Annotated in this window: 42 protein-coding genes and 1 pseudogene; 20 read left to right on the top strand and 23 right to left on the bottom strand. The window is 68.5% G+C overall.

Going from position 1 to position 41,621, the window contains the following annotated elements; translation table 11 throughout:
- A pseudogene (locus C458_RS14690) lies at nucleotides 1–321 on the top strand (ArsR family transcriptional regulator); the annotation flags it as partial.
- Nucleotides 322–529: 208 nt separating this feature from the next.
- Here C458_RS14690 and C458_RS14685 read toward each other — a convergent pair.
- Nucleotides 530–1,048 carry a metallophosphoesterase gene (locus tag C458_RS14685; protein ID WP_008576876.1) on the bottom strand — a complete coding sequence of 173 codons (519 nt, stop codon included), beginning with the start codon at nucleotides 1,046–1,048 and terminating at the stop codon, nucleotides 530–532.
- 133 nt (nucleotides 1,049–1,181) lie between these two features.
- Between C458_RS14685 and C458_RS14680 the strand changes: the two genes are divergently transcribed.
- The gene (locus C458_RS14680) at nucleotides 1,182–2,126 is read left to right on the top strand and encodes a cation diffusion facilitator family transporter (RefSeq protein WP_008576875.1); all 945 of its coding nucleotides are present in this window, start codon (nucleotides 1,182–1,184) and stop codon (nucleotides 2,124–2,126) included.
- A gap of 60 nt (nucleotides 2,127–2,186) precedes the next feature.
- Here C458_RS14680 and C458_RS14675 read toward each other — a convergent pair whose 3' ends face one another.
- A complete protein-coding gene (locus tag C458_RS14675) occupies nucleotides 2,187–3,212 on the bottom strand; it encodes a low specificity L-threonine aldolase (protein ID WP_008576874.1) in 1,026 nt (341 codons plus the stop codon).
- A 116-nt stretch (nucleotides 3,213–3,328) separates the two neighbouring features.
- Here C458_RS14675 and C458_RS14670 point away from each other — a divergent pair, with 116 nt between their 5' ends.
- Both C458_RS14670 and C458_RS18535 read left to right on the top strand, forming a co-directional pair.
- A complete protein-coding gene (locus C458_RS14670; RefSeq protein WP_008576872.1) occupies nucleotides 3,329–4,411 on the top strand; it encodes an aminopeptidase in 1,083 nt (360 codons plus the stop codon).
- 289 nt (nucleotides 4,412–4,700) lie between these two features.
- Complete coding sequence (locus C458_RS18535) at nucleotides 4,701–4,853, top strand: hypothetical protein (protein WP_008576870.1); 153 nt, start codon at nucleotides 4,701–4,703, stop codon at nucleotides 4,851–4,853.
- Nucleotides 4,854–4,858: 5 nt separating this feature from the next.
- On the opposite strand, the gene lrp is transcribed toward C458_RS18535, so the two are convergent.
- On the bottom strand, nucleotides 4,859–5,317 hold the full coding sequence (gene lrp / locus C458_RS14665; protein WP_004045355.1) for an HTH-type transcriptional regulator Lrp: 459 nt from the start codon (nucleotides 5,315–5,317) through the stop codon (nucleotides 4,859–4,861).
- Between the two features lie 126 nt (nucleotides 5,318–5,443).
- Between lrp and glnA the strand changes: the two genes are divergently transcribed.
- Nucleotides 5,444–6,814 carry a type I glutamate--ammonia ligase gene (gene glnA / locus C458_RS14660; RefSeq protein WP_008576867.1) on the top strand — a complete coding sequence of 457 codons (1,371 nt, stop codon included), beginning with the start codon at nucleotides 5,444–5,446 and terminating at the stop codon, nucleotides 6,812–6,814.
- Nucleotides 6,815–6,951: 137 nt separating this feature from the next.
- Here the strand turns inward: glnA and C458_RS14655 are convergent, their stop codons facing one another.
- From C458_RS14655 to C458_RS14645, 3 genes are all read right to left on the bottom strand, one after another.
- Nucleotides 6,952–7,914 carry a phosphatase PAP2 family protein gene (locus C458_RS14655; protein WP_008576865.1) on the bottom strand — a complete coding sequence of 321 codons (963 nt, stop codon included), beginning with the start codon at nucleotides 7,912–7,914 and terminating at the stop codon, nucleotides 6,952–6,954.
- A gap of 1 nt (nucleotide 7,915) precedes the next feature.
- A complete protein-coding gene (locus C458_RS14650) occupies nucleotides 7,916–9,253 on the bottom strand; it encodes a YihY/virulence factor BrkB family protein (protein WP_008576863.1) in 1,338 nt (445 codons plus the stop codon).
- A gap of 88 nt (nucleotides 9,254–9,341) precedes the next feature.
- Complete coding sequence (locus C458_RS14645) at nucleotides 9,342–10,472, bottom strand: tRNA (guanine(26)-N(2))-dimethyltransferase (protein WP_008576862.1); 1,131 nt, start codon at nucleotides 10,470–10,472, stop codon at nucleotides 9,342–9,344.
- Nucleotides 10,473–10,592: 120 nt separating this feature from the next.
- Here C458_RS14645 and C458_RS14640 point away from each other — a divergent pair, with 120 nt between their 5' ends.
- From C458_RS14640 to C458_RS14605, 8 genes are all read left to right on the top strand, one after another.
- Entirely contained in the window at nucleotides 10,593–10,937 is a 345-nt protein-coding gene (locus tag C458_RS14640) for an SWIM zinc finger family protein (protein WP_049897082.1), read from the top strand.
- A 94-nt stretch (nucleotides 10,938–11,031) separates the two neighbouring features.
- Nucleotides 11,032–11,859: a hypothetical protein gene (locus C458_RS14635; RefSeq protein ID WP_008576858.1), complete on the top strand. Its 828-nt coding sequence runs from the start codon at nucleotides 11,032–11,034 to the stop codon at nucleotides 11,857–11,859.
- A 60-nt stretch (nucleotides 11,860–11,919) separates the two neighbouring features.
- Complete coding sequence (prs, locus tag C458_RS14630; RefSeq protein WP_008576856.1) at nucleotides 11,920–12,771, top strand: ribose-phosphate diphosphokinase; 852 nt, start codon at nucleotides 11,920–11,922, stop codon at nucleotides 12,769–12,771.
- 54 nt (nucleotides 12,772–12,825) lie between these two features.
- The gene (locus C458_RS14625) at nucleotides 12,826–13,056 is read left to right on the top strand and encodes a hypothetical protein (protein ID WP_049897083.1); all 231 of its coding nucleotides are present in this window, start codon (nucleotides 12,826–12,828) and stop codon (nucleotides 13,054–13,056) included.
- Nucleotides 13,057–13,686, top strand: a complete 630-nt coding sequence (locus tag C458_RS14620) for a uracil-DNA glycosylase family protein (RefSeq protein WP_008576853.1) — start codon at nucleotides 13,057–13,059, stop codon at nucleotides 13,684–13,686.
- A gap of 81 nt (nucleotides 13,687–13,767) precedes the next feature.
- Nucleotides 13,768–14,184 (top strand): HIT family protein, encoded by a 417-nt coding sequence (locus tag C458_RS14615; RefSeq protein WP_008576852.1) that lies wholly within the window; start codon nucleotides 13,768–13,770, stop codon nucleotides 14,182–14,184.
- 88 nt (nucleotides 14,185–14,272) lie between these two features.
- The gene (locus tag C458_RS14610; protein ID WP_008576851.1) at nucleotides 14,273–15,088 is read left to right on the top strand and encodes a hypothetical protein; all 816 of its coding nucleotides are present in this window, start codon (nucleotides 14,273–14,275) and stop codon (nucleotides 15,086–15,088) included.
- Between the two features lie 68 nt (nucleotides 15,089–15,156).
- The gene (locus C458_RS14605; protein ID WP_008576850.1) at nucleotides 15,157–15,900 is read left to right on the top strand and encodes a cell division inhibitor; all 744 of its coding nucleotides are present in this window, start codon (nucleotides 15,157–15,159) and stop codon (nucleotides 15,898–15,900) included.
- A 114-nt stretch (nucleotides 15,901–16,014) separates the two neighbouring features.
- Here C458_RS14605 and C458_RS14600 read toward each other — a convergent pair whose 3' ends face one another.
- Entirely contained in the window at nucleotides 16,015–16,536 is a 522-nt protein-coding gene (locus tag C458_RS14600) for a hypothetical protein (protein WP_004045341.1), read from the bottom strand.
- A 162-nt stretch (nucleotides 16,537–16,698) separates the two neighbouring features.
- Between C458_RS14600 and C458_RS14595 the strand changes: the two genes are divergently transcribed.
- On the top strand, nucleotides 16,699–17,565 hold the full coding sequence (locus C458_RS14595; protein ID WP_008576848.1) for a transcription initiation factor IIB family protein: 867 nt from the start codon (nucleotides 16,699–16,701) through the stop codon (nucleotides 17,563–17,565).
- A gap of 100 nt (nucleotides 17,566–17,665) precedes the next feature.
- On the opposite strand, the gene C458_RS14590 is transcribed toward C458_RS14595, so the two are convergent.
- The 7 genes from C458_RS14590 to C458_RS14560 all read right to left on the bottom strand — a co-directional run bounded on the left by C458_RS14590 (nucleotide 17,666) and on the right by C458_RS14560 (nucleotide 25,197).
- Nucleotides 17,666–18,328, bottom strand: a complete 663-nt coding sequence (locus C458_RS14590; RefSeq protein WP_008576846.1) for a P-loop NTPase — start codon at nucleotides 18,326–18,328, stop codon at nucleotides 17,666–17,668.
- Complete coding sequence (locus C458_RS14585) at nucleotides 18,325–19,131, bottom strand: hypothetical protein (protein WP_008576843.1); 807 nt, start codon at nucleotides 19,129–19,131, stop codon at nucleotides 18,325–18,327. Before C458_RS14585 ends, C458_RS14590 begins: the two co-directional genes overlap by 4 nt.
- A 52-nt stretch (nucleotides 19,132–19,183) precedes the next feature.
- Nucleotides 19,184–20,122 carry a hypothetical protein gene (locus C458_RS14580; RefSeq protein ID WP_049897084.1) on the bottom strand — a complete coding sequence of 313 codons (939 nt, stop codon included), beginning with the start codon at nucleotides 20,120–20,122 and terminating at the stop codon, nucleotides 19,184–19,186.
- Entirely contained in the window at nucleotides 20,119–20,457 is a 339-nt protein-coding gene (locus C458_RS14575) for a hypothetical protein (protein ID WP_004065514.1), read from the bottom strand. Before C458_RS14575 ends, C458_RS14580 begins: the two co-directional genes overlap by 4 nt.
- 150 nt (nucleotides 20,458–20,607) lie before the next feature.
- The gene (locus C458_RS14570) at nucleotides 20,608–20,910 is read right to left on the bottom strand and encodes a hypothetical protein (RefSeq protein ID WP_008576836.1); all 303 of its coding nucleotides are present in this window, start codon (nucleotides 20,908–20,910) and stop codon (nucleotides 20,608–20,610) included.
- Between the two features lie 100 nt (nucleotides 20,911–21,010).
- Nucleotides 21,011–24,526: an LAGLIDADG family homing endonuclease gene (locus C458_RS14565; RefSeq protein WP_008576834.1), complete on the bottom strand. Its 3,516-nt coding sequence runs from the start codon at nucleotides 24,524–24,526 to the stop codon at nucleotides 21,011–21,013.
- Nucleotides 24,527–24,579: 53 nt separating this feature from the next.
- Nucleotides 24,580–25,197: a hypothetical protein gene (locus C458_RS14560; RefSeq protein ID WP_008576833.1), complete on the bottom strand. Its 618-nt coding sequence runs from the start codon at nucleotides 25,195–25,197 to the stop codon at nucleotides 24,580–24,582.
- Between the two features lie 168 nt (nucleotides 25,198–25,365).
- Here C458_RS14560 and C458_RS14555 point away from each other — a divergent pair, with 168 nt between their 5' ends.
- From C458_RS14555 to C458_RS14540, 4 genes are all read left to right on the top strand, one after another.
- Nucleotides 25,366–25,944 (top strand): biotin transporter BioY, encoded by a 579-nt coding sequence (locus C458_RS14555; RefSeq protein WP_008576831.1) that lies wholly within the window; start codon nucleotides 25,366–25,368, stop codon nucleotides 25,942–25,944.
- Nucleotides 25,945–26,646 carry an energy-coupling factor ABC transporter ATP-binding protein gene (locus C458_RS14550; RefSeq protein ID WP_008576829.1) on the top strand — a complete coding sequence of 234 codons (702 nt, stop codon included), beginning with the start codon at nucleotides 25,945–25,947 and terminating at the stop codon, nucleotides 26,644–26,646. It abuts the gene before it with no gap.
- On the top strand, nucleotides 26,640–27,344 hold the full coding sequence (locus tag C458_RS14545; RefSeq protein ID WP_008576813.1) for an energy-coupling factor transporter transmembrane protein EcfT: 705 nt from the start codon (nucleotides 26,640–26,642) through the stop codon (nucleotides 27,342–27,344). The genes C458_RS14550 and C458_RS14545 overlap by 7 nt, the downstream gene beginning before the upstream one ends.
- 81 nt (nucleotides 27,345–27,425) lie before the next feature.
- Nucleotides 27,426–29,543: a (Fe-S)-binding protein gene (locus tag C458_RS14540; protein WP_008576812.1), complete on the top strand. Its 2,118-nt coding sequence runs from the start codon at nucleotides 27,426–27,428 to the stop codon at nucleotides 29,541–29,543.
- Between the two features lie 33 nt (nucleotides 29,544–29,576).
- Here C458_RS14540 and C458_RS14535 read toward each other — a convergent pair whose 3' ends face one another.
- The 9 genes from C458_RS14535 to alaS form a co-directional block, all read right to left on the bottom strand.
- A complete protein-coding gene (locus C458_RS14535; RefSeq protein ID WP_008576811.1) occupies nucleotides 29,577–30,539 on the bottom strand; it encodes an L-lactate dehydrogenase in 963 nt (320 codons plus the stop codon).
- 185 nt (nucleotides 30,540–30,724) lie between these two features.
- Nucleotides 30,725–31,177 carry a ferritin-like domain-containing protein gene (locus C458_RS14530; protein WP_008576810.1) on the bottom strand — a complete coding sequence of 151 codons (453 nt, stop codon included), beginning with the start codon at nucleotides 31,175–31,177 and terminating at the stop codon, nucleotides 30,725–30,727.
- 117 nt (nucleotides 31,178–31,294) lie between these two features.
- Nucleotides 31,295–31,669 carry a VOC family protein gene (locus C458_RS14525; RefSeq protein ID WP_008576808.1) on the bottom strand — a complete coding sequence of 125 codons (375 nt, stop codon included), beginning with the start codon at nucleotides 31,667–31,669 and terminating at the stop codon, nucleotides 31,295–31,297.
- Nucleotides 31,670–31,713: 44 nt separating this feature from the next.
- Nucleotides 31,714–32,037, bottom strand: coding sequence for a ferredoxin family protein (locus C458_RS14520; RefSeq protein WP_008576806.1), 324 nt, complete (start codon nucleotides 32,035–32,037; stop codon nucleotides 31,714–31,716).
- A gap of 202 nt (nucleotides 32,038–32,239) precedes the next feature.
- The gene (locus C458_RS14515; protein ID WP_004065541.1) at nucleotides 32,240–32,530 is read right to left on the bottom strand and encodes a hypothetical protein; all 291 of its coding nucleotides are present in this window, start codon (nucleotides 32,528–32,530) and stop codon (nucleotides 32,240–32,242) included.
- Nucleotides 32,531–32,638: 108 nt separating this feature from the next.
- Entirely contained in the window at nucleotides 32,639–33,802 is a 1,164-nt protein-coding gene (locus C458_RS14510) for an acyl-CoA dehydrogenase family protein (RefSeq protein WP_008576803.1), read from the bottom strand.
- Between the two features lie 172 nt (nucleotides 33,803–33,974).
- Nucleotides 33,975–34,688, bottom strand: coding sequence for a type 1 glutamine amidotransferase (locus tag C458_RS14505; protein ID WP_008576801.1), 714 nt, complete (start codon nucleotides 34,686–34,688; stop codon nucleotides 33,975–33,977).
- Nucleotides 34,689–34,802: 114 nt separating this feature from the next.
- Nucleotides 34,803–35,579 carry an alpha/beta fold hydrolase gene (locus C458_RS14500; protein WP_008576799.1) on the bottom strand — a complete coding sequence of 259 codons (777 nt, stop codon included), beginning with the start codon at nucleotides 35,577–35,579 and terminating at the stop codon, nucleotides 34,803–34,805.
- A 137-nt stretch (nucleotides 35,580–35,716) separates the two neighbouring features.
- Nucleotides 35,717–38,485 (bottom strand): alanine--tRNA ligase, encoded by a 2,769-nt coding sequence (gene alaS, locus C458_RS14495; protein ID WP_008576797.1) that lies wholly within the window; start codon nucleotides 38,483–38,485, stop codon nucleotides 35,717–35,719.
- 122 nt (nucleotides 38,486–38,607) lie between these two features.
- On the opposite strand from alaS, the gene C458_RS14490 reads away from it, so the two are divergent.
- Nucleotides 38,608–39,093 (top strand): TspO/MBR family protein, encoded by a 486-nt coding sequence (locus C458_RS14490; RefSeq protein ID WP_006600778.1) that lies wholly within the window; start codon nucleotides 38,608–38,610, stop codon nucleotides 39,091–39,093.
- 147 nt (nucleotides 39,094–39,240) lie between these two features.
- Nucleotides 39,241–41,556, top strand: a complete 2,316-nt coding sequence (locus tag C458_RS14485; RefSeq protein ID WP_008576796.1) for a GAF domain-containing sensor histidine kinase — start codon at nucleotides 39,241–39,243, stop codon at nucleotides 41,554–41,556.
- The last annotated feature ends 65 nt before the right edge of the window (nucleotides 41,557–41,621 follow it).

Here is a 41,621-nt window from a genome sequence, read left to right as displayed (position 1 = left end):
GGGTTCAGCATCGCCGAGGCGACCACGACCGCGGATTCGACGACGCAGACCGCGGAAGCGACCCGAACCGCGGTCGAGTCGACGCCGACCGTGACGGAAGCCGCGCAGACCGCGACGGAGACCGTGACCGCGACGCCGACGCAGACGCCGGTTCCGGACACGACGGCCGCGCAGACGGCCACGGAGACCGCGGCGCGGGTCACGTCCGGGTCGGGCGGACTCGCGGAGACCATCGGGACGCTCTCGCCGGGGACGCTGTTCTTCCTCGGCGGGCTGACCGTGCTTCTCGCGTGGGTCGCGGTGGGCGTGCTGCGTGACTAAAACGGCTGTTTGAGCTTACGGTGCGTATTTGATACCGTCACCCGTAGGAGTGAGTGCGAGGTCGCGCGTGGCCCCCAACGACGACGGGGCTGCCATCCGTGCCCCCTGCCCCTCTCCCCGTCGTCTCGCGCGGCCTCGGACTGCCCCCCCAACAGACCCGCTCCGGTCTGTTCCCGCTGCTTCTTCCGGCCCTCCACCGGACCTCCTCCTATTCCCCGGGGACGATACGGAACGTCTCGAACGTCTCGCCGTCGACCGTGACGAGTCGCCCGCGGAGGCCGCCGTCCGGCAGTTCCTCCAGTTCCGCGTGCGCCTTGCGGTTGCCCCGCGGTTGGGCGTGGCTCCCCGGGTTGAGGAGCGGAATCGGCCCGGTGCCGTGGAAGCCCGGCCGGTGGCTGTGGCCGAAGATGACCGCGTCGGCCCCGCGCTCGCGGCCGAACATCGACAGCGCGGTGTTCCCGCCGCGGCGGGTGTGGGTCACCGCGAACTCGACGCCGCCGTAGGTGACGTTCCGCGCCGCGGGAATCCGGTCGCGAATCTCGGAGCCGTCGTTGTTGCCGTACACCGCGAGGAGCGTGTCGGCCTCGTCGACGAACGCGTCGAGGGCGGACTCGCGCATGAAGTCGCCCGCGTGGACGACGAGGTCGGCCTCGCGGACCGCGTCGAGGGTTCTGTCGGTCAGGCGATGACCGTCCGTGCTGTGGGTGTCGGAGACGACGACGAGCATGCGCGGGGCTAGGGCCCGGAGGGATTGAAACCTACCGACTGCGGCGTCGGTCCGCCCGGCGGCCCGTCGAGGATGGTCCGTCTCTCGATTCGCCGTCGGTAGCTCTATCCGGGCGGGGGGAGTGGCCCACGACATGGCAGGCAGTACGTCCGTCGTCGTCGCCGCGCTCTTCGCGAACGGGGCGATTGCGATTCTCAAGTTCCTCGGCTTCCTCGCGACCGGGAGTCCCTCCATGCTCTCCGAAACGTATCACTCCATCTCCGACACCGGCAACCAGGTGTTTCTCCTCATCGGCATCCGCGACAGCAAGCGCGGCGAGACGCAGTCGCACCCCTTCGGCCACGGGAAGTCGCAGTTTTTCTACTCCTTTCTCGTCTCCGTGATGTTGTTCGGTATCGCCGGCTGGGAGTCGGCCAAACACGGCTACGACGCCCTGATGCATCCCGGCCACGGCGGGGGCGGCGAGGCGCTCGTCCTGCTCGGCTTCGAAATCGAGCCCGTGTTGGTCAACGTCGCCATCCTCCTCGGGGCGATTGCCTTCGAGAGCTACGCCTTCCTGAAGGCGAACGCCGAACTCCGCCGGCAGATAGAAGAATACGAGTGGAGCGGCCTCGTCGAGGCCTTCCGGGAGACGAGCGACGTGACGACGCTCACGGCGTTCACCGAGGACACCGTCGCGCTCACCGGCGCGGTGCTCGCGCTCGTCGGCATCGGCCTCACCGAGCTCACGGGCAACGAGCTGTTCGACGCCGGCGCGGCGCTCCTCATCGGGATACTGCTCATGGGCTTCGCCATCGCGCTCGCGTGGGAGAACAAACGCCTGCTCATCGGTGAGAGCGTCCCCGTGGACGAAGAACAGGCGCTCCGCGACATCGTCAAAAACGACCCGCGGGTCGTCCACGTCGACCACTTCCGCGCGTCCTACGTCGGCCCCGAGAAACTGCTCGTCGCCCTCGACGTGAGCTTCGACCCCGAACTCGACACCGAGGAACTGGACGACCACATCACCGAAATCGAGGACGAACTCAAGGCGGCCGACGACCGGGTGCACTTCGTCTACATCGAACCCGAGTTGTAACCCGAACGAACCGAGTGGGCCGCCACCGGCCGACCGCGACTCACGGCGGCTTCCCCCGACCTACCGCGATTCGACCGCGTCGGCGACGAGGTCGACCGCGCGCTCCACGTCCGCGCGCGACACGTTCAGATTCGTCGTAAATCGGGTGTGGTACTGGCCGAAGGTTCCGCCGAGGACGCCCGCGTCGTCGCACAGACTCACAAACTCCTCGGCCGTCAGTCCGGCGCCCTCGGAGTCGACGACGACGATGTTCGTGTCGGGCGTCGGCACCGACAGACCGGAAACGGCGTCGAGACCCTCGGCGAGGACCGTCGCGTTTTCGTGGTCGTCGGCGAGGCGGTCGACGTTGTCGAGCGCGACGAGTCCCGGCGCGGCGATGACACCGGCCTGTCGCATGCCGCCGCCGAACTGCTTTCTGACGCGGACGGCCTCCTCGATGAACGACTCGGGGCCGGCGAGCATCGAGCCGACGGGCGCGCCGAGGCCCTTCGAGAGACAGCACATCACCGTGTCGACGCGCTCGACCATCGCCGTCGGGTCCTCGTCGAGGGCGACGCAGGCGTTGAACAGGCGCGCGCCGTCGAGGTGAACCGGGATTCCGAGGTCGCGGGCGGCGTCGGCCGCGGCGTCGATATCGGCTTTCGGGACCGCGACGCCGCCGCGGGCGTTGTGGGTGTTTTCGAGACACAGCACGCCCGTGCCGGCGACGTGAAGCGACTCCTCGCGGGCGTGGTCGCGGACCTGTGCGGGCGTCGGCGCGGCGCGCTCGCCGGCGTCGTAGGCGCGGACCTGCAAGCCCGACAGTTGGGCGAAGCCGCCGACCTCCCACTTGTAGACGTGCGCCTTCTCGTCCACGAGCGCCTCTTGCCCGGGGTCGGCGTGGACGCGGGCGGCGATTTGGTTGCCCATCGTCCCCGACGGCACGAACAGCGCGGCCTCCTTGCCGACGAGTTCGGCGGCGCGCGCTTCGAGTTCGTTCACGGTCGGGTCGTCGCCGTACACGTCGTCACCGACGGCGGCGTCGCGAGCGGCCTCGCGCATCTCGTCTGACGGGAGCGTGACGGTGTCGCTTCGGAGGTCAATCATGCGCGGAGAGACCGCGCCGACGGAGAAATAATCGGTGGTCCGCGGGGCGTTCTCGGCCGGGGGCGCAATATTTGCGCTTCGAAAGGTGTTTGCCCCGGGGACACACACGACGCGGTATGGACCCGCGCATCCGCGAGCACGCACAAACCATCGTCGACCACTCCACGAGCGTCGAGGCCGGCGACAACGTCGTCGTCTCCGCGCCCTCGGTGGCCGAGGACCTCGTGACGGCCATCCACGAACTGCTCGGCGACCGCGGCGCGAACGTCGTCGCGATGGACGCGAACCCGCGATTCACCCGCGCGTTCCTCCGCGCCGGCGACGACGACTACGAGACGCCCGAACACATGCTGGCGCTTTACGAGGAGACCGACGTCATCATCCGCGTCCGCGGCGAGACGAACGCCACCGAACAGAGCGACGTGCCGCCGGAGACGAACGCAGCGTACAAGCGCGCCTACAAGCCCGTACAGGGCGAGATGCTCACGAAGCGCTGGTGTCTCACCCAGTACCCCGCGAAGGGGAGCGCCCAGCTCGCGGGCATGAGCACCGAGGCCTACGAGAACTTCGTCTACGACGCCGTCACCCTCGACTGGGAGGCGCAGGGCGAACTCCAACAGCAGTTAGTCGACATCCTCAACGACGGCGACGAAGTGCGCATCAAGTCGGGCGACGAGACCGACGTGACGATGCGCATCGCCGGCAACACCGCCATCAACGACACGGCCGAACACAACCTCCCCGGCGGCGAGGTGTTCACCGCGCCCGTAAAGGACTCCGTGAACGGCGAGGTCCACTTCGACCTGCCGCTGTACCGGCAGGGCCGCGAGGTCTCCGGCGTCCGCGTCCGCTTCGAGGACGGTGAAGTGGTCAACTACTCCGCCGAGAGCAACGAGGAGGTCTTAGACGGCGTGTTCGACACCGACGAGGGCGCGCGCTACCTGGGCGAACTCGGCATCGGTATGAACCGCAGCATCGACCAGTTCACCTACAACATGCTGTTCGACGAGAAGATGGGTGACACCGTCCACATGGCCGTCGGCTCGGCGTACCCCGAGACGGTCGGCGCGGACAACGAACTCAACGAGAGCGCCGAGCACGTCGACATGATCGTCGATATGTCCGAGGACTCGGTCATCGAGGTCGACGGCGAGGTCGTCCAGCGAGACGGCACGTTCGTCTTCGAAGACGGGTTCTGACCGGACCGCCGGCTCCGCCGGGCAGCGAAAACTCGCAACGTTTCAGCTCCAGTTTATCGCCCGGTGAATCGGCTCTCGTCGTCCGGTTTCCAGTCGAAACGAGAGCCTTCGAGCGGTCGTCGGAAACGGCGCGGAGCAGCGGGCGAAACTCGGGCGGAACGCCGGTCGCATCGAGCGACCCTCGCGGGTTCTCCAGTCGAAGCGGTTCCCGTCCGGATACAGACAGTTTGATGACAACTACACACACACGCCAGTAGATTTATTCCGCCCAGTCGACGAACACGAACCGATGCCAGCGGTTCAGTGCCGGGAGTGTGGACGCGACGTGGCGGTCCACGAGATAGAGACGACGACGAAGACGACGCCCGACGGCTTCGACACGCGATATCGGTGTCCCTACTGCAAGGCGGAGATGCGCGACGTAAAAACGCGAATCGTCTGACGGCGCTACTCTTCGAGGTCGAGGTCGAACTGCTCGTTTTCGGTGACGGCGTTGAGCACGACCGAGGTGTTGGACTCGCGGATGTCCGCGTCGGTGAGCAGTTTCTTGATCTGCGTGTTCATGCCGTCGGTGTCGCGGAACTTGCCGATGGCGATGATGTCGTAGTCCCCGGTGACCTCGTACACCGAAATCATCTGCTTTTCGGCGCGGAGGCGCTCTGTAATCTCGGGGAGCGCGGAGCCCTCGACTTTGAGTTGGATGACCGCGGTCACGTCGTAGCCGAGCGCGTCGTAGTTGACGCGGGGGGTGTAGCCCTCGATGACGCCTTCGTCTTCGAGGTCTCGCAGGTGGTTCGAGACGGTCGTCACCGACACGTCGAGCTCTTCAGCGAGGCTTCGCAGACTCGCTCGACCGTCGCCGAGGAGCGCATTGATGAGCTTCGCGTCGAGGTTTTCGTACGTCATTACATCCAAAGACCGTCCGGGGGCATTAGAATTTTACGAATATCCAATTCTGTGGCGAGGTGCGGGGAATTGCATTAAGCGGAAATGTCTTTATAGTGCGGGTGTTCGAATCGCGTGTTCAGGAAAATGACGGAAGACAACGCACTCACCGACGGCGGCCTGAGCGACGAGGCACAGGCAGTCATCGACGAAATCGAAGAGAAGAACGTCGACTTCCTCCGACTCCAGTTCACCGACATTCTCGGAACGGTGAAGAACGTCTCCATCCCGGCCTCGCAGGCCGAGAAGGCGTTCACCGAGGGTATCTACTTCGACGGTTCCTCCATCGACGGCTTCGTGCGCATCCAGGAGTCCGACATGCGCCTCGAACCCGACCCGTCGACGTTCGCCGTCCTCCCGTGGCGGAAGAAGGAAAACAGCGCCGCCGGTCGTCTCATCTGTGACGTGTTCAACACGTCCACCGGCGAGCCCTTCAGCGGCGACCCGCGCGGCGTCCTCAAGCGCGCTATCGAGCGCGCCGAGGAACTCGGCTATGACGTGAACGTCGCTCCCGAACCGGAGTTCTTCCTGTTCGAAGAAGACGAAGACGGCCGCGCGACGACCGTCACGAACGACGCCGGCGGCTACTTCGACCTCGCCCCGAAGGACCTCGCGTCCGACGTGCGCCGCGACATCATCTACGGCCTCGAGAGCATGGGCTTCGACATCGAAGCCTCGCACCACGAGGTCGCCGAGGGTCAACACGAGATTAACTTCACGTACGACGACGCCCTCTCGACGGCCGACAACGTCGCGACCTTCCGGTCCGTCGTCCGCGCCATCGCGGCCGAACACGACCTCCACGCGACGTTCATGCCCAAGCCAATCCCGCGCATCAACGGCTCCGGCATGCACACGCACATCTCGCTGTTCAAGGACGGCGAGAACGCGTTCCACGACGGCGACGACGAGTTCGACCTGAGCGATACGGCCAAGAGCTTCGTCGCGGGCATCCTCGACCACGCGCCCGCCATCACGGCGGTCGCTGACCCGACGGTCAACTCCTACAAGCGCCTCGTCCCCGGCTACGAAGCGCCGGTCTACATCGCGTGGTCCGACCGCAACCGCTCGGCGCTCATCCGCAAGCCGGCCGCCCGCACGCCGGCCGCCTCGCGCATCGAGGCCCGCTTCCCCGACCCGTCCTGTAACCCATACCTCGCGTTCGCCGCGCTCATCCACGCCGGTCTCGACGGCGTCGAGAAGGGCCTCGACTGCCCCGACCCGGTCCGCGAGAACATCTACGAGTTCGACGAGGAGAAGCGCGAAGAGTACGGCATCGAGACGCTCCCGAAGGACCTCGGCGGCGCCGTCGACGCCCTCGAAGAAGACGAAGTCATCCAGGAGGCCCTGGGCGACCACGTCTTCGAGAAGTTCGTCGAAGCCAAGCGCTCCGAGTTCAAGGACTACCTCGTCGACGTCTCCCAGTGGGAACTCGACCGGTACCTCGAGACGTTCTAACCGTCGCGCACTAACACCGATTTTTCTTTCGCGCCCGCTCGCCGGAGAGCCGAAGCGCTCGGGTCGCGGTCGGCGGGACACGTAGAATCAGAATCAGAACGTCGCGTCACCGCGGAGCCGCGGCCGAAAGCGCGCCATCAGTCGGCGCGCCGGGTCGCTTCGCTGCCGAGCCCGAGTCGGCCCTGTATCCGCGGCGCGACGAGGATGAACGCGACGGCAGTTCCGGTCGCGAGAATCGCGATTGGAACAGCCTGAAGCGCGTCGGCAGCGACCCAGAGCGCGCCCGCAACGAGGAGCGACACGAGTGCAGCCGGAAGCGACAGTGTCGGCAGCGACTCGTGGTCAGCAAGCCGGGACCAGCCGACGAGGCCGCCGAGCGACCCACCGAGGGCAGCAGACGCGTTTGCCGTGTGGTGCGACGCCCCGCTCGCGACGACCACTGCGAGGGCCACGGCACTGAGCCCGACTGCGAGTGCGAACAGTCGCGTCGGATCGAGGTGGCCGGGGGCGTCGGCGTCGTCCGCGGCAGCGACGGTGAAGACGGCTTTCAACACGACGAGCCCGAGGAGCACGCCGACGACGACATCGACGCCGTAGTGAACCCCGATGACGACGCGGGAGAGTGCGACTGTTGCGACGAGAGCCGCGGCGGCGAGGACGCGTCGCCGTCGGTCCCACACGTCGAGCAGCAGCGCGGCGGCCCCGTAGACGACGGTGGTCCCGAGTGCGTGCCCGCTTGGGAATCCGAACCCGTCGTCCGTCGTGAACGAGACGAACAGGTCCGCGAGCGGGGCAGGCCAGTTCGGTGCCGAAGCGATGTCGGCCGTCGGCGGGCGGGGGAGCGCGAAGCCGACTTTGAGCGCCGTCACCAGCGACAGGGAGATAAACGCGAGGCCGACGAAGGAGGCCGCGGTCCGCCGCGGGCGCGCCGTGATTCGGGGCCGACAGAGCCAGTACAGCGAGGTGAACGCGACGAAGAAGAACCACTGGTCTCCGAGTTGGGTGACGAGACCGAACAGGAAGACGAGCGCGTCCGGGGCGTCCGCGAGCACCAACTCCCCGAAGCCGCGGCTCTGAAGCGAAAGCGCGGACCGGAACATCTCAGCCGCGGCGTTTGCGGACCGCGTCGATGGCGCGCCCGGGGACGCCGAGGGCGCTCAGGCCGATGCCGAAGATGACGAACAGGACGTAGAGTCCGAGCGTCGACAGGAAGATGATGAGCATGGCGACGACCGCGATGAGGTCCGACTGGAGGTAGTGAAACGCGCCGAGCGTGAGGACGACGCCGTAGCCGAGCACGAGGTAGGGACCCCACCCGCGGGCCTTGCCGCGGCGCATCCGGCGGCGGACGTAGCGCTTCAGCTCGGCTTCGAGCTTGGGCTTTTCGACCGTCCGGTCGGTCACGTCGTCCTCGAACGCGTCGAGGTCGGCCCGAAGTTCCTCGACCTGCGATTCCAGCTCCTCGATGTCGGGAGCGCCGCGCGGGGAGACGGACGCGCCGGTCTCCGGGTCGTCGGCGTCCTCCGTCCGCGGCCCATCGGTGTCACCTCGGTCGTCGCTCATATCCGTACGAGCGTCATGTCGGCCTCCCGTATGTTGTACCTGCCGGTCCACTCCGGGCGGTCCCCCCGGCGGGTCACGCGGTTCTGCGGGCGACGCGTCGCCCCCGACCCCCGCGAGGACCGCGTTGACGACCGCGCCGGAAAGCAGGATGAGCCCCGAGAAGTAGAACCACGTCACGAGCAACAGGAGCGTCCCGAGCGCGCCCGCGACCGACGCGCCGGCCACCGACGCGTAGATGCCGAAGCCGACCCCGAGGAGGGTCCAGCCGACGGCCGCGAAGACGGTCCCCGGCACGACCTGTCGCGGCGAGAGGTCGGCGTCGGGAAAGACGTAGTACAGCGGGAAGAACGCCGCACAGAGCGTGAACAACAACAGGAGCGGCGAGAGCAGTTGGAGAAACGGCACGTCGAGGAGACCGAGGAGCGCGGTCAGCACCGCGACGCCGATGGTGCCGACACCGATGCTGGCGAGGGCGGTTGCGCCGTCGCGGAGCTGGTCGAGGAGGCCGCCCGCCTCCGAGCCGTAGATGCGCGAGAAGGCGATGTCGAGGCCGCGAAAGAGCTTCAGCGCGCCCCACACCGTCAGCCCGAGGCTCACCGCGCCGACGCTTCCCTGCCCGGTTCGGTCGGAAAGCGCCTCCTCGACGAGGCCCTGACCCGTCGGGACGAGATACTGCTCGACGAGCGTCTGGAGTTGTGCCTGCAACGCCGCGCCGCCGACGGCGGTGGCGACGACGACGCCGAGGACGAGAAGCGGAATCAGCGAGACGAGCGCGTAGTACGAGATGCTGGCCGCGAGAAACGAGATTTCCTTCTCCCGAATCGTGTCGACGACCGCCCGCACGACGGGGACGGCGGTTCGGATGTTGGCGCTCACGTATCACCGAAACGACACGGGAGGCAAAGAAGCTACCCGCCGAAGCGGCGGCGTGTGCCGGTTACGACGCGGTTCGCCGTCGCCCTCGTCAGGCCTCGGGGTCGAGCGCGGCGGTCGCCTCGCGTATCTCAGCGACCGTCGCGTCGGTCTTGAACGCGGTGCCGTGGTAGTGCGCGGGGGTGGCCTCGTAGCCGGCCTCGCGGAGCGTGTCGAGGAACGTCTCCATCTTCGAGGCCGAGCGACCCCAGAGCTTACAGAGGCGGTGCTGGTCGAAGTGGGTCGGCGTGTCGAGTTCGACCGCGAGCGTGTCGAGGAGTTTGCGGGCGCGTTTCGCGGTGCCGAAGTCCTCGGTCACCTCGTCGCGGACGGCCCCGGCGAACGCCGGTTCGGAGACGGGACCGAGCCAGATGGGGCCCGCTTCGAGAATCCGGGTCGAGTCGCAGTTCGCGCACGCCTCGGGCGGGTGCGCGACCAGCGAGTGCTCGGCCTCGCGGTGGAGGCAGTCCTCGCAGTGGTAGACGAAGCCGGTCGATTCGAGGAGTTCGTCGGCCTTCGTCGCCCGCTCGTCGAGTTCGAGGTACGCCCGCGCGTAGTGACGCGTCGCGTGCGAGAGAATCGGGACGGCCGCCTTGTCGTAGCGGGCGGCGGTGCGGACCATCGCGCCGAGGAGGGTCCGAAGCCCCATCTCGGGATGGTAGTCGGTGTTCTGCGGGAGACAGCCGTACTTCCGGATGCCGCTTTTCTGGTGTGCGCCGCACAGCGGGGCGGTGTCGGTGGCGGTGACGCAGACGAGGTCGCGGGTGTTGGCGAAGGCGGGGTCCGCGAAGGGCATCGGCGTGCCGAAGGGGTCGAGGTCGACCACGTCGAAGACCGAGTCGTACATGAGGGCGTTGGCGTTGCGGTGGACCGCCTCGCCGCCGTTGCCGGCGCGGTCGAGGTTCGACTGGGCGAGTTCGACGGCGTCGGCGTCGAGGTCGGCGCAGGTCACGTCGTAGCCCTCGGCGGCGGCGCGGACGCCCCGGATTCCCGAGGCGGCCATCGCGTCGAGGTAGCTCTCGGCGCGGGGTTCGCGCTCGCGGAAGGCGCGGAGGACGGCCGCGGTGATGTCCCGGTTCAACTCCTGTGTGGGGTTGTAGAAGACATCGTCGCCGGTCCCCGCTGACGCCCCGTCGCGGGCGTCGGGAACCTCGATTTCGACGCCTCCCTCGCTCACGTGCATACCCGCAGTCGCCCGCGCGGGCGGAAACCGGTTGCGATGCGATTGTGCGACGCGATTGCGGCGGTCGGTCCACCCCGCGGCATCGAATGCGTTTTCACCGCCACCGACGAACTCGGGAGCGTGGATTCGGCCGACGACTGGCGAGCGGCCCTCGAAGCGGCCGGGCGGCTCTCGCCGCAAATCGTGCAGGCCATCGTCGACGCCCACGGCGACCGGGGCGTCACGGCCATCGAGGCCGTCTCCGAGCGGCGGGTGAAGCGCTACCGCGACTTCGACGTGGTCGTCGGCTACGACGACGAGTACGTGGTCGAAGACCGCGGCTGTACCTGCAAGGACTCCCAGTACAACCTCGACCCCGACGAGGGCGAGCGCTGTTGGCACGTCCTCGCGGTCGACGTGGCCGAGGCCCTCGACGAACTCGACCACCACGACATGTGGTACTCCGACGTGCGGGAGTTCCTGTAAGCACACGGCTCACTCGCGCCCGTTCGGCCCGTCGCCGCGCCGCGGGAACGACCACAATCCTTTCCGAACCCCGCCGCGAACCTCGGGCCAACGGATGGCTGATTTCGACCTCTCTATCGACGAAAAGCGGGTGTACGCGGACAAGTCCGGCAAGCAGACGGCGTACGTCGCCGCCGGCGTCGGGGTCGTGACCGTCGACGTGTCCGACGACCTCGTCGGGGGCTTCCGCGTCGACCGCCGGTGTACCGCGCTGGACGCCGCCGGGTCGCCCGGAGAAGTCGCCGTCGCCACCGACGAGGACGTGCTGCTCGTGCAGGGCGACGACTACCACGAACTCGACTTCGGCCCCGCGGCGGCCGTCGGCTTCCACCGGAATCGCGTCGTCGCCGCCGACGAATCGGGTCGCGTCGCCCGCTTCGACGAATCCGGGTGGACCGACCTCGGCGCGGTCGGGGCGGTCCGCGCCCTCGACGGGAGCCTCGTCGCGGCCGACGACGGCGTCTACCGAATCGGTGACGACGGTCTCTCGCACGTCGGCCTCGACGACGTGAACGACGTGTCCGACCCCGCGGGGCGCCTCGGCGGCGGCTCGGGAACCCCGCTCGCCGCGACCGACTCGGGGCTGTACGCGCTCGGCAACGGCTGGATGGACGCGCTCGACGGGGCGGTTTCGGCGGTCGCGTCGATGCCGGACGGCCGCGCCCACGCGGTCGGCCCGGACGGCGTCGTCGCGCGCGACGAGGAGTCGGGCGCGTGGGAGGCCGCGCCGATTCCGCTGGACGAGTCGGTCGTCGCGCTCGCCCACGACGCCCGCGCCGCCTACGCCGTCACCGACGCGGGGAGTTTCTGCGTTCGGCTGACCGGGGGCGACTGGCGGACGCAGGTGCTCGGATTAGAGACGGTCGGCGTCGCGGTTCGCTGACACGCGACGCGGCTGAACGTAACGAAAAGCGGTTTTACCCCCCACGAGAGACGAACGGGTATGCTCGTACCCGGCGCATCCTCCCAGGCACTCGCGGCCGCGCTCGCCGACGAACTCGGCGAGTCGCTCGCGGCCGTCGAGTACGACCGCTTCCCCGACGGCGAGACGCTGGCCGCGGTCCCCGGTTTCGACGCCGACGCCGCCACCATCGTCGCCAGCACCGCCAGCAACGACGCCTACGTCGAACTGCTCCAACTGCAAGACGCCGTCCGCGAGGCCGGCGCATCGGCGGTCACGACGGTCATCCCGTACATGGGCTACGCCCGACAGGACAAGGCGTTCGAGGCCGGCCACCCGGTTTCGGCCCGCGCGGTCGCCCGCGCCGTCAGCACGACGACCGACCGCGTCGTGCTCGTCAACCCCCACGAGGACGCCGTCTCGGAGTTCTTCGACGCGCCCGTCGACATCGTCGACGCCGCGGGGCGACTCGCGGAACCGCTCCCCGAACTCGACGCCCCGCTGTTCCTGTCGCCCGACTCGGGAGCCATCGACATCGCCGAAACCGTCCGCGACGCCTACGGCGAGGGCGAGACCGACTACTTCGAGAAGGTGCGCCACTCCGGGACCGACGTGGACATCACGCCGAGCGACGCCGACTTCGCGGGCCGCGACGTGGTCATCACCGACGACATCATCGCCACCGGGTCGACCATGAGCGAGGCGGTCGGCGTCCTCACCGACGGCGGCGCGAAGCGCGTCTTCTGTGCGACCGTCCACCCGCTTCTCGCCCGCAACGCCCGCACGAAACTCGCCCGCGCCGGCATCGAGCGCGTCGTCGGTACCGACACCATCGAACGCGACGTGAGCGAGGTGTCCGTCGCGCCCGCCCTCGCGACCGAACTCGAGCGGTAACGTACCACACACTCTCTCGAAACGGTTTTCCCGGTTCCCGCATCTCGGGGTAGTATGGGACGTTACGGAGACATCGACTACCCGCGGATGACCAAGACCGGCCTCGGACTGGGGCTCGCGCTGTTCCTGTTCGGCGCTCTCGGCGCGAAAGTCGCCCTCGCCGTGAGCGGCGGTGCCATCCCCGGCTGGGAGCGAACGCTGTTTTTCGACGCCGAGTGGCTCGGCATCGCGCTGGTCCTGTTCTCGCCGATTATCTTCGGCATCGTGCTCCCGCTGACGGAGTAGATGGCCGACGCCGACCCCCGGTTCCCCGACGACGGCGAGACGCTCGTCCTCGAACCCGACTGCGCGCGCTGTCCGGCGCTCGTCGAGTGTCGCAACCGCATCTCGTGGGGCGTCGGCCCCGACGACGCGACCGTGATGGTCGTCGGGGAAGCGCCCGGCGCGGGTAACCCCGACGCCGACCGCTGGCGGGGCGGTAACTGGACCGGGATGTCCTACACGGCCCGGCACTCCGGCCGCCGCATCCGCGAGACGATGGCCGCCGTCGGCTACGAATCGGGCGTCTTCTACACGAACGCGGTCAAGTGCTTCCCCTCGGACGGCGAGGGGTCGAACCGCGCGCCCACGGCCGCCGAGAAGGCGAACTGCCGCGACCACCTCGTTTCCGAACTCGAAGCCGTCGACCCCGACGTGGTGGTCCCGACCGGCCGCCACGCGACCGAAAGCGTCCTCGCGCTCGACGACGCCTCGCTGGACGGCTTCCTCGATACCGTCCTCGACCCCGTCGAGAGCGAGCGGTTCGGCTACACCGTGATTCCGCTTTTGCACCCCTCCTACCGAGACGTGTGGCTCTCCCGCCTCGGCTACGAGTTAGAGGAGTATCTGGCCGACTTGGAGTCGAGTCTCCCCTGAGCCCGCCGCGTCGGACGGGGCCACGCCCCTGACTCCGAACCGGTCCGAACTTTCTTTTTCCCGCCAATCGACGTGCCACGTATGTCCGACTGCATCTTCTGCGCCATCGTCGACGGCGACATCCCCGGCCGAATCGTCCACGAGACCGAGCACACGCTTGCGTTCCTCGACGCCAACCCGCTCGCGCCCGGCCACACGCTCGTCGTGCCGAAGGAACACCACGCCCGCCTCGACGAGGTGCCGGGCGGCGCGGCCGCCGACCTCTTCGCCGCCGTGAACGACCTCGTCCCGCGCGTCGAGGCGGCGGTCGACGCCGACGCGACGAACGTCGGCATCAACGACGGCCCCGCCGCCGGGCAGGAGGTCGGCCACGTCCACGTCCACATCGTCCCGCGGTTCGAGGGCGACGGCGGCAGTCCCATCCACGCCGTCGCGGGCGAGCGACCCGACCTCTCCGACGAGGAACTGGCCGACATCGAGGCGGCCATCTCGGGCTGAAGCGACCGTTCTCGTTCCCGTCAACCCCGCCTTTTCACCGCAAGTGTCGATATGAACACATATATGGCCGCCGCAAGTACCGCCAGTCGTGACAGTCCTCCAATCGTTTCGAACGACCCTCCAAGTCGTCACCGAGACGCCCGTGCTCGTCGCGTTCGCCCTCGCGTTCGGGGCCATGGGCGCGTTGAACAACGCCTCCGGCCTCGTCAGTGTGGTCGGGACGCTTCTGCTCCTGTTCGGCTCACCGGCGCTCATCGGCGCGTTCTACACCGTCATCGATGACGCGCGACCCGGTTCCGACACCGACCTGCGCGCGTCCACCGCGGCACAGCGCTACTACGTGAGCCTGCTCGGTGCGAGCGTCCTTTCCGGCCTCGTCATCATGATCGTCGCGATGGTCGTCGGCGGCGGCGTCGTCGGCTACATCGGCTTCGACCGGCTCAACGCGGTCCTGAACGGCTCCGCGACCCTCACGCTCGTCGAACTCGCCGCCGCCGGGGCGGCCTTCGTGGTCCTCGCGGCGGTCATCTACGTCTTCACGTTCTTCGACACCGCCGTCGTCTTCGACGGGAAGACCGCGGGCGGGTCGCTCAGCCGAAGCGTGAACTTCGTCTTCGGGAACCTCCGGCAGGTCGTCGGCTACGCGGTCGTGGCGACCGTCGCGACCTCGGTCGTCGATCTGCCGGTGCTCTGGTTCGTCACCCTCGACGGGGCGACCACCGTCGCCGGCGCGGTGACGGCGTTCCAGGCGCCGATGTCGGCGGGCGACATCGCCGTCGTGGCCGTCGCCTCGACGGTCACCACGCTCGTCGGACGGACCTACAAGGTCTGTTTCTACCGGGCCTGCGCGGACGCCGCGCCGGGAGCGGACCCGGAATCGGGTGACGGCGAGTGGACGGCGTAGTCGCGCGTCCGGCGACGCCGGCAGCGGGCGACCGAAGCTATTAATCTGAGCACCCGACCACTCGCGGTATGTCCATTCCCACCACCACCGCGCTCGTCGGGGCCACCGGCGGCGCGGGCACGACCCGACTGTCGCTCGAACTCGCCGCAGCGCTCGCGACCGACGGCCGCGACGTGGCCGTCCTCGACGCGGCGTTCGCCACGCAGGGGCTCTCAGACTACGTTTCGGGGACGCTCGACCCCGACGCGACGGCGCTCGTCACCGACGCCGCCGACGTGCCGCTGGAGTCGGGGCTGGTCGATTTCGAGGCCGACGCCGAGGGACGCGTCGCCGTCTGCCCGGCCGCGGCCCCCTTCGAGCGGCTCGCGCGGGCGATGACGCCCGACGCCGCGCGGGCATTCGAAGGTCGTATCGCCGAGGCCGCAGACGGCTTCGACCACGTCCTCGTCGACGCGCCGCTCCTCGCGTCGAACCAGACGGTCGCCGCCGCCGCGGCCTGCGACCGGGTCGCGCTCGTCGCGCCCGCCACGGACCGCGGTGCCGACGCCGTCGGTCGGCTCAGCGCGCGGGCCGCCGACATCGACACCGATATCGACGCCGTCGTCTCCACGTTCGGGGCGCTCGACGACGCGGACGTGGTCGTGCCCGAGACCGAGGCGACTGCCCTCGCCGACGCGCCGGCGTGCCGCGAAGACGCCGAGCTCGCGGCGGGCGTCGCCGCGGTCGCGGAGGTGCTTCTCGACGTCGAAATCGACGCCGTGGCTGCCACCGACGGCGTCCTCGGCTCGGTCAGCGAGTACGTCCGTCGCTGAGGCGCACGGGACACCAGCCGCGTTTCGGACGGAGCGATAGCTGACCGACGAGCGCCGCCGCTCGCGAGCGGGGAATCCGAGCCGAAAACGGGAGGTTGGGAGGCGTTTCCCGCGTCAGAACTGCATATCGGTGACCGAGCTCATGGTCTCGGCCAGCGAGTCGCGCTTGGCGACGGCCGCGTCGGTGCGGTCGGCCAGCGCGCCCTCGACGGCTTCGACGAGGGGGTCGATGGGGTCGTGTGTCTCGACGTACGTTGCGAGGGCGAACTCCGACGGCTCCGCGCCGGTGAGCGCGAGCGCGTCGGCGCGCGAGATGCGCCCGTCGATCCAATCGCGGACGATGCGTCGCGCCTCGGGTGCGAGGGGGGTCACGCCCGCTTCGCCGCAACGGTGCAAGAGCTTCGCCGCCGTGACGGGAGCGACGCCTGCGTCGCGCGCGCTGGCTCCGACCGACGTGCCAGACCCGTGTGCTTCGACAACCCGTTCCGCTGCCGCAGGCGCACAGGGGAGCGCGTCTGCGTGCGCCTCGAAGCGCTCGCGGAGGGAAACATCGGTGTCATCGACGGTCGGGACACAGCGCGAACGCTGTTCAGTCGTCGTCGTCTCTAACGCGGCGGCGATTTCTGACAACCCCATCGCTCGGTGCTCCGCGCCTATCGGGTAAAAGTGTTCTTAGATAATATCAGTGCTGATAGCCAAGCGTAACGGTAACCGGTAGGCTCTACCGCGCCGAATCGGGTGTTCGACCCCGTTTCAACCCGTGTTTAAATACCCATTCGGGACCGATTTTCAATTGTGATGAGTGAAGCACGCTCCCCCCAGGGTTGCCCCGAATGCGATGGACACCTCGGTTTCGAAGCCGGCGAGACGGTCTGTACCGACTGCGGCCTCGTCGTCTCGGAGTACCGCATCGACCACGGCCCCGAGTGGCGCTCGTTCGCCGACGACGACCGCAACCCCGCTCGGACCGGCGCGCCGCTCACCCGGTCGCGGCACGACCGCGGCCTGTCGACCGAAATCGGCCGCTCGACGCGTATCAAGGGTCGCAAGCGCCGGCAGTTCGCCCGCATGCGCCGCCAGCACAACCGCGCCCGCATCTCGACCAAGCGCGAGCGCAATCAGGTGTACGCCTTCACCGAGATTCGCCGCGTGACGAGCGCGCTGTCGCTGCCGAACCACATCCGCGACCAGGCGTGTTCGCTGTTCGAGTCCGCCCAGAACGAAGACCTCCTGCGCGGCCGCTCGCTCGAAGGGTTCGCCGCGGCCTGCGTCTACGCCGCCTGCCGCGTCGCCGGCGTCTCCCGGAGCGTCGAGGAGGTCTGCGACGTGTCGAAGGCCACCGAGGCGGAGCACCAAGCGGCCTACGGCGCGCTCAACCGCGACCTCGGCCTCCCCGTCGCGCCCGCCGACCCGACCGAGTACCTGCCGCGCTTTGCGACCAAGCTCGACCTCGACAGCGACACCGAACGCCGGGCGCGCGAGTACGTCGCCGAGGCCCGCGACGAGGGGGTCGTGGGCGGCAAGAACCCCTGCGGCGTCGCCGCGGCGTGTCTCTACACCGCCGCGTCCGACCGCGGCGAGGACTGCACGCAGGCCGAGGCCGCCGACGTGGCCGACGTGACGCCCGTGACGCTCCGCAAGACGTACGTGGCGCTCCGCGAGTGAGCCGCGAGGCTGCGACCGTGAGGATTCACTGACCGACGGCGACGGCGACGCGAGAACTGAACCGCTGTTTCGCGAACGAACCGAAGACGAGACGACGCTTCTACCGACCGCTTACCCGGACCGCGTCCGCGAGTTCCCGAATCCGAGCACTGGGAAGGCTCTCCGGCGACGACGCGACGACCGGCTCGAACCGCTCGACCGCCTCGGCCAGCCGCGAGTCCGCGGGAATCCCCGTCGCCGGCGCGCCGAGCACGTCGGCGAAGGCGTCCAGCGGCACCGCGTCGACGACGCGGTTGACCGCGACGGCGGCGAGCCCGCAGCCGAGTTCGCGCGCCAGCTCGCGGGTGCGAACCGCGTCGGCCAGCGCGTAGCCCTTCGGTGACGCGACCACGACGCAGGCGTCGGCGACGGCGAGCGGGACGCCGGCGTCGGCGCGCATCCCGGCGGGGCAGTCCACGACCACGTCGCCGTAGGCCGCTTCGACCGCGTGAAGTGCGTCGGCGAGGAGGCGCGTGTCGGCCGCCCGCGCGCCGGCGAGCGTCCGCCCGCACGGGAGTATCGAGACCGGCCCGCCCGAGCGGACGGCTTCGAGCGGGTCGGCCCGACCCGCGAGCACGTCGTGGAGGTCGGGACCGGGCGCGTACGGAAGGTTCGCCATTCCGAGGTCCGCGTCCACGACGACCGCCCCCAGTTCCGCCGCGAGTTCGAACGACAGCGTCGACTTCCCGACGCCGCCCTTCCCGGAGACGACCGCGAGAATCACGCGAGCCTCCGGAGCGCGTCCACGTCGGGGTCGGCGTCGGCCGCGCGGTCCGCGAGCGCCGTCGCGCGCGCCGCCAATCGACGAAGGCGTTCGCGGTCCGCGTCGAGCGATTCGAGCGCGTCGACGCCGCGTTCGGTCTCCGAGAGCGCCGCCGCGGCGTCCGCGACCGACGCGCCGTCCAGCCGCTCAGCGAGGTCGATACGACGCTCGACGGCCGCGAGAGACGCCGGCTCCGACGGCCGCTGAGTCTCGTGGTCGCGCGGCTCGCGCGGCTCGACCGCCGCCGACACGTCGGCGTCCGTCGGCTGCTCGGACGGAGTGGAACGTTCGTCGCCGGCGGTGTCGGGAGCTGACTCGGGCGTCTCCGGCGCGGAGACCGTCGGCGACGGGTCAGCAGAAACGGGAACCGCATCGGCCGGCGGCCGCGCCGAGCCGAGCGACCGAATCGCGCCCTCGGGCGTCGAATCGGCGGCCTCGTCCGACTCGTCGGCGCGGCCGAGTGTCTCGACATCGACCGCGTGCTCCGGGAGGCTGTCGGCATCGACAGCCTCGGCGTCGCGGTCGCCCGGCGGCGATAGGGGAACGGCGTAGCCGAGCGCGACCGTCGAGCCCGCGGGAACGACGCCTTCGAAGCCCTCGTCGTCCCAGCCGGGTTCGGGGACGCCGGCGCGACGCGGCGGAAGCACCGGGCCGTCGAGGCGGTTGCGAAGCCTGACGCGGCGGTCGACCGGCGCGTCGTTGTCGACTCGGACCGAGACGAGGGCGACGCCGTCGTCCGCGCTCACGTCGATATCGGAGTGCATGGCGGGGTTGGCCGCCGCTTCGTATATAAATAAACGCCCGGAGCGACCCCCGTCAATCGGAGGGAGAGCACCGAACGACCGGCGCGCCGAGCCAGTCCGCCGCGGCCTCGGCGTCCGAAAACCGGCCGCACGAGAGGACGACCGGGGCGGACAGGTCGGCGAGGCGAACGGCGGCCAGCGAGCGCGCGACGGGGTCCGATTCGAGGTCGGTCGGCGCGGGCGGTGAACCGACTGCCGCACTCGCTGCCGGGAGCGACGCGAGGTCTCGGAGCGCCGCTTCGAACTCCGTTCCGAGTTCGCCCGCGAAGTACGCCCGCGCGTCTCGGCGGCGGTTCTCGACCGCGTCTTCGAGTTTGAGTCTCGCGTCCCGTCTATCTCGTTCGGCTCGGCTCGCCTGTTCGAGCGCCGACAGCCGCTGTTCGGCCGCGACGCGCTCGGTTTCGACTTCCGAGAGCTCCGTCGCCGTCTCCACGAGGTCCGCTTGCGCCGCCGCGGCCGCCTCCTCGTCGCCGGCGTCGCGGTGGGCGTTCACCCGTCCGCGGAGGGTCGCGACGCGCTCTCTGAGCCGAGACTCGTCTTCTCCGGCGGCGGCGACGCGGTGGCGGGCCTGGCGGAGCGCGGCCGCGGACGTGTCGATGCGCTCGGGGTCGTCCGCATTCGACTCCCCGGCCGTACGGTCGCGGTGCTCCGCGAGTTTCGCTTCGAGTCGGTCGAGGTCGTCGGCGACGGGAGCGCGGCGGCCGCGGGACCGCCCGACTGCCGCGAGGAGCCACCCGCGGGACGGGGCCGGGTCCGAAACGGGAACTCTGCCGAGTCGGTCGTGGCCGGGGCCGGGCGACGAGCAGTCGATGCGGACCGCGCCCGGTGCGTCGGCTCCCCCGTCCGCTCGTATCGCGGCGACGACCTCGTCGGCGTCGACATCGACCGGGTCGCTGGCGAGGTCGATAGCTCGCCCCTCGACGGCGGTTCCGTCGGGCAATCGGAGCCTCATAGCTCGCGGCGCTGCATCTCGGCGGCCGACGGGTGGTCGGTCCCCGAGGCGAACTTGCTGTACGGCGTCGCCGGCGACTCGCGGTCCTCGTAGGCGGCCGCGGCCTCGCGGACCGCATCGGGGACGGCCGCGAACTCGTTGAACGGCTGGGTTTGCTCGATTTGAACGTCTTCGTCGTGTTTCTCCCGAAGCCGAAGCGCGAGGAAGGCGGCCAACTCCGTCTCGTCGAACAGCGCGGCGCGACCCAACCGACGGACCACGACCTCGTCGTGGGTCCGGCAGATGTTCCGAAGCGTCGTCCGCGCCGCCTGCGAATAGGTCACGACCAACAACACGCACGACCGGTCACGGAGTCGAAAGAAAAATCGTTCGACCGCGTCGCCCTCGAGTCATCTAGATGACATCAATGGGTGGTGGTGACGGTGACGGCGACGGCAGAAGCGTGCGGTCGTCGAATCCGATTCCGAATCCCCGCGGCGGTCGTCTCAGACGCGCTCGACCGAGAACGTCACGTCGTCGGCGTCGCCGGTCGCCTCGTCGAGTAAGTCTCTGACCCGCGCCCGCGCGTCGGCGGCGTCGGCGGCGAGGACGACAAGTCCCTCGGCGCGGTCGTCGCCGACGGTCGTCCACGCGTCGAGCGTCCCGTCGCCGGCGCCGTCTTCGAACTCCGTCGCGAACGTCCGGAGCACGGTCACGACGCGCTGCTCGGTGCTGGCGAGGTCCGCGTCCCCCGATTCGAGGTCGCGGATGGCGTCTTCGATGTTACGGATGGCGGAGATTCGGTCCATCGGTCGTCTGTCCCCTCAGCGCACGCTCCACTAAGTTCGTCGGTTCCGCGCGGAATCGAAGCCGAGTCGCTGACGGGCGGGCGCGGCAGTCGAGGACGGCTCAGGTTGCGCGGTACACGTCGCCGCGGGGCTCGTAGATGTCGCCTTTCATCTTCAGCTTGTCAAGCTGGTCGTTGACCGTCTTTTCGTCCATGTTCAGTTCGCTGTTGGCGCGTTCGAGGACCTCCTCGTGGGGGGCGCCCTCCTCGTACTCCTCCTGCATGGTGCGGATGAGTTCGAGCAGGTTCTTGATGCGGTCGCGCTGGGTCTTCGAGCGACCCGTCTCGACGATGTCGGCGTCGAACTCGCCGGTCTCTGGGTCCATGCCGATGTCGCGCAGGCAGGACTCGACGATGCCCGTGACGCGCTCTGCGTCCTCGCGGGTCACCTTGTCCGAGAGGCGGACGCGGGCCGAGGCCTCGCCGAGGCGGACGAGCGCTTCGAGCTTCCGGGCGGTCACGGGAACGGGCGCGTCCTCGTCGGCGCCGCGAGCGCGGAAGTCCACGTAGAAGTCGCGGATGACCTCCTTCGCCTCGTCGGTCATCGTCGGATAGCAGGTGCGCTTCGCGTAGGCGATGTACTTGCGAAGCAGCTCCGCGTCGATGGTGGGCGCGACCTCGTCGGTGACGGCGTCGACCTGCTGTTCCGTGAACTCGGAGTTGGCGACGTTCGTCCGCTGGGTGTTCAGCTCGCCCGCGTAGTTGGTCTTGAGGATGTGGTCCGCGAGCTTGGAGTCCTCGTCGGGGTCGGGGTCGTCCGTGACCGTGAAGATGAGGTCGAACCGCGAGATGAGCGCGGGTTCGAGGTCTATCTGCTCGCCGATCGGCTCGTACTGGTCGAAGCGGCCGTACTTCGGGTTCGCCGCGCCGAGGAGCGAACACCGCGACTTCAGCGTCGCGTTGATGCCGGCCTTGGAGACCGAAATCTGCTGTTGTTCGAGCCCCTCGTGCATGGCGGAGCGGTCCTCGGGTCGCATCTTGTCCAGTTCGTCGACCGCCGCGATACCCTTGTCCGCGAGGACGAGCGCGCCGGCTTCGAGCGTCCACTGCTGGCCGTCGCCGAAGTCGTCGCGGACGGCGGCGGCGGTGAGACCCGCCGAGGAGGAACCCTTCCCGGAGGTGTAGACCGAGCGGGGAGCAATATGTCGGATATATGATAGCATCTGAGAGTTATGCGAGACGAGCCCGTTGGAAACGTAGCTGTGGGTGCCTTCGACTTCGAGGTCGTACACCCACTCTTCGGCGGGTTCGACGCGCTCTATCGACTCGATGCGCTCCCAAGCGACGTTGCCGTCTACGAGCGACCCGAGCTCAGAGACGCGGTCCACGACCGAGCGGCCCCCGTCAGCGACCGCTCGTGCTTCTTCTCGATTCTGTATCGCACCTTCGAACGCCGAGACGACGCGAGCGAGACTGCCACGGCTCGGGTTACGGTCACCTCGTTCGTAGTGCTGATACGTCGACCGCGGAAGGCCACACTCGGCCTGCGTGAGTCCGAGTGCCTCGCGGAGTTCACGAAGCTCTCCACCGGCGGGAATCAAATCGGTGTTCGTGTTCCCGTTCGTTCCTCCGAACTCGGCGGTCGCGAGCGATTTCCGTTCGGTCACAAACCCGATTTCGTCGACGTACGTCTCGAAGTCGTCGCCACTGATTCGGAGCCGGTAGCTCCCGTTGTGTCGCGGACGCAGTTGTGACCGGATGCCGGCGGTGAGTAGGAGTGTCCGAGCGTCTTCGAGGAGTTCACGACTCATCGAGGCGACCGTTATCTCTCGTTGACTCGCCGAGACGTGGCCTTCGCCTTCGATGAGCGCACGGAGGAACTCCCGTCCGGTGTTTACGCTCGCCGACATGAGCTGTTCCGGAATTCGCTGCTCGGCCGAGCCCGCTAGGAGCGTCGGGGAGAGATTTTCGAGGAAGCTAACGAGCTCCCCGGAACCACAGATGACCTCACGCGCGCTCTTTCCTTCGTGTGGGGTCCGCTCGAAATAGTTGACACCGAGACGGTCGAACGCGTCCGCCACGTCGTCGATCACTTCGCGGTCGTTGTTCGTGACGGAGACGAAACCGGTTGCATCGTCACGCTGTTCGACGTATCCCTCAGCGACGATGTAGCCGATGAGCCGAGCGAGCCAAGGCTGCCACTCGTCCGGGAGTTCGAGTCGAATCGCGTTGTGCGACTTCGACCGCCGGAAGTCAACATGGAGTGCGTCCCGACCCGTAACTGGAAGCGACCGCGGTGCCGCGAGGAACTCTCCTTCGGTTAGGTCGTCTGCTCTGACCGCCGTGGTCATCCCGTCGGTTCGGGTGAATAACGGATGAGAGGGAGTGACCTCGATCTCGCGGCCGGTGTTCGTCTGGATACGGAGCATTCGGTCCGGGGCCTCTCGCTTCCAGACTTTCGTCGCCTGTCGCGGCGTGAGCGTTCCGTCGGGACCGAGCGATGGGACGGTGAAGTCCGCAGTGTCCCAAACCCCGTCATCGATGGGTTTCGGGTCATCGAGGTTCGATTCGACCAACTCTCGAATCGGCACGTCTCTCCCGTCGGCGAGCGTCACGCGGGTGTCGCCGTCGACACACTTCCCGGTACCCGGGTCCCCTATCAGCAGCATGTGCAGGTCGCCGCGAATCCGCGACCCGTCGGGGAGATGTTTCGTGACGCCCGAAAACAACTGGAGAATCATGGCCATCTTCTCCTGTTCGTAGCCGTAGATGGCGGGCGCGACGGACTCGACCATCTTCTCGTAGATGGCCGGGTCGTTCGAGAGCTCGACGATTTCGGCCACGTCCTCGTCGGAGATCTCCATGTCCTCGAACTCCTCGTCCTCGATGGTGAGCGAGATGCCCTCCATGTAGTAGTCGAAGACGGGCGTCTTCTCGTTGCCCGATGTCTGCTGTTCGATGTGGAGGACGCCGACGACGGTGACGTGGTCGCCGGCGGTGACTTTGCCGGTCACGTCGTCGGAGAGGTTGATGTCGATGCTCTGCGGCGTCTCGCCCCCGCGCAGGCCCTCGGGGGACTCCTGGACGCGCAGTTTCTGTGAGTCGACGAAGTTCGACTGGTCGAAGTCGATGCGGAACGGCCCCTGGCGCTCGCATCCCTGACACTCGTGGGGTTCCTGAAAGCCGCCGTCGCCCTGCGGAATGTAGCTCATCGTCCCGCAGCGCTGGCACTCGAAGGCGGCTTCCGTGATTTTCGGGCGCACGTCGGTCGCCTTCCGGACGATACCCTGCACCGAGATGAGCGTCCCGATGTGGTCGTCGTTGACCCGCAGGTTCCGGATATCGACCGTCTCGGGGAGGTTGCGCATCCGGACGTGCGCTTGCCCGAGTTTCACGTCCGCGGGGAGGTCGAACAGGCGCAGCGCCTCCTCCGCGTACTCCTGGAACTGGCCGGGCTTCGTGATGTAGTCGTCCGCGAGTTCCGAATCGAACCGATAGAGGTCGTCGTAATCGATGTGCAGCGACCGCTTTTCCTTCGGGTACTGCTGTGCGAGCGTCCCGATCTCCTCTCGGTAGTAGTTTCGGTAGAACTCGATGAACCGCTCCGTCAGGTCTCGGTTCTGGGGGGCCTGCGCCATCGCACAGGGGTATGTCCCCAATCGGTTAAGAACCTTCGTCGTTCGGCCGACCGTTACAGCGACACGTCGGTCTCGATATCTTCCGTCGCCTCGCGGAGGCCGTCGCGGCGGGCGTCCTCGGCCATCCGGTTCGAGAGGTCGTCGTCGGTCAGAAGCTCCGCGAAGTCGTCGCGGAAGCGGTAGTTGGCCCGGCTCGAACGGATGTCCGCCTCGGCGACGGGGCGGCACTCGGAGACGACCTCAACGGGCACGTCGAGCGCCTCGGCGATGGTCTCGTCGTCCGCGCCGTCGACGAGCAGGGTGTCGAAGCGGTCGGCGTCGAACGGGAACTCGCGGTCGGCGTCGCGGACGAGGTGGAGGTCGAACCGGGCGGTGCGAACCGCCTCGGGCGACGCGTCGAGTTCGACCGCGAGGTCGGCGTCGGAGTCGCCGTCGGAGTCGCCGTCGAAGAAGCCGACGACGAGCGCGACGAGCGCGTCGTCGTCGAACTCGGTGTCGAACGCGTAGCGCTCGCGCATCGTCGCCACGATGTCGCGGACGCGCTCGCGGACCGCTTCGGGGTCGTCCACGTCGGCGAGCGACCCGCGCGACTCGGACTGCTGTTCGGTCACGGTGTCCGAGCCGGTCGCCTCGATGAAGATATCGCGGAGTTCGGCGGTCTTCTCGTCCATACCCGGAACGTGGCACGCCCAGCGTCTTTAATGATGCTGACCCGACTAACCGGAGAGCCGCCCGAGCGCCGGAGAGACGCCCCGAATCGGCCGACGAGCATCGAACCGACCTCCCGCCCAAGTATGTAAACCGATAACTTAAACTTGGTTTACGAGACAGCGACGGGCATGGCAACCGAACACGAGTCAGTCGAACTCATCGGCGACGAACTCGTCGGCAACATCGCCCGCGCGGCCCTGTTCGCGGCGCTCATGGGCGCGAGCGGGTACGTCTCGTTCCCGAACCCCATCTCACCGATTCCGGTGACGATGCAGGTGCTCGTCGTCTTCCTCGCGGGCATCTTCCTCGGCCCCGTCTGGGGCGGCGGCTCAATCGCGCTCTACCTCGCCGCCGGCGGTCTCGGCGCGCCGGTGTTCGCCGGCGGCTCCGCCGGGCTGGCGCCGCTCGTCGGGCCGACCGCCGGCTACCTCTGGTCGTACCCCGTCGCCGCCGTCGTCGTCGGCCTCGTCGTCCACGGCGGTATCAGCGTCGGTGACTACCGCGTGGGCACTCCCCGGCTCGTCGGCGCGATGGTCGCCGGGACCGTCGTCGTCTACGCCTTCGGGACGCTCGGCTTCGCGTACGTCAATCGCGTCGGCCTCGAATCGGCCTTCTGGACGGCCTCCGCCGCGTTCATCCCCGCCGAGGCGTTCAAAATCGCCGCCGCGGTCGGCATCGTCCGCTCCGACGCCATCGCCGCCCGGTAGATGATTCGCGTCGAGGGACTCGTCCACCGCTACGGCGACACGGTCGCGGTCGATGGCGTGGACCTCGCCATCGACGACGGCGAGTGCGTCGTCCTCGCGGGCGCGAACGGCTCCGGCAAGACCACGCTCGTCCGCCACTTCAACGGCCTGCTCGACCCCGACGAGGGGAGAGTCTCGGTCAACGGCCGGACCGTCTCGGACCACCTCGTCGCCGCCCGGACCGCGGTGGCGATGGTGTTCCAGCACCCCGAGGACCAACTGGTCGCCGCGACCGTCGGCGCTGACGTGGCGTTCGGCCCGGAGAACCTCGGCCTCGACCGCGACGAAATCGACCGTCGCGTCCGCGAGTCGCTCGCCGCGGTCAACCTCGACGGCCGGGAAGACGAGCGCGTCGACGCCCTCTCCGGCGGCGAGGTCGAGCGACTCGCCATCGCCGGCGCGCTGGCGATGCGACCCGACCACCTCGTCTTGGACGAACCGTTCACCGGCCTCGACGAACCCGCCCGGCGCTCCGTGCTCGCCCGCCTCCGCGACCTCCGCGCCGAGGGGACGGGCCTCGTCGTCGTCACCCACGACCTGCGCGACGTGGCCGAACTGGCCGACCGCGTGGTCGTCCTCGCTGACGGCGATGTCGCCCTCGACGCCGCGCCCGACGAGGCCGCAGACCGCCTCCCCGACCTCGACGTTCGCCCGCCGTGCTGACGTACGAACCGGGCGACTCGCTCGCCCACCGACTCGACCCGCGGACCAAGCTCGCGGTGCAGGTCGCCTTCGCGGCGGCCGGCTTCGCGCACACGACGCCCGTCGGACTCGTCGCGCTCGGCGTCGTCGCCGCGGGCTGTCTCCGCGCCGCCGACGCGTCCCCCGTTTCGGCCCTCCGTGACCTCCGCTACGCGATTCCGTTTCTCGCGCTCGGCCCGGTCGTCGAGGCCGCCCGCCTCGGCGCGCCGTGGTTCGACCCCGAGGCGGCCGTCGAACCCGCGCTCGCCAGCGTCCGCGTGCTACTCGTCTTCTTCGTCGCGGCGGCGTACGTCAGGACGACGCCCGTGCGCGAGTCCCGCGCGGCGATTCAGCGGCTCGTCCCGGGTCGGTTCGGCGTCGCGCTCGGCGTCGGCGTCGCCCTCGTCTTCCGGTTTCTCCCCTTGGTTCGCCGCGACCTGCGCCGCGTCCGCGAGGCGCAGGCGGCCCGCCTCGGGAGCGAGCGACGGCTGGACGAACGGCTCTCGCTCGTCGCCGCCGGCGGCCTCCGGCGGTCGTTCGCGCGGGCCGACGCCCTCGCGCTCGCCCTCCGCGCGCGGTGTTTCGCGTGGAACCCGACGCTGCCGGAGATTCGGTTCGGCCGGCGCGACGCGCCCGGACTCGTCCTCGCCGCCGCCCTCCTCGTCAGCCTCGCGCTCTGAGGTCGCCGGGGGCGCTCGTAATCCGCCGACCGACACGCCTCGGGTGGCAAGATTTAACCCTCCGTTCTCCGGTGATTGATTATGGACTTTGCGGCACAGGCGGATGTTACGCGGGAGACGTTCTGGACGATTAGTCCGGTCGGCGAGGCGCTCTTCTACGGGCTCGCCGCCATCGCGTCGCTCGTGTTCCTCTACGGGGTGTACGAGCGGTTCGCCCGCTACGCGAAAGGTGGTGAAGACCCGTTCGACCGGCTGTCAGACCTGCCGGGACGGACGGTTCGGGCGGCGAAAGTGGTGTTCTCCAACGAGAAGCAGTTCGAGCGCGACCGGTTCGCCGGCGTGATGCACGCCTTTATCATGTGGGGCTTCCTGACGCTCCTCATCGGGACGACCATCCTCGCCATCGACATCGACGTGTGGCGACGGGTGACGGGCAGTTCCTTCTTCGTCGGTGACTTCTACCTCTCGTACTCGTTCGTCATGGACCTCATGGGGCTGTTGTTCGTCGTCGGCGTCGGGATGGCGCTGTGGCGGCGCTACGGGGTTCGACACCCGCGGCTGTGGGGCAAACACACCGGCTTCGAGGACGCCGCGTTCGTCTGGACGCTCTTTTTCCTCGGCGTCGGCGGCTACGTCCTCGAAGGTATCCGCATCGTCGGCACCGAATTCCCCGAGTTCGAGACGGTGAGCTTCGTCGGCTACTTCGTCGCCCTCGTGTTCGACGCCGGGGGCATGAGCCAGGGCCTCGCACAGACGCTCTACTGGTTCGGCTGGTGGTCCCACGCGCTCCTCGCCTTGGCGTTCGTCGCGGCCGTCCCCTACGCCAAGCCGCTGCACATGCTCACCTCCTTCGCCAACGTCGTCACCGCCGACGAGAAGGCGGGCACGCGCCTCCCGAAGGTGCCCGCGGACACGCCGCCGGACGAAATCGGCTACGTCTCCGAGGACGACTTCTCGTGGAAGGCGATGCTCGACATGGACGCCTGCACGAAGTGCGGCCGCTGTACCGACGCCTGCCCGGCGAAGGCCTCCGGCCGCAACCTCGACCCGCGGGACGTGATTCTCGACCTGAAGACCTACCGCGAGTCGGTCGACGCCGGCGGCGACTCCATCGACATCGTCGCGGACGGCGGTACCTCCGTCGTCGACGCCGAGTCGATGGAGTCCTGTATGGCCTGCATGGCCTGCATGGACGCCTGCCCGGTCGATATCGAACACCTGACGCACTTCACCGAGATGAACCGCCGGCTCACCGAGACGGGCCAACAGCAGGAGCCGGTCCAGGAGGCGATGATGAACATCTTCCAGAACGGCAACGCCTTCGGGGACCCCCAGCGCAAGCGGCCCGACTGGACCGACGACCTCGACTTCGAGGTGCCCGACGCCCGCGACGAATCGGTCGAGTTCCTCTGGTACGTCGGCGACTACCCCTCCTACGACGAGCGCAACCGCGCCGTCGCCCGCTCTTTGGCCCGCATCTTCGAGGAGGCGGGCGTCTCCTACGGCATCCTCTACGAGGACGAACAGCACGACGGAAACGACGTGCGCCGTGTCGGCGAGGAGGGACTCTACGAGATGCTCGTCGAGGACAACGCCGCCGCGATGGCCGACTGCGAGTTCGACAAAATCGTCTGCACCGACCCGCACTCGTACAACACGTTCAAAAACGAGTACCCGGAGATGGACGACTCGTTCGATTACCCGGTGTACCACTACACCCAACTGGTCGAGCGCCTCGTCGGCGACGACCGCCTCGGCCTCGCGGGCGACGAACTCGCCGCCCAGACGGTGACGTACCACGACCCGTGTCACCTCGGACGCTACAACGGCGAGTACGAAGCGCCCCGCGAGGTCATCCGCGCGACCGGCGTCGAACTCGCCGAGATGCCGCGCAACCGCGACCAGTCGTTCTGCTGCGGCGGCGGCGGCGGCGGCCTCTGGATGGACCACGACGAGGAGTCGAAGCCGTCCGAAGAGCGCCTGCGCGAGGCGCTCGACGACACGACCGGCGGCGTCGAACGCTTCGTCGTCGCCTGCCCGATGTGCGCGACGATGTACGAAGACGGCCGTAAGACCGGCGACTACGAGGAAGCCATCGACATCGTGGACATCTCCGAACTCGTCGTGGAGGCGCTCGACGCGAAGGCCGCCGCGACGACCGAGACGGGGACGGACACGACGCCCGCGTCTGCCGACTGAGTCGGCGGCGCGGCTGTGCTATTCTGTCCTATTCTATTCCAAGTCCAAGCGGTCGATGGACTCGCGGATGACGCCCGCCGACTCGCGGAGCGCGGCCGTCTCGGCCTCCGAGAGGTCGAACTCGTGGACGTCCCGGACGCCGCGTTGGTTGACGGTACACGGGAGGCTCATGTAGACGCCGTCGATGCCGTGTTCCCCCGAGACGAGCGTCGAGACGGTGAGGATGGAGTTGTCGCCGCCGAGGATGCGCTCGGTGGTCGCGGCCACCGAGCGGGCGACGCCGTAGTTCGTCCGCTCCTTGCGCTCGATAATCTCGTAGGCGGCCTCGCGGACCTCCTCTTCGACGCGGGCTTTGAGCGCGTCGATGTCGTCGACGCCGTGGCTGGTGGCGTACGACTCGAACGGGATGCCGCCGAGGTTCGCTGAACTCCAGACGAGTACCTCGCTGTCGCCGTGCTCGCCGACGACGTAGGCGTGGACGTTCGCCGGGTCGAGATCGAACTCGCGGCTGAGCGAGTGGCGGAACCGCGACGTGTCGAGGACGGTCCCCGACCCGATGACGCGCTCGGCCGGCAGGTCCGACACCTTCCACGTGACGTACGACAGCACGTCGACGGGGTTGGTGACGATGAGCATCACGGCGTCGTCGTTCAGCCCCTCGGTAATCTGCGGAATCATGTCGGCGAAGATGTCGGCGTTCCGCTCCATCAGGTCGAGGCGGGTCTCGTCCGGCTGCTGGCTGGCACCGGCGGTGACGATGACCACGTCGGCGTCCCAGCAGTCCTCGTAGTCGCCCGTCCGCACCCGGACCGGCGACGTGAAGTACGCGCCGTGGTTGAGGTCCATCGCCTCGCCCTCGACGCGCTCTTCGGCGATATCGACGAGGATGATTTCGCCCACGAGACTGCTCTCCATCAGCGCGAACGCCGTGCTCGACCCGACTGCGCCGGCGCCGCCGACCACCGCGACCGTACCTTTGCCGCGTTCAGTGCTCATACGGGTCGTTCGAGCGACGGATTGATAAAAATAAACCCCTGTTTCGAAGAACTGGGAATACTACTTTTGTAACAGATGATAATTTGTTAGATACGGGTCGATAATGACACATTTTTCGAAAAGTGGTGAATACGGAGAGCGGTCGAACCCTCGTGCGGTGACCCGGCGGTCGGCACCCGATTGGCCTATTCGCGGTCGTACTCCTTCTTGAAGCCGCGGAACTCGGTCCGGTGGGCCTCCTCGTCGGCGAGGATGGTCACGGCGAGGTCCTCGGTGACGGGGTCGTTTGCCTCCTCCGCGGCGTCGATGAGCGCGCGGTAGGTCTCGATGGCGTCCTCCTCGGCCGTGAGGACGCCGTTGATGACGGCGAGCACGTCCGTGCTGTCCTCCGGGGGCTGGAGGTCGTGCTGGCGCGCCTCGAAGGACGCCGAACCCGGCGGCTTTTCGTCGAGCTGCTTCAGCCGGTTACCCAGCTGTTCGGCGTGGGTGAGCTCCTCTTGAATGTCGGTCTGGAGGGACTCCTTTATCTCCTCGGCCCGGACGCCGTCGAGGACGATGGAGTTGGTCATGTAGTTCATCACGGTCTCGATTTCGTCCTGATAGGCGCGCTTCAACAGCGCGGTTACGTCCTCAGACATAGCGGCTTCGTATTGACGCTCTGGCAACAAATAGCTGTTCGCCGCGGCGAGTCGGACGGGCGGTCGACCCGTCGGCATCGGTGAAAGTCGGCGTCTGAGACGGGTCGACGGCGCGGCTCAGTCCTCGAGCGCGACGAGTTCGACGACGTAGCCGTCGGGGTCCTTCACGAACGCCGCGCGGGCGTTCGCCGGGTCGATGTCGACCGGCGGCTTGACGACCTCCGGCGACTGCGCCTCGACAATATCCTCGAACGCGCGGTCGGCGTCCGCGACCTCAATGGCGACGTGGTCGATGCCGGCGGGTTCGACGCGCGCCGCCGAGGTCGGGTCGTACTTGAACTGCAGTTCCATGTCGGTGTCGTCGCTGCCGACGTAGACGTTTCTGACGCCGTCGAGTTCGAACTCGTTGGTCCGTTCGAGGCCGAGGTCGGCGTAGAAGTCGAGCGTGGCGTCGATGTCCGAGACGACGAGGGCGGTGTGGATGAGACCCATGACCGACGCGACGCGGCGGGGAGAGATAACGTCTGGTCTTCGCGTCAGGCCTGCCGCGAGGCGTCCACGTCGATGGCGTCGACGGGACAGATGTCGACACAGAGCATGCAGTCGATACACTGGTCTTCGTTGGTCGGTTCGACCTTTTTCTCGCTCACCGGGTGATCCGGCGTGTCGACCCACGTGAACACGTCGACGGGGCAGTTTTCGAGGCACGCGCCGTCCGCGAGACAGATGTCGTAGTCGACGGCGACGTGGGTGCCGTGGATGCCGAGTTTCGCCGGCGGTTCGACGGGCCCCCAGACGGCGACGCCGTTTTCCTCGCCCGCACGTTCCCGGTTCTGGTCGAAGTTCGAGTCGATAGCCATCGCCGGGCGTTGGCCGTACCGCGTACTAAAACGTCCGCATCGCGACGCGAGAACTCGGAGATGGAGTCGGGGTCGAAGTCGGTGGTTGGGGCGGGGTCGGTCACCGAGACGACCGGGACGCGTCGGCGGCATCACCGGAGAACGCGGCCGCTCGGGGACCTCGGAAGCGAAAAAAGCCAGCGGGCGAGCGTCGGGCGGGCGACTAAGCCCGCGCGGCCTCGATGTGTTCGAGGACGCGCGAGATGTGGTGGTCGTCCCGAGCGGGGGCCTGTGTCCGATAGGTTCGGAGGGCGTCTACGAGATAGTCGAGTTCGGCGCTGTCGAAATCTTCGTCGCCGGCCTCGACCCGCGCGAGCAGGCCGGGGGCCGGCGTCGGCTCTTCGTCTGCATCGACCGCCCGCTCGATGGCGTCGAGCAAGGCGGCGTGGACGACCCACGTCTCTTCGCGAGACAGGTCGAGCGCCGTCGGACGGTCCTGGGCCGATGTGGTCATTGTGGGGCCTCTATCGTAACCTATGGGCGGGGAGATATAAATGTATGTGTACTGTTGTCATGCGCCACGCACGACCGCGAAAGCCACGGGGGCGTCCGCTCCCGAGCCCTAGTGGAATGCTTCGATTCCCGTCAGGTCAGCGCCGAGGACGAGCGTGTGGATGTCGTCGGTCCCCTCGTAGGTGTAGACGGTCTCGATGTTCTCCATGTGGCGCATCGGCGAGTAGTCGGTCGTGATGCCGTTGCCGCCGAGCATCTCGCGGGCGGTTCGGGTCACCTCGCGGGCGACGCGGACGTTGTGGCGCTTCGCCATCGACACCTGTTGGTGTCGCAGGTCGCCGCGCTCTTTCAGGTCGGCGAGGCGGTGGGCCATCAACTGCGCGTTCGTGAGTTGGGTCGCCATCTCCGCGAGTTTGCCCTGCTGGAGTTGGAACCGCGCGATGGGGCCGCCGAACTGGTCGCGGTCTTTCGCGTACTGACGGGCGTCCTCGAAGGCGTCGCGCGCCGCGCCGACGACGCCCCACGCGATGCCGAACCGCGCCTGCGTGAGACACGACAGCGGCCCTTTCATCCCCTCGACGCCCGGGAGCACGTCCTCCTCGGGCACGCGCACGTCGTCGAGGCCGATTTCGCCCGTGACCGACGCGCGCATGGAGAGTTTCCCCTCGATTTCGTTCGTCGTCACGCCGTCGCGGTCCGTCTCGACGAGGAACCCGCGGACCGGCGACCCCTCGGCCGACGCGTCGCGCGCCCAGACGACCGCCACGTCCGCGACGGGCGAGTTCGTAATCCACGTCTTCGAGCCGTTGAGGACGTAGCCGTCGGCGTCGCGCTCGGCGCGGGTCTCCATCCCCGACGGGTCCGAGCCGTGTTGCGGTTCGGTCAGGCCGAAACAGCCGACCGCCTCGCCCGACCCGAGTTTCGGGAGCCACCGCTGTTTCTGCTCGTCGGAGCCGTAGGCGTGGATGGGGTAGATGACGAGCGACCCCTGCACGCTCGCCATCGACCGGAGGCCGGAGTCGCCGGCTTCGAGTTCCTGCATCAGGAGGCCGTAGGCGCGCTCGCCGAGACCGGGGAGGCCGTAGCCGTCGAGGTTGGGCGCGTAAAAGCCGAGGTCGCCCATCTTCGGGATGAGGTCGGTCGGGAACGTCCCCGCCTCGTAGTGCTCGCCGATGTCGGGTTTGACCTGCTCGTCGACGAAGCGACGGGCCTCGTCGCGGACGAGTTTCTCTTCGCCGGTCAGGTCGCCCTCCAATTCCAGATAATCGAGCATGATAGACCCTGCGCCCGGCGCGGTGAAAAGCGATTCGCTCGGTCGGGATTCGGGGGAGACGGACGACCGAAAAGTCGGTGACGAAAGCGGGCAGGGTGCGACTCGGCAGCAGGTCGAGCGCGACTCGGCGGCTCGGATGCGACTCGGAAACGGCTCGCGGCTGTCGGAACGCTCAGGCCGCCGGTTCGACCGAGCCCGCGTTCGTCCGGGTCACGTAGGTGACGAAGTTGTCGAACAGGCGCTTTGCCTCGCAGGCGGCGGCGTAGTTCTCCGGCGTGATGCCGTCGACGACCGAGCGAATCCGCTCGTCGGGGAGGAAGTCCTTCTGGCGGGCGATGGCTTCTGCGGTGTCGGTGTCGTACTCGGGGTGGAACTGGACGCCGAAGGCGTGGTTCCGGCGGAACGCGTGGACGCCGAACTCGTTTTCCGCGAGGAGTTCCGCGCCCGACGGGAGTTCGGTCACCCGGTCGCCGTGGGAGGTGAAGACCGTGAAGCGCTCGTCGATGCCGGCGAGGATGTCGCCGTCGTCGTCGGGGCGGGTGCGCTCGATTTCGTTGTAGCCGAGTTCGAACGCGCCCATGTCCTCGACGGTGCCGCCGAGGGCCGCCGCGACGACCTGATGGCCGAAACAGACGCCCAAGAGGGGAAGGCCGCGCTCGTCGGCGTCGGCGACCCACGACACGAGATTTCGAATCCACGCCTCGTCCCAGTAGACCGACGACGACGACCCGGAGATGACGACGCCGTCGTAGTCGAAGTGGCCGGGGAGGCGGCCGTCGGTCACGTCGAACTCGACGAGGTCGGCGTCGAGTTCGCGTCGGAAGTTTCGTGACGTGCTCGAATCGCCGTGGGAGGCGTCCAAGAACGCGAGTCGCGGGCGAGTCATCGTGGAGAGACAATCGGTGCGGCTCTAAAGAAGTTGCGCCCGGAACGCTCACTGCCGGCATCTGCGACGGGGCGCGTCGGCGGCGGCCGCGGGGAGAGCGCCCGACAGCGACGCTCAGTCGTCGTCGAGCGATTCGAGAAAGGAGACGAGCGCGTCGTTGACGAGCCGCGACCGCTCGACGGTGACGAGGTGGCGCGCGCCCGCGAACGACTCGAACTCGCCGCGCGGGAGTCCCTCGGCCAGCGCGCGACCGCCTTCGACCGGCCAGACCGGGTCGTCGTCGCCGTGGAGGACGAGCGTCGGGACCGTCACCTCGTACAGCGGGCCGGCGTCGTAGTGGGCGACGGCGGCGGCCTGCGCGGCCCACGCCTCGGGGCCGGCGTCCTCCCGTTGACGCCACGAGACGAGTTGCTCGACCACGTCAGGCTGTTCCGCGCGAAATTCTTCGGAGAGCGCCGGCGCGAGCGACTCGCGGAGCGCGGCCGGGTCGTCGGGCGCGGCAGAGAGCGGGTCGGGGTCGATACCCTCCCCGGAGGCGGCGGTGCCGACGAGCGTGAGGCTCCGAACGCGGTTTGTCGTCCGCGCGGCCTCCAGCGCGACCAGCCCGCCGAGGCCGAACCCGACGAGGTGGGCCTTCCTGACGTTCGCGTCCGCGAGGACGGCCACGAGGTCGGAGACGAGCGTTGCGACCGAGTACGGTCCCGCGGGCGCGTCGGAGCGGCCGGCCCCGCGGAGGTCGGTCACGAGGCTCTCGTAGGGCCCGGCGACGGCGGCGTGCTGCCACCCCCACTGCCACGCGCCGTAGCCCGCGTCGCCGACGAAGGCGACCGTCTCGCCGTCGCCCTCGCTGTCGTAGTACAGTTCGACCCCGTCCGCGACTGCCGTGGGCATACCGGGGGCTCGGCGGGCGAGCGACTTAGGGCGTCCGTCTCGCGGACGCGAAGCGAGCGAAACCGAACGTGAACGCGAGCGCGACCGCGAACGCGAGCTCGTCGGCGTCGCGCGACCGACTCAGGCGTTCAGGCCGTTCAGGCGTTCAGGACCGTCCGAAGCACGTCGGGGGCCTCGTCGAGCGCGCCGTCGAGCGCGTCCACGTCGGGGCCGCCGCCCTGCGCGAAGTCCGCGGGACCGCCGCCGCCGCCGCCGACCTTGCCGGCGAGTTGACCGACGACCTGCCCGGCGTTGATGCCTACGCCGTCGGGGACGCCGACGACGAACTGGGCGCTGCCGCCCGCGGCGGAGCCGAGAACGGCGACCGTCCCCTCTTCGACCAGCGCGTTCGCGGTCGCGCGGAGTTCGTCCGCGTCGCCGTCGAGGCGCTGGACGACGGCGGGCGTGCCGTCGATGTCGATTTCGTCCGCCCCGGCCGCGGCGCGCGCCTCGGCGAGTTCCGTCTTCAGGCGGTCGATGGTCTTGCCGCGGGCCTTCCACTCGGTGAAGAAGCGCTCGGCCGTCTCGGGCACGTCCGCGGGGTTCACGTCGAGCACGTCGGCCGCGCCGTACAGCGCGTCCTCGGTGCGCTGGGTGGCCTCGACGGCCGCGTCGCCCGCCGCGAAGACGACGCGCTCGACCCCGTCCTGCACGGGCTCCGTCGTCAGCACCTTGATGGCCCCGATGTCGCCGGTGCGCTTGACGTGGGTGCCGCCGCAGGCCTGCACGTCGCTGCCGACGTGGATGAGGCGAATCTGCTCGCCCGGCGGGATACCGCCCTGATAGAGGTCGAAGCCGTACTTCTTCTCGGCGTCGCGGCGGTCCGGCCACTCCTGTTTGACCGGGATGTTCCGCATCACGATTTCGTTGGCGACGCGCTCTATCTGCTTGACCTCCTCGCGGGTGATGCGCTCGTAGTGGGTCACGTCGAGCCGCGAGCGGTCGACGCCCTTCGACGCGCCGGCCTGCCGGATGTGGTCGCCGAGGACCGTCCGGATGGCGTGACCGATGACGTGAGTCGCCGTGTGGTGGCGCATGAGCCGGCGGCGGCGCTCGGCGTCGAGCTGGCCGCGGACGAACTCGCCCTTACCGGGGTCCTCGTCGGTTCGGTGGAGCACCACGTCGCCCGCGATTTGCACGTCGGTCACTTCGACCGTCGTGTCGTCGGTGGCGAGCGAGCCGTGGTCGGCGGGCTGACCGCCGCCTTCGGGGTAGAACATCGTCTGGTCGAGGACAACGTCGTAGCCCTCCTCGCGCTCGAACACGTCGAGGACGACGGCCTCGAACTCGGTGCGCTCCTGGTCGTCGTAGTAGAGCTTGTCCGTCGCCGGCAGGTCGCCGAGGCGGTCGTCGCGCTCGTCGGCCTCGCCCTCGCCGTCGACCTGCTCGTGGCGGTCGGCGACGAGCGAGTAGAAGTCGTCGGGGATGTCGACGGTCGCGCCGCGCTCTTCCGCGATTTCCTGCACCATGTCGGGCTGGATGCCGTGGGAGTCGTACAGCTCGACGAGCTCGTCGAGCGGGATGGGCTCGTCCGTGTCGGCGTAGTCGTCGGCGAGCTGCTGGACCTTGCGGGAGCCGCGTTCGAGCGTCTTTCTGTACTTGCGCTCCTCGCTGCGGACGATGTCGCGGATGGTGTCGCGGTTCTGGTAGTCGAGGCGCTCGGCCTGCATGTCCACGAGTTCGTCGAGCGGAGCGTCCACGCCGAGGTTGTCCACGAGGCGCTTGGTGCGCCGGAGAACCATGCGGGCGAGGTAGCCCGTCCCGACGTTCGAGGGGACGATGCCGTCGCCGAACATGTACGCGAGGGTGCGGCAGTGGTCCGCGATGGCGTAGATGTCTTCGAGCGGGCGGAGCAGCGAAGTGAGTTCCGCCTCGTCGACGCCGAGTTCGCCCGCGACCTCGGCGCGCGCGGTGGCGAGGTCGTCGATTTCGTCGATGTCGAGGTGGCCCGAGAGCTTCGCCGCGCGGTGGATGAGCTCCTCCTCCTCGTCGGTGTGTTCGATGCCGACGTTGTCCTTCAGGAACTCGATCATGTCGGGGTAGACGGCCTCGTACACCGTCGGCGTCCCCTGCGACACCCACGTCCACCGTTCGAGCCCGTAGCCGGTGTCGACGATGTAGGTGTCCATCGGCGAGTAGGTGTTGCCGTCCTTGAGTTCGTAGTCGCCCTCGGGGTCCTGCTTCATCGACATGAAGACGAGGGTAGCGAGTTCGGCACCGCGGTAGAGCACCTCGAAGGCCGGACCGGCGTTGCCGCCGCCGACCCACGGGTCCTCGATGTAGGTGATTTCGGAGATGTCCGCGCCGAGCGACTCGAAGAACTCGTCGCAGAGCCGAACCGTCTCGTCTTTCCAGTAGACCTCGCCCTCGTAGGCGTACTTGTCGCCGGCCTCCTCGCGGGCGTTGAACGCGTGGTGGGCCATCATCTCGAACGCCATCGTGTGGCGGCCGGTCTTGCCCACGTTGTCGATGTCCTGCATCCGGATGCAGGGCTGGGAGACGGTCAGCGGGTTGGCCGGCGGCGGCGTCTCGCCGGACGTGACGAGCGGCTGGAAGTCGTAGATAGATGCCTGCGTCAAGAGCACGTCGTCGCGCCAGCGGTTCGCGGCGACCGGGTAGGGGTCGATGCGCTCGTGGTCGTGTTCCTCGAAGAAAGAGAGGAACTTCTCGCGCATCTCTTCGAGGGTGTACTCCTCGTCGAAGCCGGGGTTGTCGATGAAGGTGTAGTCGTCGGCGGGCGGTTCGCCGCAGGTCTCGCGGTCGGGGTCTCGTGTCCAGAAGTGGACGCCCGTCACGGGGCATTGCTTCCGGTAGAAGCCCTCCTCCTCGAAGTAGTCGAGGCGGTACTCCGCTTCGAGTTCGCTCATTGCCAAACTCTGGTCTACCGTCGGGTAAAACAGTTCCGGGAAATGGACGCAGACGCCCGATTCCCCACAGTTTCGCCCGCACGGGCCGCGTCGTTCTTCTCCCACCCGAGCGAACGAGGAGTATGGAACTCGCTTCGCTCCGGCGGCGACCGGCGGTCGAACTGCTCGCGTGGGTCGCCCTCGCGCAACTCGCGGGCGCGCTCGGGAGCGTCTTCACCGTCACCGACGCGGGGTCGTGGTACGCGACGCTCGCCCGCCCGTGGTTCGCCCCGCCGAACTGGGTGTTCGGCCCGGTCTGGGTGACGCTTTTCACCCTGATGGGCGTCGCCGCGTGGCTCGTCTCCCGGCGCGACCACCCCCGCCGCGAGCGGGCGCTCGCCGTCTTCGTCGGCCATCTCGTCGTCAACGTCGCGTGGTCCGCGGCGTTCTTCGGACTGCGGTCGCCCGCGGTCGGCCTCGCCGTCATCGTCGTCCTCCTCGCGGCGATTCTGGCGACGACGCGCGAGTTCGCCGCCGTCAATCGGCGCGCCGCCGCCCTCCTCGTCCCCTATCTCCTGTGGACGTGCTTCGCCGCCGCGCTCAACTACGGATTCTGGTCGCTAAACTGAGGAATCCGGCGAGGTCAAAGCGCCGCGCCGCCGAATCGGACCGCTCGCGGCGCGTTCTTGCTCATTGAAAACATGCCGCAACGATTATAGTTCTCGTTGCCCTCCAATAGGGGGACTGCCGTGCACGCGACGGACCCAACGGTTTTCGTGGACGACGACTTCGACGATATCGACCTCGGTGACGGGGTCACGGTGGCGTCAGCGAGTGACGAGAACGACCCGAGCGACGCGGCGTGCGTCGTCGTCACGGACCCGGACGCCGAGGTACCCCGCGACGTGCCGACGATTCTGTACACCGAGGCGTCGCCCGAGGCCGTCGGGCGGCCGGCCCGATTCGACGCCTACGTCAGCCGCGGCGACCGCGCCGGACTCGAAACGCAGGTTCGCTGGGCGCTGTCGTCGGCCGGTTTCGCGAGCGAGCACGACGACAGTGCGGAGGACGGAGCGGTGACGGGTTCCCGAACCGACGCCGAGTGGGACCGGCTCAAACGGCTCTACGAGGGGACGACCGACCTCATCGCCGCCGAGACGGTCGAGGAGTTGTACGAGCGAGCCATCGGTCTCACGGACCACATCCTCGAATTCGACAACACCTCGTTTTTCCGCCACGACGGCGAGGGCTTCTCCGTCGTCGCCAACGACGACGACGTGGCAGAAACGGGCCCGATTTCGACCGACATGGGCCTGCTCGGGGAGACGTACCGGACCGGCCGCTCGTTTCTCGTGGACGACGTGCGCGACCACCCGGTAGCCGACCCCAACGACCCCGCCTATCGCTCGGCGGTGAGCGTCCCCGCGGGCGACGACGGCGTGTTCCAAGCCGTCTCGAACGAGGTCGGCGCGTACGACGAAACCGACCGCACGCTGGCCGAACTCCTCGTGTCCTACGTCTCCGAGACGCGGAGTCGCATCGAGTCCGAAGCCGCCGTCAGAAAGAGCCGCGAGCAGATAGAGCGACTCCACCGAGGAGCCACCGAACTGGCCGCGGCGACGAGCCTCGACGAACTGTTCGAACAGACCGTCGAAATCACCGACGACATCCTCGAGTTCGACATCAGCTACGTGGGCGTCGTCGAGGACGGTTACATCGTTCCGGCGGCCATCTCGTCGGACGCGCCGGCCGACGGCGCGGAGCGCGTCCCGCTCGACGACGGCGGCATCGCGGCCGAGGTGTACCTGTCGGGGAACACGGACATCACCGACGACGTGCGCGACCACCCCGAGGCCAGGCCGGTCAAGCGGATGTACCGCGCGGTCCTGAGCGTCCCCATCGGGGACCTCGGCGTCTTTCAGGCGACCACGTTCACCCCCGGCGCGTTCGACGAGCGTGACGCCGAACTGGCCGAACTCCTCATGGCGCACGTCGCGGTCACGGCCGAGCGCATCCGCGCCGAGTCGCGGCTCCGCGAGGAGCGCGACCGCTCGACGGCGCTGTTCGAACACGTCTCCGACGCCGCCGTCGCCTACGACGTGGAAGCCGGCGCGGTCACCGTTCGCGACGTGAATCGGGCGTTCCAGTCGGCGTTCGGCTACGACGCCGACGACGTGGTCGGCAGCGACCTCCTCGGGCGAATCATCCCGCCGGAGCCGGAGCCGGACCCGGTGCCGGAACCGGAGGCCGACGAGACCATCCCCGAACTCCTCGTCGACACCGGCGAGAGCTACCGCGGAGAGGTCCGCCGCCGAACCGACGACGGCGTCCGCGAGTTCATCCTGAACGTCGTCCCGCTGTCGCCCGGCGAGGAGCGCGGGGCCGGCTACGCCATCTACACCGACATCACGGAGCGGAAGACCCGCGAAAGCGAGCTAGAGCGACAGAACGAGCGCCTCGAAGAGTTCGCGAACATCGTGAGCCACGACCTTCGCAACCCGCTTTCGGTCGCCCGCGGGAACCTCGACCTCGCCCGCGAGACCGGCGACGAGGTGCGGTTCGACACCGCCGAGCGGGCGCTCGAACAGATGGAAGAACTCATCGACGACCTGCTGTCGCTCGCCCGCCGCGGCCAACTGGTCGACGAGACGGAGCGCGTCGACCTCGGGGCGGTCGCCCGGCAGGCGTGGGCCACCACCGACACCGCCGACGCCGAGTTGGTCACCAGCCAGTCGGTCGTCGTCGACGCCGACGAGGACCGCCTCGCCGAACTGCTTGCCAACCTGTTTCGGAACGCCGTGGAACATGGTTCCACGGGCAACCAGACTGCGTCTGGTGACGCCGTCGAACACGGCGGCCGCGACGTGCGCGTCGAGGTCGGCGGCGTCGACGGCGGCTTCTACGTCGAAGACGACGGCCCCGGCATCGAGCCCGAGCGCCGCGACGAGGTGTTCGAGCCGGGCGAGACGACCGGCGAGGACGGCATCGGCTACGGGCTGGCCATCGTCCAATCCATCGCCGAGGCCCACGGCTGGTCGGCCATCGTGACCTCCGGGACGGCGGGCGGCGCGCGCTTCGAGTTCCGGGCGTGACGGGCGAGTGAAAACGAGTGGAGAGACCGGAGAACACGGCGGCCGACGCGGTCGATTCAGGTCAG

Origin of the sequence: Haloferax sp. ATCC BAA-644 (assembly GCF_000336975.1) — an archaeon.
GTDB classification, from domain to species: Archaea; Halobacteriota; Halobacteria; order Halobacteriales; family Haloferacaceae; genus Haloferax; species Haloferax volcanii.
Note: the sequence above shows the minus strand (reverse complement) of the source record. Positions and strands in the feature narration are given on the sequence as shown.

Bases quoted from the DNA above. Each gene is read 5' to 3' on its own strand.
- C458_RS14685 (WP_008576876.1), bottom strand. From the start codon at position 1,048: ATGCTCGTCGTCGTCTCCGACACCCACAGCACGGACGGTCATCGCCTG.
- C458_RS14680 (WP_008576875.1), top strand. From the start codon at position 1,182: ATGGCAGGCAGTACGTCCGTCGTCGTCGCCGCGCTCTTCGCGAACGGG.
- C458_RS14675 (WP_008576874.1), bottom strand. From the start codon at position 3,212: ATGATTGACCTCCGAAGCGACACCGTCACGCTCCCGTCAGACGAGATG.
- C458_RS14670 (WP_008576872.1), top strand. From the start codon at position 3,329: ATGGACCCGCGCATCCGCGAGCACGCACAAACCATCGTCGACCACTCC.
- C458_RS18535 (WP_008576870.1), top strand. From the start codon at position 4,701: ATGCCAGCGGTTCAGTGCCGGGAGTGTGGACGCGACGTGGCGGTCCAC.
- lrp (WP_004045355.1), bottom strand. From the start codon at position 5,317: ATGACGTACGAAAACCTCGACGCGAAGCTCATCAATGCGCTCCTCGGC.
- glnA (WP_008576867.1), top strand. From the start codon at position 5,444: ATGACGGAAGACAACGCACTCACCGACGGCGGCCTGAGCGACGAGGCA.
- C458_RS14655 (WP_008576865.1), bottom strand. From the start codon at position 7,914: ATGTTCCGGTCCGCGCTTTCGCTTCAGAGCCGCGGCTTCGGGGAGTTG.
- C458_RS14645 (WP_008576862.1), bottom strand. From the start codon at position 10,472: ATGCACGTGAGCGAGGGAGGCGTCGAAATCGAGGTTCCCGACGCCCGC.
- C458_RS14635 (WP_008576858.1), top strand. From the start codon at position 11,032: ATGGCTGATTTCGACCTCTCTATCGACGAAAAGCGGGTGTACGCGGAC.
- prs (WP_008576856.1), top strand. From the start codon at position 11,920: ATGCTCGTACCCGGCGCATCCTCCCAGGCACTCGCGGCCGCGCTCGCC.
- C458_RS14625 (WP_049897083.1), top strand. From the start codon at position 12,826: ATGGGACGTTACGGAGACATCGACTACCCGCGGATGACCAAGACCGGC.
- C458_RS14620 (WP_008576853.1), top strand. From the start codon at position 13,057: ATGGCCGACGCCGACCCCCGGTTCCCCGACGACGGCGAGACGCTCGTC.
- C458_RS14615 (WP_008576852.1), top strand. From the start codon at position 13,768: ATGTCCGACTGCATCTTCTGCGCCATCGTCGACGGCGACATCCCCGGC.
- C458_RS14605 (WP_008576850.1), top strand. From the start codon at position 15,157: ATGTCCATTCCCACCACCACCGCGCTCGTCGGGGCCACCGGCGGCGCG.
- C458_RS14600 (WP_004045341.1), bottom strand. From the start codon at position 16,536: ATGGGGTTGTCAGAAATCGCCGCCGCGTTAGAGACGACGACGACTGAA.
- C458_RS14595 (WP_008576848.1), top strand. From the start codon at position 16,699: ATGAGTGAAGCACGCTCCCCCCAGGGTTGCCCCGAATGCGATGGACAC.
- C458_RS14585 (WP_008576843.1), bottom strand. From the start codon at position 19,131: ATGCACTCCGATATCGACGTGAGCGCGGACGACGGCGTCGCCCTCGTC.
- C458_RS14580 (WP_049897084.1), bottom strand. From the start codon at position 20,122: ATGAGGCTCCGATTGCCCGACGGAACCGCCGTCGAGGGGCGAGCTATC.
- C458_RS14570 (WP_008576836.1), bottom strand. From the start codon at position 20,910: ATGGACCGAATCTCCGCCATCCGTAACATCGAAGACGCCATCCGCGAC.
- C458_RS14565 (WP_008576834.1), bottom strand. From the start codon at position 24,526: ATGGCGCAGGCCCCCCAGAACCGAGACCTGACGGAGCGGTTCATCGAG.
- C458_RS14560 (WP_008576833.1), bottom strand. From the start codon at position 25,197: ATGGACGAGAAGACCGCCGAACTCCGCGATATCTTCATCGAGGCGACC.
- C458_RS14555 (WP_008576831.1), top strand. From the start codon at position 25,366: ATGGCAACCGAACACGAGTCAGTCGAACTCATCGGCGACGAACTCGTC.
- C458_RS14550 (WP_008576829.1), top strand. From the start codon at position 25,945: ATGATTCGCGTCGAGGGACTCGTCCACCGCTACGGCGACACGGTCGCG.
- C458_RS14540 (WP_008576812.1), top strand. From the start codon at position 27,426: ATGGACTTTGCGGCACAGGCGGATGTTACGCGGGAGACGTTCTGGACG.
- C458_RS14535 (WP_008576811.1), bottom strand. From the start codon at position 30,539: ATGAGCACTGAACGCGGCAAAGGTACGGTCGCGGTGGTCGGCGGCGCC.
- C458_RS14530 (WP_008576810.1), bottom strand. From the start codon at position 31,177: ATGTCTGAGGACGTAACCGCGCTGTTGAAGCGCGCCTATCAGGACGAA.
- C458_RS14525 (WP_008576808.1), bottom strand. From the start codon at position 31,669: ATGGGTCTCATCCACACCGCCCTCGTCGTCTCGGACATCGACGCCACG.
- C458_RS14520 (WP_008576806.1), bottom strand. From the start codon at position 32,037: ATGGCTATCGACTCGAACTTCGACCAGAACCGGGAACGTGCGGGCGAG.
- C458_RS14515 (WP_004065541.1), bottom strand. From the start codon at position 32,530: ATGACCACATCGGCCCAGGACCGTCCGACGGCGCTCGACCTGTCTCGC.
- C458_RS14510 (WP_008576803.1), bottom strand. From the start codon at position 33,802: ATGCTCGATTATCTGGAATTGGAGGGCGACCTGACCGGCGAAGAGAAA.
- C458_RS14505 (WP_008576801.1), bottom strand. From the start codon at position 34,688: ATGACTCGCCCGCGACTCGCGTTCTTGGACGCCTCCCACGGCGATTCG.
- C458_RS14500 (WP_008576799.1), bottom strand. From the start codon at position 35,579: ATGCCCACGGCAGTCGCGGACGGGGTCGAACTGTACTACGACAGCGAG.
- alaS (WP_008576797.1), bottom strand. From the start codon at position 38,485: ATGAGCGAACTCGAAGCGGAGTACCGCCTCGACTACTTCGAGGAGGAG.
- C458_RS14490 (WP_006600778.1), top strand. From the start codon at position 38,608: ATGGAACTCGCTTCGCTCCGGCGGCGACCGGCGGTCGAACTGCTCGCG.